Here is a 55150-nt window from a genome sequence, read left to right on the forward strand (position 1 = left end):
GATCGAAGACTACGCCCTCGTCGGCGACGGCCATACCGCCGCGCTGATCGCAAAAGACGGCTCCGTCGACTGGCTGTGCTGGCCCCGCTTCGATTCGGGCGCCTGCTTCGCGGCGCTCATCGGCACGCCCGAACACGGCCGCTGGCTGCTCGCGCCGGCCGCCGACGCCGCGATCACGCACACGACCCGCCGCTATCGCGGCGACACGCTGATTCTCGAAACCGATTACGAAAGCGCCGACGGCGCCGTCACCGTGGTCGACTTCATGCCGCCCGGCAACGGCTGGTCCGAACTGGTGCGGATCGTCGTCGGCCGCCACGGCACGATGAAGATGCGCATGGAGCTCGTGTTGCGCTTCGACTACGGTTTCTCGATCCCGTGGGTCACGCAACTGGCCCGCGAGGACGGCATGAAGGCGATCGCCGGCCCCGACACCGTCGTGCTGCGCACGCCAGTGCCGCTCACCGGCGAAAACCTCCATACGCTCGCGGAATTCACGGTGAGCGCGGACGAGCGCGTGCCGTTCTCGCTCAGCTATGCGGCATCGCACCTGCGGTTGCCGCCCGCACGCGACCCGCTGTCGATGCTCGCGCGCACCGAGAACTACTGGCTCGAATGGTCGGGCCGCTGCCAGGTGCAGGGCCGCTACGCGGCCGCCGTGCGCCGTTCGCTGATCACGCTGAAGGCGCTCGCGTACGAACCGACCGGCGGCATCGTCGCCGCGCCGACCACGTCGCTGCCCGAGAAGATCGGCGGCAACCGCAACTGGGACTATCGCTACTGCTGGCTGCGCGATGCGACGATCACGCTGCTCGCGCTGATGCGCGGCGGCTACTACGACGAGGCGCGCGCGTGGCGCTCGTGGCTCGGCCGCGTCATGGCCGGCTCGCCCGAGCAGATCCAGATCATGTACGGGATCGCCGGCGAGCGCCGGCTGCCGGAAATAGAACTCGACTGGCTGCCCGGCTATCAGGACTCGAAGCCGGTACGCGTCGGCAACGGCGCCGCGAACCAGCTCCAGCTCGACGTGTTCGGCGAGGTGATGGCCGCGCTGCACCTCGCGCGCGTGGGTGGCCTGCAGGCCGACGACACGGTCTGGTCCGTGCAGTGCACGCTGCTCGACCATCTCGAGAAGATCTGGCGGGAACCCGACGAGGGAATCTGGGAAACGCGCGGCGGCCGCCGCCATTTCACGTTCTCGAAGGTGATGGCGTGGGTCGCGTTCGACCGCGCGATCAAGTCGGCGGAAATGTTCCGGCTGCCCGGCTCGCTCGACCGCTGGCGCGCGCTGCGCGAGCAGATCCACGCCGACGTCTGCGACAACGCGTGGCACGAAGGCAAGCAGGCGTTCGCGCAGAGCTACGGCAGCGACGAGCTCGACGCGAGCGTGCTGCTGATGCCGCTGCTCGGCTTCCTGCCGCCGGAAGACCCGCGCGTCGTCGGCACGGTCGAAGCGATCGAGCGGGAATTGCTGCACGACGGGCTCGTGATGCGCTACCGCACGACCGAGTACGACGACGGCCTGCCGCCCGGCGAAGGCACGTTTCTCGCATGCAGCTTCTGGCTGGTCGACAACTACGCGCTGCTCGGCCGGATCGACGACGCGCACCGGCTGTTCAGCCGGCTGCTCGCGCTGTCCAACGACCTCGGGCTGCTCGCCGAGGAATATGACCCGGTCGAGGGCCGGCTCGTCGGCAACTTCCCGCAGGCGTTCTCGCACGTGGCGCTCGTGCATACCGCGATGAACCTGATGCACCACGAGGACGCCATGGCCCGCGCGGCAGGCCAGCCCGCGCCGGCCGTGGCCACCGGGCGCTGAGCGGGAGCGCGGGCGGGTTGTTCAGAGAACGTCAAATCGCAAAAGTTTGATGAAAAACCGGGGAAATGTTGCATTGCACCATTCGTCGTTGTCCGATATGATCGACACGATTGTCCGGCCGCAGTGCAACATGGCCGGCCGCTGACCCCCACGGCACGCCGCGACGCCCCACGCCGCCCTTGCGCACCGTCCCCCACGCGGGAGTAGTCTGCATGCTTTACCAACTGCACGAATTCCAGCGGGCCATGCTGAGCCCGCTCACGGCCTGGGCCCAGGCCGCCTCCAAGTCGTTCGCCAATCCGTCCAGCCCGTTCTCGCTGATGCCGGGTGCGACGCGGATGGCCGCCGCCTACGAACTGATGTACCGGCTCGGCAAGGATTACGAGAAGCCCGAATTCAACCTTCATCAGATCGTCAAGGATGGCCACAACATCCCGATCGTCGAGCAGACGATCGTCGAGAAGCCGTTCTGCAACCTGCTGCGTTTCAAGCGCTATTCGGACGACGCCGACGCCGTCACGCAACTGAAGGACGAGCCGGTCGTGCTGGTCTGCGCGCCGCTGTCGGGCCACCACTCGACTTTGCTGCGCGACACGGTGCGCACGCTGCTGCAGGATCACAAGGTCTACATCACCGACTGGATCGACGCGCGGATGGTGCCGGTCGAGACCGGCCCGTTCCACCTGCACGATTACATCGCGTATATCCAGGAATTCATCCGCCACATCGGCGCGCGCAACCTGCACGTGATCTCGGTGTGCCAGCCGACGGTGCCGGTGCTTGCGGCGATCTCGCTGATGGCGAGCCGCGGCGAGGAAACGCCGCTCACGATGACGATGATGGGCGGCCCGATCGACGCGCGCCGCAGCCCGACGTCGGTGAATTCGCTCGCCACGCAGCATTCGACCGCGTGGTTCGAGAACAACGTGATCCACACGGTGCCCGCGAATTATCCGGGCGAAGGCCGCCACGTGTATCCGGGCTTCCTGCAGCACACGGGCTTCGTCGCGATGAACCCGGAACGGCACGCGCAATCGCACTGGGATTTCTACCAGAGCCTGCTGCGCGGTGACGAGGACGACGCCGAAGCGCACCGCCGCTTCTACGACGAGTACAACGCGGTGCTCGACATGGCCGCCGAGTATTACCTCGAGACGATCCGCGTCGTGTTCCAGGAATTCCGGCTTGCCGAAGGGACGTGGGATGTCGAAGGCGAGCGCGTGCGTCCGCAGGACATCAAGCACACCGCGCTGATGACGATCGAGGGCGAACTCGACGACATCTCGGGCAGCGGCCAGACGCACGTCGCGCACGAGCTGTGCACGGGCATCCCGCAAGACCAGCGCCGCAGCCTGACCGCCGAGAAGTGCGGCCACTACGGGATTTTCTCGGGACGCCGCTGGCGCACGATCATCTACCCGCAACTGCGCGACTTCATCCGCGAGCATGCGCCGGAACCGAAGAACGGCGCGACGAAGGATCGTCCCGATGCGCCGGCGGCCGTGACGCTTACGGCCGTGCCGGCCGATAACGCGCAGGCCGAAACGACGCGGGCCACCGCGGCGAAGCGCACGCGCGCGGCGAAGGCTCCGGCCCCGGTCGCTGCCCCTGCGAAGGCCGCACCGGCCGCGAAACGTGCCAGCAACAGCCCGCGCGCCAAAACCGTGCGTGCGCGCAAGGCCGCCTGACGCATCGCGTTCCGACGAAAAAACGCCGCCGTTGCTTGCGCACGGCGGCGTTTTTGCATCCGGCGGCCGCTTGCCGGCGCGTCAGCGCCGCAGCAGATACGCGAGCAGCACCTCGGTGTTCATCCGGACCATCTCCGCACGCTCGTCGGTGTCGGTGAAGTCCCGGCCGAGCGTCGCGGCGAGCGTGAAGCGGTTCGACACGATGTAGTAGCCGAGCCCCGACAGCGTCACGTAGAAGCGCAGCGGATCGACGTCCGCGCGGAACAGCCCGGCCTTCTGGCCGCGCATCAGCACGTTGCCGAGCTTCGCGACGATCGGCGACATCATCTCGCGGATCCGCGTCGACTTGTGCAGGTAGCGTGCCTCGTGCAGGTTCTCGTTGTTGATGAGCCTGAGCAGTTCCGGATGGTCGCGGTAGTAGTCCCAAACGAAATGCGCGAGCCGTGTGACGGCTTCGACCGGCGCGACGCCGTCGAGATCGAGCACGCGCTCGGCCTCGGTCAGTGCGGAGAACGCGTGTTCGAGCACGGCCGTAAACAGCTGCTCCTTGCTGCCGAAGTAGTAATAGAGCATGCGCTCGTTGGTTTCGGCCCGGCGCGCGATCTGGTCGACGCGCGCGCCGAACAGCCCTCCACTCGCGAACTCTTCGGCTGCCGCCATCAGGATGCGGCGCCGCGTACCTTCAGGATCTCTTTTGATTTTTGGCTGATTCATGGTGGCGTTTTGCTATGTGAGCCGCGTGATCCGGACCGGCACCCCCACCGCCTCGGCGCCGGCCGCCCTGGAACGGGCGCGCCGCGTGCGGCCGCCCTCCTGCTGAGCCCCTGCAAAAAAGCGGTTCGATTATGCGCACAGACGGCGTCCAGCGCAATGCGGGAAATCGGCGATAATCAAGCTTTGGCAAACCTTTCCGGCCGCGCCCGACGCGGCCGAGAGCCATTCGGCGCCGCTGCGCCCGTTGTCACCGTGACCGACTCCAAAACACTCGCGGATCGCATCGAAGATCTGCTTCCCCAGACGCAATGCACAAAGTGCGGCTATAACGGCTGCCGTCCGTACGCCGAGGCGATCGCCGCCGGCGACGCGAACTACAACCAGTGCCCGCCCGGCGGCGCCGAAGGCATCGCGCGCCTCGCGGGCCTGCTCGGCAAGCCGGTGATTCCGCTGAACCCCGTCAACGGCAGCGAGCATCCGCGCGCCGTCGCATTCATCGACGAAAGCCTGTGCATCGGCTGCACGCTGTGCATGCAGGCGTGCCCGGTCGACGCAATCGTCGGCGCACCGAAGCAGATGCACACGATCGTCGAGTCGCTGTGCACGGGCTGCGACCTGTGCGTGCCGCCTTGCCCCGTCGACTGCATCGCGATGCTGCCCGTGACCGGCGATCGCACGGGCTGGGATGCGTGGTCGCAGGACCAGGCGGATGCCGCGCGCGAACGCCACGACCTCCGGCTCGCCCGCCAGCGCCGCGAACGCGAGGCCGCGGAAGCGCGCGCCGCCGCACGCCGCGCGGCCAGCGCCGCGAAGCCGGCCACGGTACAGCCCGATCCGCAGCCCGGCGCGCCAGCCGCCGCACCGGCCGCAGACGACGCCGACGCGAAGAAGCGCGCGATCATCGCCGCCGCGCTCGAGCGCGCGCGCAAGAAGAAGGAAGAACTGTCCGGGCAAGGCGCCGGGCCGCAGAACACCGAAGGCGTGAGCGCAGCCGTCCAGGCGCAGATCGACGCGGCCGAGGCCCGCCGCAAACGGCTGGCCGAACAGCAGGCGCAGCGCGACGCCGAAGCCGCGGCGCCGGGCGGCAATGGCAACGGCGACGACAACGACGCAGGCAACGACGACCAGGGCGGCCCGCCCGCGCCGCCCGACCAGAACGCTCCATGAACGCCAGCAAACGACACGCGATCTACGAAACGCTGCAGAGCCTCAACCCGCATCCGACCACCGAGCTCGAATACACGACGCCGTTCGAGCTGCTGATCGCCGTGATGCTGTCCGCGCAGGCGACCGACGTGTCGGTCAACAAGGCGATGCGGAAGATGTTTCCGGTCGCGAACACCCCGCGACAAATCGTCGCGCTTGGCGAGGAAGGCGTCACCGAGTACATCAAGACGATCGGTCTATACCGGACCAAGGCGAAGAACGTGGTCGCGACGTGCCGGATCCTGCTCGAGCGCTACGACGGCGAGGTGCCGGCCGATCGCGAAGCGCTCGAAAGCCTGCCGGGCGTCGGCCGCAAGACCGCCAACGTCGTGCTGAACACCGCGTTCGGCCAGCCGACGATCGCGGTCGACACGCATATCTTCCGCGTCGCGAATCGCACGGGGCTCGCCCCGGGCAAGGACGTGCGGGCCGTCGAGGCAGCGCTCGAGAAATTCACGCCGAAGGAATTCCTGCAGGACGCGCATCACTGGCTGATCCTGCACGGGCGCTATGTGTGCAAGGCCCGCAAGCCCGAATGCTGGCACTGCGCGATCGAGCCGCTGTGCGAATTCAGGCCGAAGACGCCGCCGCCCAACGAGTAAGCGTCAGGCACGACTGAGACGCACCGCGCGGGCCGATCGAACCGGGCCTGCGCAGCCGGCCCCGCAGGCACCATCGCGGCGCCCGCGGCTTTCCCCTCCCCGGCTACGCGTTGGATGTCGCGGTAGCATCGTCAGCGGCTGCGCCGCCCGCGCGCACGAGCGCCAGCACGGCCGCGAGGATCGCGACGCCGCCCGCCCACTGCAGCGGCGACAGCGCTTCACCGAACAGCAGCGCCGCGAGCGCGACCGTCACGACCGGCTCGAGCGTCGACAGCATCGACGTGCGCGCGGCCCCGAGCCGCTCGAGCCCGGCGAAGAACGCGAGCATCGCTGCGACCGTCGAGACGAGCGCGATCGCGAGCATCGACGCCCAGCCGCCGGCCGTCACGGGCCAGCGCGGCGGCGCGCCGAATGCCGCGGTCCGCACGACGGCAATCGCCACGAGCGTCGCGGTTGCCGACAGGCAGATGATCGCGGTGGTCGCGAGCGGATCGACGCCACGCGTCGCCTTCGTGCCGCCGACGATGTACAGCGAATAAATCACCGCGGCGGCCAGCGCGAGCGCGATCCCGAGCGGTTCGCCGTGTCCGCCGCCGACCATCAGCGCCGAACCCGCGACGCACAGCACGAGCGCGACGGCCTTCGCGCGCGTGAGGCGCTCGTCGAGCCACCACGCGGCCAGCAGCGTGACGAAGGCTGGATACAGGTACAGCAGCAGCGCGACGAGGCTCGCCTGCGCGTGCTGCAGCGCGCTGAAATAACAGAACGACTGCCCGACGTAGCCGAGCGCGCCCATCGCCACGAGCGGCGCAAGCGCACGCCCGCGCGGCCACGCGACGCGGCGGTGCCGCGCGATCGCGGCGAGCACCGCGCCGCCGATCGCGAAGCGCACGATCAGCAGCCCGAGCACGTCGACACCGGCCGCATACGCGTAGCGGCCGAAGATCGCCATCGCGCCGAACGCGGCGGCGGACAGCGCGACGTAAAGCGTGCCCTGCAGGGCGGTGGACGATGGGCGGGCGGTGGTGGCCATGGCTGAGCGGGTGGGAACGGCGCGGTAACGGGAATCGTCGGAGTGTAGCGGCGCGGCGTCCACGAGCCTAGCCCGCGCTTACCCGTTCCGCTGCCGCTGCACTTGAGCGATCTCGGCTGGCCGGCGCCGGCGCTACCTGCAGGCCAGCAGCCGCGTCACCGCCGCCGCTCAGCCCGCTCCAGGCCGCCGCCAGCGCCGTGCGCCGACCCGGCGTACAATGCGCGACGCGGCATGACGCCGCCCGAATTACGACGTTTCCCCACCATGTTCAATCCGAGCCGCGACGAAGTGCGTCGCTTTTTCACCGAGACCTGGCGCAAGCAGCGCGCCGGCGAGATCCTGACGCCGCTGGAAGCGATGGCAGCCGACTGGATCGTCGAGCATCCCGAATATCACGACGAACTCGCCGACACCGACGGCGCCGCCGCGCGCGAGTACACGCCCGAGGAAGGTCGCACGAACCCGTTCCTGCACCTGTCGATGCACCTCGCGATCAGCGAGCAGTTGTCGATCGACCAGCCGCCCGGCATCCGCGCCGCGCACGACAAGCTGGCGGCGAAGCTCGACTCGACCCACGACGCGCAGCACGCGATCATGGAATGCCTCGGCGAGACGATCTGGGAGGCGCAGCGCACGAATACGCCGCCCGATACGGACGCGTACCTGCAGCGCATCCTGCGCCGCGCGTCGCGCGACTGAGCGCCGCGGGCAAAAAAATACCCCGCCGAGGCGGGGTATTTTTGCTGCGCGGGCCTGTCGGGCCCGTCGCGCTTACTTCTTGAACACGAGATCGGTCTCTTTCAGCGATTCGATGTAGGACGCGATGTCCTTCATGTCGCTGACCGACAGGCTCTGCACTTGCGCCTGCATGATCGCGTTGTTGCGGCCGAGCAGCGGGTTCGTCAGCCCCATCTGGTACTGGCGCATCGCCCACACGAGGTAGTCGGCATGCTGGCCGGCGAGGCGCGGATATTCGGCGTTGATCGGCTTGTTCATCTGCGCGCCGTGGCAGGCCGCGCAGTTGTGCGATTCGACCAGCTCCTTGCCCTTCGTGGCGTCCGCCGCGTGCGCGGTACCGATCGCGAGGCCGGCCGCCAGTGCAACCGCCGCCGTCTTGAATGCGTTGTTCATGAATGCTCCTGTCCCGCCGGAGAGATCGGCGGCGCGCGCTTACTTGTAGGGATTGTCCTTCGAGTCGGCCTTCTGGACGGCGTAGTAGGCCGCCAGATCCGCGATGTCCTGGTCCGTCAGCGAACCGGCGACCGCGTTCATCGACGGGAAGTGACGATCCTTCTTGCGGTAGGCCTTCAGCGCGTTCTCGAGGTATTGCTGGTTCTGGCCGCCGAGGACAGGCACCCGGTAGACCTCCGGGTACGCCGCACGGTAGTCCTGGATGCCGTGGCAACCGATGCACATGGCGGCCTTGCCCGCCCCGTCCTTCGGGTTGCCGACCACACCGGCCGCCTGCGCGCTGCCCGCGAGCGCCACGAGCGCTGCGACAACGACGTGTTTGCCGACGAATTTGTTCATAGCTCTTGTAACCTAGCTTGAGGGGAAACTGGCGCCAAAGCGGCAACGGCCCGCGCCGTTGTGCTTATCGGATCGCCACGCAGGCCAAAAAAAACGGCCAGATTGTACCGCGTCGGCAGGGAACGCGTCCATAAGGCGCCCCGGTTCGCTCCGCCACAGCCCCGCAACGATACGCGGGCGCGGCCCAACCGCACAGCCCTTCTGACTTATACTGGGTTTTTTTCCCGATGAAGAAGAGCGCCGCCATGCGTTTCGAAGGGTCCTCGCACTACGTCGCCACCGACGATCTGAAGCTCGCGGTCAATGCCGCACTGACGCTGCAACGCCCGCTGCTGATCAAGGGCGAGCCCGGCACCGGCAAGACCATGCTCGCCGAGGAAGTGGCCGCCGCGCTCGACATGCCGCTCCTGCAGTGGCACATCAAGTCGACCACCAAAGCGCAGCAGGGCCTGTACGAATACGACGCCGTATCGCGGCTGCGCGATTCGCAGCTCGGCGACGAGCGCGTGAAGGACATCTCGAACTACATCGTCAAGGGCGTGCTGTGGCAGGCGTTCGATGCCGAGCACCCGAGCGTGCTGCTGATCGACGAGATCGACAAGGCCGACATCGAATTCCCGAACGACCTGCTGCGCGAGCTCGACCGGATGGAATTCCACGTGTACGAGACGCGCGAGACCGTGCGCGCGAAGCACCGCCCGCTCGTCATCATCACGTCGAACAACGAGAAGGAGCTGCCCGACGCGTTCCTGCGCCGCTGCTTCTTCCACTACATCCAGTTTCCCGATCCGTCGACGATGCAGAAGATCGTCGCGGTCCACTTCCCCGACATCCGCGAGGAGCTGCTGCGCGCGGCGCTCGCGAGTTTCTTCGACTTGCGCGGCGTGTCGGGCCTGAAAAAGAAGCCGTCGACATCCGAACTGCTCGACTGGCTGAAGCTGCTGCTCGCCGAGAACATCCCGGCCGACGCGCTGCGCGGCGCGGACGCGAAGCAGATCGTGCCGCCGCTCGCGGGCGCGCTGCTGAAGAACGAGCAGGACCTGAGCCTGCTCGAACGGCTCGTCTACATGAACCGGCACAACCGGTAATCCCCCCAAAACCCGCGAAGGCCCGGCCATGCTGCTCAATTTCTTCTACGCGCTGCGCGCAGCCAAGCTGCCCGTCTCGGTGAAGGAATACCTGACGCTGCTCGAATCGCTGAAGGCCGGGCTGATCTCGCCGTCGATCGACGCGTTCTACTTCCTTGCGCGGATGACGCTCGTCAAGGACGAGCAGTACTTCGACAAGTTCGACCAGGCATTCGGCGCGTATTTCCACGGCGTGTCCGCGCTGCCGTCCGAAGCGTTCGACATTCCGCTCGACTGGCTCGAGAAGCGCCTCGAGCGCGAGCTGTCGCCGGACGAAAAGGCGCAGATCGAAGCGATGGGCGGGCTCGACAAGCTGATGGAGCGCTTGAAGGCACTGCTCGACGAGCAGAAGGAACGCCACGAAGGCGGCAACAAGTGGATCGGCACCGGCGGCACGTCGCCGTTCGGGCACGGCGGCTACAACCCAGAAGGCGTGCGCATCGGCGGCCCGTCGAACGGCAACCGCACCGCGGTGAAGGTGTGGGAAGCGCGCGCGTACCGCGACTATGACGATTCCGTCGAGATCGGCACGCGCAACATCAAGGTCGCGCTGCGGCGGCTGCGCCGTTTCGCGCGCGAAGGCGCCGCCGAGGAGCTCGACCTGCCCGGCACGATCCACAGCACGGCCGCGAACGCGGGCTGGCTCGACCTGCGGATGGTGCCCGAGCGCCACAACAACGTGAAGGTGCTGATGCTGCTCGACGTCGGCGGCTCGATGGACGACCACATCAAGCGCACCGAGGAGCTGTTCTCGGCCGCGAAGGCCGAATTCAAGCACCTCGAATTTTTCTACTTCCACAACTGCGTGTACGACCACCTGTGGAAGAACAACCGCCGCCGCCACTCGGAACGCACCGCGACGTGGGACGTGCTGCACAAGTTCACGCCCGACTACAAGCTGATCTTCGTCGGCGACGCAACGATGAGCCCGTACGAAGTGCTGCAGCCCGGCGGCTCGGTCGAATACAACAACCCGGAAGCCGGCGCCGTGTGGCTGCGCCGCCTCGCCGACCAGTTCCCCCATCATGCGTGGCTGAACCCCGAGCCCGAGCGGCTATGGGAATACCGGCAGTCGGTCGCGGTCATCCGCGACCTGCTCGGCCATCGCATGTATCCGCTCACGCTCGCGGGCCTCGAAACCGCGATGCGCGCACTCAGCAAGTAACGACACCTACCCGCAGACACGAAGGCCGCGTCCGGGCGGCCTCCCCCGGAGATAGCATGAACCCCTCGCCCACCGCGAGCGCTGGCCGCGCCGGCGGCCGCCGCTTTTTCGCCGATACCTCCGTGTCGGCGCTCGTCGCCGGCTTCGTCGCGATGATGACCGGCTACACGAGTTCGCTCGTGCTGATGTTCCAGGCCGGCCGTGCCGCCCACCTCACCGATGCGCAGATCTCGTCGTGGATCTGGGCGCTGTCGATCGGCATGGCGCTGACGACGATCGGCCTGTCGCTGCGCTTTCGCGCGCCCGTCGTCGTCGCCTGGTCGACGCCCGGCGCCGCGCTGCTGATCGCGTCGCTGCCCGGCGTGCCCTACCCCGAGGCGATCGGCGCATTCGTCGTCGGTGCGCTGCTGCTGACGGCCGTCGGCGTGAGCGGGCTGTTCGACACGCTGATGCGCAAAATTCCGGCCGGCATCGCCGCCGCCTTGCTCGCGGGCATCCTGTTCGAGATCGGCATCGAGATCTTCCGCGCCGCGCAGTTCCAGACCGCGCTCGTGCTCGCGATGTTCTTCACGTACCTGATCGTCAAGCGGCTCGCGCCGCGCTACGCGATTCCGACGACGCTGATCGTCGGCACGGTGGTGGCCGGCGGCCTCGGCCTGCTCGACTTCAGCCGGTTCCACATCGCGCTCGCGCAGCCCGTGTTCACGATGCCCGCGTTCTCGATCGCGTCGATCGTCAGCATCGGCATTCCGCTGTTCGTCGTCGCGATGGCGTCGCAGAACGTGCCGGGCATCGCGGTGCTGCGCGCGGACGGCTACCCGACACCGTCGTCGCCGCTGATCGCGACGACCGGCCTCGCATCGCTGCTGCTCGCGCCGTTCGGCTCGCACGGCGTGAACCTCGCGGCGATCACGGCCGCGATCTGTACCGGCCCCGAAGCGCACGAGGATCACGCGAAGCGTTACACGGCCGCCGTATGGTGCGGCACGTTCTACCTGGTCGCCGGGATCTTCGGCGCGACGATCGCCGCGCTGTTCGCGGCGCTGCCGAAGGCGCTCGTGGTATCGGTCGCCGCGCTCGCGCTGTTCGGCTCGATCATGAGCGGGCTCGCGAACGCGATGCAGGACGTGAAGCAGCGCGAAGCCGCGCTCGTCACGTTCATGGTCACCGCGTCGGGCCTCACGCTGCTGTCGATCGGCTCGGCGTTCTGGGGGCTCGTCGCGGGGATCGTCACGCAAGTCATCCTGAACGCGCGGCGCCCCGCGTGACACGGCTCGCCGGCCGTCGGGCACGCCAAAACGTGCTCGACACGAATCGGGCCTAAAATGATGGCTTCGCCGCCGCGCTCGCGCGGCCCGTGAGAACCCGGCGCCCCGCGCCCTTCTTCCGAATCGCCATGACTACCGCACTCGACCAGCTGAAGCAGTACACGACCGTCGTCGCCGACACGGGCGACTTCCAGCAGCTTGCGCAATACAAGCCGCAGGACGCGACCACGAACCCGTCGCTGATCCTGAAGGCCGTCCAGAAGGATGCGTACAAGCCGATCCTCGAGAAAACCGTCCGCGATCATCGCAACGAAAGCACCGATTTCGTCATCGACCGCCTGCTGATCGCGTTCGGCACCGAGATCCTGAAGCTGATTCCGGGCCGCGTGTCGACCGAGGTCGACGCACGCCTGTCGTTCGACGCGCAGCGCTCGATCGACAAGGGCCGCGAGCTCATCAAGCTGTACGAAGCCGCCGGCGTCGGCCGCGAGCGCATCCTGATCAAGCTCGCATCGACGTGGGAAGGCATCCGCGCGGCCGAGGTCCTGCAGAAGGAAGGGATCAAGTGCAACATGACCCTGCTTTTCTCGCTCGTGCAGGCCGCCGCATGCGCGGAAGCCGGCGCGCAGCTGATCTCGCCGTTCGTCGGCCGCATCTACGACTGGTACAAGAAGCAGGCCGGCGCGGAGTGGAATGAAGCGACGGACGGCGGCGCGAACGATCCGGGCGTGCAGTCGGTGCGCCGCATCTACGCGTACTACAAGACGTTCGGCTACAAGACCGAAGTGATGGGCGCGAGCTTTCGCACGACCAGCCAGATCACCGAACTCGCCGGCTGCGATCTGCTGACGATCAGTCCCGATTTGCTGCAGAAACTGCAGGAGAGCAACGAGACGGTCACGCGCAAGCTGTCGCCGGAAGCACAGCAGGACAAGCCGTCCGAGCGCGTCGCGATCGACGAAGCGTCGTTCCGCTTCCAGTTGAACGACGAAGCGATGGCGACCGAGAAGCTTGCCGAAGGCATCCGCGTGTTCGCCGCCGATGCGGTGAAGCTCGAGAAGCTGATCGACGCGCTGCGCTGAGCCGCGACGCGCGTCAGCGGCTGTCAGCAACACTGACAACAGCCGTCAGCAAGCGCGCCGCAAACGGCCGCGAACGTGATGTTCGCGGCCGTTTTATTTTTCACTCCATCGTCAAGCACGCGCACTACAATCCACGTCACGGGTACGCCGGCCGCCTCTCGACGCGCCCTTTCCCCAGTCAATCTTGCACGATGCCGGACCCGCGCCGATGCGCGGGCACGGCCCATCACAGGAGACAGCGATGCAAGTTCAACCGTATCTGACGTTCTACGGTCGTGCCGACGAGGCCCTTCAGTTCTACGAAAAGGCCCTCGGCGCGAAGACCATGTTCAAGATGCACTTCAAGGATGCGCCGCCGAATCCCGATCGTCCGATGCCGCCGGAGATGAACGACAAGGTGATGCACGCGAGCTTCACGATCGGCGACTCGATGATCATGTGCTCCGACGGCGACTGCAGCCAGCCGGGCGGCACGCACGCCGGCTATTCGCTGTCGCTGAACCCGGCGACGGTCGAGGAAGGCCAGAAGCTGTTCAATGCGCTCGCCGACGGCGGCGAAGTGACGATGCCGTTCGGCAAGACGTTCTGGGCGCTCGGCTTCGGGATGGCGAAGGACCGTTTCGGCGTTCACTGGATGGTCAACGTCGAGGACCTGTCGCAACGCGAGGATCTCGCGAAACGCGCCCAGGGCTGACACAAAAGGAACGCCCGCCACCTTGCGGTGGCGGGCGTTTTCGTTGCTGCGCGACGCATGCGCGGCACACGGCCGCCCGCCGCCCGCGTCAGCCCTCGACGACGTCGAGATAGTCCTCCGGCCGCGTGCGATCCTCCGCATGCGCCATGCCCATCACGCGCACCAGCACGCTCACCGCCACCGACACCACCAGGTTCACGATCAGCGACCACACGGCCGCGTAGCCGGGAATCGCGAGGCCGAACAGGTGAATCGTGAAGATCGAGCTCGCGAGCTTCAGCGAGATCGCCATCCACGTGCCGCATACAATGCCGGCCGCCCAGCCGATCAGCAGGCCGCGATGGTCGAGCAGCCGCGTATAGAGGCCGAGTACGATCGCGGGCAGCGTCTGGATGATCCATATCCCGCCGAGCAGCTGCAGCTGGATCGCGTAGGTCAGCGGCAGCCCGAGGATGAACGCGACCGCGCCGACCTTCACGATCAGCGACACGAGCTTCGCGACGTGCGTCTCCTGCTCGTGCGACATGTTGCGGTTCACGAACTCGCGGTGGATGTTGCGCGTGTACAGGTTCGCGGCCGCGATCGACATGATGGCCGCCGGCACCAGCGCGCCGATGCCGATCGCCGCGAACGCGACGCCGACGAACCACGACGGGAAATACTCGAGGAACAGCGCGGGCACCGCGAAGTTCGGGCCGAACGCCTTGAAGTACGGCGCGTATTGCGGCATGTCCTTCACGCCCGATGCAAGCGCCATGTAGCCGAGCAGCGCGAGCAGGCCGAGCACGAACGAGTACGCGGGCAGCATCGCCATGTTGCGGCGGATCGAGTTGCCCGACGATGACGACAGGATCGCCGTGACCGAGTGCGGATACAGGAACAGCGCGAGCGCCGAGCCGATCGCGAGCGTCGCATACGCGCTGTAGCCGTTCAGGCTCATCGCGTCGGGCGCCTTCAGCAGCAGCTTCGCGGGCGGCACGCTCGCGAAGATGTGCCCGAAGCCGCCGAGCTTCGCGGGAATCACGATGATCGCCGCGGCGATCGTGATGTAGATCAGGATGTCCTTCACGATCGCGATCATCGCCGGGGCGCGCAGCCCCGACGTGTACGTGTACGCGGCGAGAATCGCGAACGCGATGATCAGCGGCAGGTCGCCGACGAAACCGGTCGTGTCGAAGCCGAGCGCGCCGATCACCACTTCGATGCCGACGAGCTGCAGCGCGATGTACGGCATCGTCGCGAGGATGCCCGTCACCGCGATCGCGAGCGCGAGCATCCGGCTGCCGTAGCGCGCGTTGACGAAGTCGGCGGCCGTCACGTAGCCGTGCCGCTTCGCGATGCTCCACAGCTTCGGAAACACGACGAACGCGAACGGATAGATCAGGATCGTATAAGGCAGCGCAAAGAAGCCCATCGCGCCGGCGCCGAACACGAGCGCGGGCACCGCGACGAACGTGTACGCCGTGTAGAGATCGCCACCGAGCAGGAACCACGTGACGATCGTGCCGAAGCGGCGTCCGCCGAGGCCCCATTCGTCGAGATGGGCGAGATCGCCGCGCCGCCAGTTCGCGGCCAGGAAACCGATGATCGTGACGCCGATGAACAGCAGGACGAAGACGAAGGTTGCGCCGAGATTCATCGCGCACCTCCCTGCGGGCCGCTCGCCTTCCACGCGTTCTTGGTCTTGAAATACACGAACGCGGTAATCACCGCGCTGATGAAGACCCAAAGCAGCTGGTACCAGTAGAAAAACGGAAAACCGAACCATTGCGGTTCGATCTTGTTGTACGACGGTACCCAGACCATCGCGATCAGCGGCAGTACCAGCAGCCAGAGCCAGCGCTTGGCGGCCCGGTTGGCGTCGGCATCGTGAGCCATGACGTCTCCTCTTCTTTCCCGGTTATCGATCTTGTTGAGCGGGTACGGCGCCGGGAGGAGCGGCGAAACGGGTAGGCTGCGGCTCCCCTGGCTTCGCGCCAGTATAGGAGCCGCTAGCACGCGGTCAAGCAGGGGCGAACCCGAGGTGATCCGCCCCTTGTCGTGCGGTTGCACCGGCATGTTGCCGGTGCTTGAAGCGTCAGATCGCGAACGAGGTATCGCGTGCGCCGGTCGTTTCTTTCAAAGCTTTCACCCACTTGCGCGCGGGCAGCTTCAGCGTTTCCTCGATCAGCTTCGCGCGTGCGTCGAGCTGCGCGAACGGCACGTCGAGCGCGGGGCCCGAGAACGCGATCGCGATCCGGTTGCCGTCGTGCACTTCGGGCAGCGCGATCACGCGGTGATCGAATGCCGCGTTCAGGTGCTTCATGTTGCGCACGAAGCTCGGATGATCGCCGAACAGGTTGATCGTCGCGATGCCCGCGTCGGCGAGGCAGCCGCGCACCGCGCGATAGAACGCGACGCTGTCGAGCACGGGGCCGCGCGCGGTCGCGTCGTACAGGTCGATCTGGATCGCACCCGTCATGCCGCGGTTGGCCGGGTCGTTGACGAAGTCCCATGCGTCGGCTTCGTGCACGGCGAGCCGCGCGTCGTCGGACGGCAGCGCGAACATCGTGCGCGCGGCGACGATCACGGCCGGGTTCAGCTCGACGGCCTCGACCTTCGCTTGCGGCAGGAAACGGTGCGAGAACTTGGTCAGCGCGCCGGTGCCGAGCCCGAGCTGGACGATCCGCTCGGGCGTTTCAAGGAACAGCAGCCACGCCATCATCTGCTGCGCGTATTCGAGCTCGATATGCAGCGGCTTCGAGATGCGCATCGCGCCCTGCACCCATTCGGTGCCGAAGTGCAGGAAGCGCACGCCGCCCTCTTCGGAGAACGTGACGGGCGCGAAGCGCGGCTTGCGCGGCGCTTCGAGCACGGGCACATCGTCGTGCTCGTCGATTTCCGGGCGGCGCTTCACGCGCGGCGGCTGGAGTTTTTCGGAGCCGTTGTAGGCGGACGGCTTGCTGCGTTTGGACGCACGCGCCTCGGCGGACGCGCGCTTGATCAGTCGGGTCATGATTGAATCTCGCTGGGTGATGCTGGTTTTAGCGGACGAGAGGATAGCATTGGTGTCGAGCGGGAGCCGCGAGGCGGGCGCAAGTCGCATCACTCCACCGATCGGCCGGCTTGCACGCGACAGGGACGTGCGCGACAATGCATCGCAATTGCGATGCATTGAGGGTCATGATGAAAACTGCCACTTTCCCGTCTGTGCGCGTCGAGCCGGAACTGCGCGACGCCGCCGAAAGCGTCCTGCAGGAAGGCGAAACGCTGTCGAGCTTCGTCGAGCAATCGATTCGCGAAGGCGTCGAACGTCGACGCCTCCAAAGCGAATTTATCGCGCGCGGCATTGCGTCACGCGATGAAGCCCGCCGTACCGGCGAATATGTGTCTTCGTCCGAGGTTCTGGAACGACTGGGGCGACGGCTCGATACGCTACGTGACAAGAAGCGCCAGGTTCGATGACGTATACGGTTCGCTTCACACTTGCCGCATCCGATGATCTGGACCGGCTCTATGCGTTCGTGGTCGATCGCGACGAGGCAGACGTCGAACTGGCCGAGCACGCATTGGCGGCCATCGCTTCCGGCGTGGCAACACTCGAAGCGTCGCCGTTCACTTGCCGCAAAGTTCATCCGTCGATGCCGTTTCTGCGGGAATTGATCATCCCGTTCGGTGCATCGGGCTATGTCGCACTGTTCGAGATCGACGACAGCCAAATGGTGACGATCCTTGCGGTACGCCACCAGCGGGAAAGCGACTACCACTGACGACGAGGGATCCCATGGAATCGACCGGCAAAAAGATCTGGTTTCCGGCCAAGCGCTATGGCTGGGGATGGGGTTTGCCGGTCGCATGGCAGGGCTGGGTCGTGCTGCTGCTGTTCGCGATCGGGATCGTCGTCGCCGCATGGCTTCTGCCGCCGCACCGATCGCCGCTTGCGTACGGCGCCTGCATCGTGATGCTGGTCGCGCTGCTGACCGCCGTTTGCTGGCTCAAGGGCGAGAAGCCTCGGTGGAGATGGGGCAAGGACGACTGATCACCACGCGCGATACGCATCCGGAACAACCGCCCTCCCTCCACCATCGATACGCAGCGACAGCGCTCTATCGAACGGCTGAATTGTCCCAAGTCTCCACGCGACGCAAGAATGTGAAGGAACGGCCGCGGGCCGGAATATCGCATGCGCGCTCGCCATCGACACAACGCATCCAAGCGCTGAACCGACATCGCCTGTCGGTGCTCACCACCCGACTGCCCCGCTCCTGATGCCGCATACGAACGGCTGCATCGTGTTCCCGCGCGCACCTTGAAAATATACCCAAATAGGGATAAATTCATCAATGGATCCGTACACCAAACCGCTCTACTGGCTCGGCTCGGCGCGCAAGGACCTGAAAGCAATGCCCGAAGCCGTGCAGGACACGTTCGGCTATGCACTGTATCTGACGCAGACGGGACGCAAGCACGATCAGGCCAAGCCATTGAGAGGATTCGGATCGGCCGGCGTGCTCGAGATCGTGGAATCGGAAGACAACGGCACGTACCGCGCCGTCTACACAGTGAAGCTCGGGAATAGCGTATACGTGCTGCACTGCTTCCAGAAGAAATCATCGAGCGGCATCGCGACACCGAAGCCGGACGGCGATCTGGTCCGCGAACGTCTGAAAGCGGCCGAAGTTCACGCAAAAGGAGAAAGGCGATGATCGAAATCGAACAGGGCAGCGGAAACGTCTATGCTGACCTGGGCATGCGCGATGCCGACGAAATGCGAGTGAAGGCCCAACTCGCCGCCAAGATCGCCGAGATCATCAAGGCGCGCAAATGGACGCAGCAGCACGCGGCCCGGTTGCTCGGCATGACGCAGCCGAAGCTGTCGAACATGCTGCGCGGGCAGTTTCGCGGCGTGAGCGAAACGAAGATGCTCGAATGTCTGGCGAAGCTCGGACGCGACGTGCGGATTGTCGTCGGGCCGGATCGTCAGTCGGACGTCGAAGGGCATATCGAAGTCGTATTCGCCGCCTGACGATAGCGTCCTGCGATGGCTTCGAAGCGCTAACCGTGAGTGAGGTCGGCAGCGCTTGGTCGGTCAAGGAATAATTTGACGCCAGCGTTCCAGCTTCTGCTCGAACGACAGCATCGCATTTGCCGGGCTCGACGAAGGCAGCACAAGCGTCTCGTACCCGGCCTGGCCGATCACGTCGGCAAAGCGCCCCGCCGTCTTCCCGTTGAAACACACCTTCTTCAGCAACGGCGCATGCTCGCGCAACGACGCGAAGTCGTTCGGCTTCGCATGCCGGATCGCAGAATCGAGACTGCCTTCGCGATGGCATGCATCGAGGACATCCCAGATGCCGATGCCGTGCTTCAACACGCGCTCGAGCCGCGCGTCGTACGCAAGCTCGTGCAGCGCGGGCTCGCCGAGCACCGTGCCGAGCAGCCGCCAGAACTGGTTGCGCGGATGCGCGTAGTACTGCGCGGCACCGAGCGATGCCTCGCCCGGAAAGCTGCCGAGGATCATCGTATGCGTATTCGGCCCGACCACCGGCCCGAAGCCCTGCAGCATCACGCGCCCCCGCCCGGGCCGCCCGAGCGCGGCCCGTCGCCGTGCGCGTCGAGATGCTGCCACAGCGCCGGCAGCATGCACTCGGTGACCATCAACGGCTTGCCGTGACGCTGGAACACCGAGCGCCGCGCGGCGAACGCATGCGGCGCACGCGCGCCGTCGAGCGCATGGCTTGCGAGCGCATACAGCGGATGACCGGCGATCACGCGCCGGCTGACGAGCGCCGAGCGCTCGACTTGCGGATCGCTGTACAGCAGCTCCGCGAGCGGCCGCGTGCGCAGCCGCCGCATTGCCTGCCACACACCCTTGCTGGCCGCGAGCGGCGCGATGCTGTGCGCGGCGACGTACGGCGTGCCGTCGACCGACAGGATCACCTCGCGCACCCACATCGGCGCACGCGGCGAACTGGCGAGCGCGTGCGGCTCGTCGAACCACGAACGGTCGACGGCCTCGCGCGTCACGCGCACGCTCACGCGGCCGAGCCGCGCGAGGTGCGCGGTCAGCGATCCGCCGCGCGTCAGCCAGTCGCGCTGGTCGAGCGTGCAGCCGGGCCGCGGCGCCTCGCGCCAGCCGGCCTGACCGCCGTCGAATCGCATGCGTACGTTCACGCGGCGCGCGACAGCAGCAGCGCGTTGGTCCGCTTCACGAAGCTCGCCGGATCGTCGAGCATGCCGCCTTCGGCCAGCAGCGCCTGATCGAACAGCAGATGGCACCAGTCGCCGAAATCGGCGCTGTCGGCGTTCAACTGCTTGACGAGCGCGTGCTCGGGGTTGATCTCGAGGATCGGCTGCATCGCCGGCGCGTTCTGGCCGGCCGCCTTCAGCATCCGCTGCAGGTAGCCGCTCATGTCGTTGTCGTCCGCGACGAGGCACGACGGCGAATCGGTCAGGCGGAACGTGACGCGCACTTCCTTCACCTTGTCGCCGAGCGCTTCCTTCATCTTCTCGACGACAGGCTTGACCGCCTCGCCCGCTTGTTCCTGCGCCTTCTTCTCCTCGTCGTTCAGCTCGCCGAGATCGAGATCGCCGCGCGCCACGCTCGCGAGCGGCTTGCCGTCGAATTCCTGCAGGAACGACAGCATCCATTCGTCGACGCGATCGGTCAGCAGCAGCACCTCGACACCCTTCTTGCGGAACACTTCGAGATGCGGGCTGTTCTTCGCGGCCTGCCACGCGTCGCCCGTCACATAGTAGATCTTGGTCTGCTCGGGCTTCATGCGCGACACGTAGTCGGCGAGCGACACGTCCTGTGCATCGGTGTCGCCGTGCGTCGACGCGAAGCGCAGCAGCTTCGCGATGCGCTCGCGGTTCGCGTGATCCTCGCCGAGGCCTTCCTTCAGCACCTGGCCGAACGCGCCCCAGAACGTCTTGTACTTCTCCTTGCCGGCATCCTCTTCCGCGTTCGCGAGCTCTTCGAGCATCGACAGCGCGCGCTTCGTCACGCCTTCGCGGATCGCCTTCACGTCGCGGCTTTCCTGCAGGATCTCGCGCGACACGTTCAGCGGCAGGTCGGCCGAATCGACGACGCCCTTCACGAAGCGCAGGTATTGCGGCAGCAGTTGCTCGGCGTCGTCCATGATGAACACGCGCTTCACGTACAGCTTCAGGCCGCCGCGATAGTCGCGGTTCCACAGGTCGAACGGTGCGTGCGACGGCACGAACAGCAGTTGCGTGTATTCGCTGCGACCCTCGACGCGGTTATGCGTCCACGTGAGCGGATCCTGATGGTCGTGCGCGATGTGCTGGTAGAACTGCGTGTACTGCTCGTCGGTGATGTCGCTCTTCGAGCGCGTCCACAGCGCGCTCGCCTGGTTGACGGTCTCGTCCTCGTCCTTCAGGACCATCTCGCCCTTTTCCTGATCCCATTCTTCCTTCTGCATCAGGATCGGCAGCGCGATGTGGTCGGAGTATTTCTGGATGATCGACTGCAGGCGGTGCGACGACAGCAGCTCGTCCTCGCCTTCGCGCAGGTGCAGCGTGATCGTCGTGCCGCGCTGCGCGCGCTCGATCGCGTCGATCGTGAAATCGCCCTCGCCCGCGCTTTCCCAGCGCACGGCTTCATTCGCCGGCAGGCCCGCGCGGCGCGTCTCGACGGTGATCTTGTCGGCAACGATGAAGCCCGAGTAGAAACCGACGCCGAACTGGCCGATCAGCGCCGCATCCTTCTGCTGGTCGCCGGACAGCTTCGTGAAGAATTCCTTGGTGCCCGAACGCGCGATCGTACCGAGGTTCGCGATCGCCTCGTCGCGGCTCATGCCGATGCCGTTGTCGTCGATCGTGATCGTGCGCGCGGCCTTGTCGTAGCCGATGCGGATGCGCAGGTTCGGATCGTTCTCGTACAGCGCGTTGTCCGCGAGCCCTTCGAAACGCAGCTTGTCGGCCGCGTCGGACGCGTTCGACACCAGTTCGCGCAGGAAGATTTCCTTGTTGCTGTAGAGCGAATGGATCATCAGGTGGAGGAGTTGCTTGACCTCTGCCTGAAAGCTCATCGTTTCGTGTGCCATGGATACTGTTTCCTCTTACTTGAACTGGAAAGGTGTGCCGCAGGCGCCCGGCGCGCGATGCCGGCATGCCCGTGAAGGACGACCGCCTGGCGCATGCGGTTTGCGCGCGTATCTGGGGACGGCGCATGCGATTTCAAGGGCCGGCGTGCCGCGCCGCGTCACGACGCGCGCCGCACGGCCGAGTCGATATAGCCGGCGAGCAGCCCCGGCAGCGCCGGATCGCCGCAGTTCGCGACGTTGAAGCGCATCCACGTCGACGGCGATTGCTGCGGCGAGAACAGGCTGCCCGGCGTCAGCAGAAAGCCGGCCTCGTGCGCGACCGCCGCGAGCGCGTCCGAATCGACGCCCGTGTCGGCCCACAGGAACATCCCGGCCGCCGGCATCGTGAAAAGCCCGAGCCCGGTGCGCTCGAGCATCCGCGCGGTCTTGTCGCGCACGCCATCGAGCCGCGCGCGCAGCCGCTCGACGTGGCGCCGGTAATGCCCTTCCGTCAGGATCTTGTACAGCACGCGCTCGTTGAGCTCGGGCGTCGCCATCCCGACCAGCATCTTCTGGTCGGTGATCGCCTTCGCGATCTCCGGCGCGCACGCGACATAGCCCACCCGCAGGTTCGCCGCGAGCGTCTTCGAATAGCTGCCGAGATAGATCACGCGCTTGAGCTGATCGAGGCTCGCGAGCCGCGTGGCCGGATAGCTCGGCGGGCACAGGTCGCCGTACACGTCGTCCTCGACGACGAGGAAGTCGTACGCCTCCGCGAGCTTCAGGATCCGGAACGCCTGCGCGGCCGACAGCGACGTGCCGGTCGGGTTCTGCAGTACCGAGTTGATCACGAGCATCTTCGGCCGCCACATCTGCACCAGCGTCTCGAGCGCGTCGAGATCGGGGCCCTCCGGCGTGTACGGCATCCCGACGAGCTGCGCGCCCTGCGACGCGAAGCGGCCGAACATCTGGAACCACGCGGGATCGCCGACGATCACCGCATCGCCGGGCCGCATGTAGATCCGCGAGATCAGGTCGATCGCCTGCGTGATCCCCGAGACCAGCACGATCTGTTCGGGCTTCGCACCGATCTCGACTTCGGCGAGGCGCGTCTGCAGTTGCTGGCGCAGCGGCAGGAAGCCCTGCGCGGTGCCGAAGCCGAGCATCTGCGCTCCGGACTGGCGCCCAAGCGCGCGCAGCGCGCCGGTGATCAGCTCGCCGTCGAGCCAGCGGCCCGGCAGGTAGCCGAGGCCGGGGCCTTTTTCCGGGCTGACGGTATGCAGCATGTTGCGCAGCAGCCAGACGACGTCGATCGTGTTGTGCACGGGCGCGGCCTCGGCCACGCGCGCCACGTTGTCGGCCGGCTGCGGGCCGGCGGCCGTGCGCTCGCGCACGTAGAAGCCCGAGCCGCGCCGCGAGTCGAGGTAGCCCTGCGCGACGAGGCGCTCGTACGCCTCGACGACGGTGAAGCGCGACACGCTCTTGTCGAGCGCGAGCTTGCGGATCGACGGCATCCGCATGCCGGGACGGAACACGCGTTCGTCAATACGCCGCCGTGCCCACTGGACGAGCTGGTCGACGAGCGTGAGCGTGGCCGTATCGTGCGGCGCGGGAATCTGGGCGAGTGAGACGGTGGACATGGGCGGCAGCTCCAACTGTACCGAAGGCTATCGCGCCGATTGTACCGTTACTGTGCCGGTAGCGACGATTACAGTTGACCGGAATGGCGACCGTGCGGCCGCCGTTCCGGCGCTGCCGCACCGGGCGCCGCGCCTGCCGGCCTGCGTCGCGGCCCGTGCACCGGCCGGTCCGGCCACCGCCCGGCGCGTCGCCCGCCCACCATGACACTTTCGCTTCCCGACCGACGTTCATGCCAGCCCGTTCCCTGACACTCGACCATCTCGTGATCGCCGCGCGCACACTCGACGACGGCGTGCGCCATGTCGCCGACGCGCTCGGCATCGAACCGGCCGGCGGCGGCCGGCACCCGCTGATGCGGACCCACAATGCGCTGTTCGGCGCATGGGGCGGGCTCTACCTCGAAGTGATCGCGATCGACCCCGACGCGCCCGCCCCGCACGACGGTGCGGAGCCGCCGCGCGCACGGCTGTTCGGGCTCGACGATCCGGCGATGCACGCACGGCTCGCGCAGGGCCCGTTTCTCGCGCACTGGGTCGCGCGCGTCGACCGCCCGCGCCAGCTCGCGCTGTGGCAAAGCCAGTACCCGGCCCGCATTCCGCCCGTCGTCGCGATGCGGCGCGGCGACCTGAGCTGGGGCCTCACGGTGCCCGACGACGGGAGCTTCCCCGCATGGCAGGGTTCGGGCGACGGCCTCGTGCCGTCGCTGATCCAGTGGGACAGCCCGAGCCACCCGGCCGAATCGCTGCCGAGCGACGGCGTCGCGCTGAAGTCGCTCAAGGGCGCCCACCCGCACGCGGATGCGATCCGCCAGCAGCTCGACTGGCTCGGCGCCGCCCACCTGCTCGACCTCGAATCCACCGACGGCCCGCCCGCGCTGGTCGCCGAATTCGACACGTCGCAGGGCACGCGCACGCTGCGCTGACCGCGCGGCCCCGTCGATTACAACAACCCTGCAATACGGAGACACCCAAGACATGAATTCGCGCGAAACCCGGGGCATGCTGCTCGGCTTGATCGGCGTGATGATCTTCAGCCTGACGCTGCCGATGACGCGCATCGTCGTGTCCGAACTCAATCCGCTGCTCAACGGGCTCGGCCGCGCGCTCGCCGCCGCCGTGCCGGCCGGCCTGCTGCTGTGGTGGCGCCGCGAGGCGCTGCCGACCCGCGCGCAACTGAAAAGCCTCGCGATCACGTCGGCCGGCGTGATCATCGCGTATCCGGTGTTCTCCGCCTGGGCGATGAAATCCGTGCCCGCGTCGCACGGCGCGGTCGTCAACGGGCTGCAGCCGCTGTTCGTCGCGCTGTACGCGGCCTGGCTGTCGCACGAGCGGCCGTCGAAGGCGTTCTGGGCCAGCGCGGTGGCGGGCAGCGCGCTCGTGATCGCGTTCGCGCTGCGCGACGGCGGCGGCACCGTGCAGGCCGGCGACGCGCTGATGCTCGTCGCGGTCGGCATCGGCGCGCTCGGCTATGCGGAGGGCGCGCGCCTCGCGCGCCAGATCGGCGGCTGGCAGGTGATCTGCTGGGCGCTCGTCGTGTCCGCGCCGTTCCTCGTGCTGCCGGTCGGCTGGCTCGCCTGGATGCAGCATGCAGCGCACCCGGGCCCGCTTGCGCTGCGCACGTGGCTCGCGTTCGGCTACGTGACCCTCTTTTCGCAATTCATCGGCTTTTTCGCATGGTATGCGGGGCTCGCAATGGGCGGCATCGCGCGCGTGGGCCAGGTGCAACTGCTGCAGATTTTCTTCACGATCGCATTTTCCGCGCTGCTGTTCGGCGAGACGGTCACGTCGTCGACGTGGCTGTTCGCGGCCGCCGTGATCGCCACCGTGATGCTCGGGCGCCGCTCGGCGGTCGCCACGACCGCGCAACCGGCTCGCGCCGGCTGAACAGGTGCGCCATAATGACCGTTTTGCCTGATCGGTTATGCCCACCCGGCCGCGAAGGCTCGATCGCGCTCGCGCACGCCCACCCGGCAGCGTCGAGGCAATCCGCCCGAACGACCTTTCTTGACTGACCACGATATCCGAACGAGGAGACTATGAATCCGAGCGACCTGCACCCGCCGCACTGGCAGCTTTCCGAACGCGCCCGCAAGCTGACGAGCTCTGCGATCCGCGAGATCCTGAAGGTCACGGAACGCCCCGAGGTCATCTCGTTCGCCGGCGGCCTGCCCGCCCCCGCGACGTTCCCGGCCGAGCGCATGCGCGCGGCCGCCGATCGCGTGCTGCGCGACGCGCCGGCCGCCGCGCTCCAGTACAGCGCGACCGAAGGCTACCTGCCGCTGCGCGAGTGGATCGCCGAGCGCTACAGCGTGCGCGTGTCGCAGGTGCTGATCACGACCGGCTCGCAGCAGGCGCTCGACCTGCTCGGCAAGGCGCTCATCGATCCGGGCAGCCCGATCCTCGTCGAAACCCCGACCTACCTCGGCGCGCTGCAATCGTTCTCGCTGTACGAGCCGCACTACGTGCAGGTGCCGACCGACGAGCAGGGCCTGCTGCCGGAAAGCCTCACGCCGGAGCTCACGCAAGGCGCGCGCCTCCTGTACGCGCAGCCGAACTTCCAGAACCCGACCGGCCGCCGCCTGCCCGTCGAGCGCCGCCGCGCGCTCGCCGCGTTCGCGCAGTCGAGCCCGTTCCCGGTGCTGGAAGACGATCCGTACGGCGCGCTGAACTACCGCGGCGAGCCGCTGCCGACGATGCTGTCGATGGCGCCCGACCACGTCGTGCATCTCGGCACGTTCTCGAAGGTGCTCGCGCCCGGCCTGCGGATCGGCTACATCATTGCGCCCGAGGAGCTCCACTTCAAGCTCGTGCAGGCCAAGCAGGCCACCGACCTGCACACGCCGACGCTCACGCAGCGCATCGCGCACGAAGTGATCAAGGACGGTTTCCTCGACGAGCACATCCCGACGATCCGCGAGCTGTACAGCGCGCAATGCGACGCGATGCTCGCGTCGCTCACGCGCCACATGCCGGAAGGCGTCACGTGGAACCGCCCGGAAGGCGGGATGTTCATCTGGGTGAACCTGCCCGCGCAGATCGACAGCATGAAGCTGCTCGCCGCGGCCGTCGACAACCACGTCGCCTTCGTGCCGGGCGCGCCGTTCTTCGCGGAGAACGCGCAGCAGAACACGCTGCGCCTGTCGTTCGTGACGGTGCCGCCCGAGAAGATCGAGGAAGGCGTCGCACGGCTCGGCAAGCTGCTGCGTGAACGCCTCTGATCCCCTTTTTCCTGTCACGACTCTCTACGAGGAATCGAACGCATGGCTAACGTCTACGACAAACTGAAGTCGCTCGGTATCGAGCTCCCGACCGCCGGCGCACCGGCCGCCGCCTACGTGATGAGCGCGCAAAGCGGCAACACGGTCTACCTGTCGGGCCACATCGCGAAGAAGGACGGCAAGGTCTGGGCCGGCAAGCTCGGCGCCGATCTTCAGACGGAAGACGGCAAGGCGGCCGCCCGCTCGATCGCGATCGACCTGCTCGCGACGCTGCACACGCACACCGGCGACCTGAACAAGGTCACGCGCATCGTCAAGCTGATGAGCCTCGTCAACTCGACGCTCGACTTCACCGAACAGCACCTCGTGACGAACGGCGCGTCGGAGCTGATCGCCGAAGTGTTCGGTGACGCGGGCAAGCACGCGCGTTCGGCATTCGGCGTCGCGCAGATCCCGCTCGGCGCGTGCGTCGAGATCGAGCTGATCGCCGAAGTCGCCTAACGGGCGCACCGCGATGTCCGGTCATCTCGTCCGCTTCAAGCAGGTCGACGTGTTCACGTCGGTGCCGTTCAAGGGCAATGCGCTCGCCGTGGTGTTCGACGCCGATTCGCTCGGCGACGACGAGATGCTCGAGATCGCCCGCTGGACGAACCTGTCGGAAACGACTTTCGTGTGCACGCCGACCGATCCGGAAGCCGACTACCGCGTCCGGATCTTCACGCCGGCCGGCGAACTGCCGTTCGCCGGCCACCCGACGCTCGGCACCGCGCACGCGTTCCTGGAAAGCGGCGCGCGGCCGCGCACGCCGGGCCGGCTGATCCAGCAGTGCGGGGTCGGCCGGGTCGCGCTGCGCGAGCAGGCCGACGGCTGGGCGTTCGCCGCGCCGCCGGCCCGCGTCACGCCGCTCGACCGTTCGGACTACGCGGTGCTGGCTGCCGCGTTGCGCAGCGACGCGATCGATCCGGATGCCGAACCGTGCGCGGTCGACAACGGCGCGCCGTGGCTCGTCGTGCGGCTGACGTCGGCCGACGCGTGCATCGGCCTGTCGCCCGACCCCGTCGCGCTGGAAGCGATCACGCACCGCTACGGCACGGACGGCGTCGCGGTCTACGCGCCGCACGCCGAAGGCGGCCCCGCGACGTTCGAAATCCGCTGCCTGATGACGGGCGGCAACTTCGGCGTCGGCGAGGACCCGGTCACGGGCAGCGCCAACGCGGCGCTCGCCGGGCTGCTGACGCGGCAGGAACGCCGCCCCGGCCAGTCGTATACGGCCCGCCAGGGCACGGCGATCGGCCGCGACGGCCGCATCTTCGTCAGCTACGACGAAGACGGCACGACGTGGATCGGCGGCCATGTCGTCACGGTCGTCGACGGCACCTTCCGGTCGCCTGCCTGACATTTCGCGATGTGCGATGGCGCCGGCCCGTCCGGCGCCCCTGCGATTCGCCCAACTATCGCAAAAACGTTCCAGCCAGTAATATCGGGCCTAATCCGCTGTTTCGGAGGTCTGTCCATGATTGCGCATCCCGCGGACGAACAGACGCCGGGGCGACATCAACCATAGCCGACCATCCTGACGGATGGCGCACGCGAGCAGGACGCCGCCCTCTTCGATGAGCTCCGCCCGGTCCAACCACACGCCGCCGACCCGGCCACTTCGCACGCCGCGCAAATCGCGCCGGCGCGCGCTGTTCGCGATCCCGCTGCTCGGGATGCTGGCGCTTGCACTGCTGTGGGCCGTGATCATCGCGCGTCTGTCGGTCGAAAGGGACAGTGCGTACAAGGAGGCGGCAGCGTCCGCGGCGATCCTGTCCTCCGCGCTCGAGCAGCATACCGTCAAGGCGATCCACCAGGTCGACCAGATCACCCGCTTCGTCAAGTTCGAGTTCGAGAAGTCGCCCGCGCGCTTCAACCTCGCGAGCGCCGTCGAGAAAGGCGTCGTGCCGAGCGACACGCTGATCCAGGTGTCGCTCGTCAACGCGAAGGGCATCCTGTTCGCCAACACGGCCGAGCTTCATCCGCAGCCGATCAACCTGTCCGATCGCGAGCACTTCAAGATCCACCTCTCGCACAACGACGACCGCCTCTTCATCAGCAAGCCCGTACTCGGCCGCGTGTCGAGCCACTGGACGCTGCAGATGACGCGGCGCCTGAACAACCCGGACGGCAGCTTCGCGGGCATCGTCGTCGTGTCGGAAGACCCGAGCTACTTCACGAACGACTTCTACAACAACGTGGCGATCGGCAAGGAAGGCGTGATCGCGGTCGTGTCCGACACGGGCACGGTGCTCGCACGGCGCACGGGCTCGCTCAGCAACGCGCCGGGCGCGTTTTCGGCATCGGGCGTGTACCCGATCGCCGAGCGCGTGACGGGCACGATCATCGACCCGATCGACGGCGTGACGCGCATCGTGTCGTACCGCCACCTCGACGGCTACCCGCTCGCGGTGATGGTCGGGCTCTCGCAGACGGAAGAGTTCGCGGACTACGCCCACACGCGCAACGTCTACCTGCTGATGACGAGCTTCATCACGCTCGCGATGCTCGCGTTCTTCGGCGTCGCGACGGGCCTGATCGGCAAGCTGCTCGGCCGCGAGCGCGAAATGACGCAACTCGCGGAATACGACCTGCTCACCGGTCTCGCGAACCGCTATGCGACGCTGCGCGGGCTGCGCAACGACGTGTCGATGCCGGCGAGCCTGTCGCGGCTCGGCCTGCTGTTCATCGATCTCGACAACTTCAAGACCGTCAACGACACGCTCGGCCACAACGCCGGCGACATCGTGCTGCAGATGACCGCGTCGCGCCTGTCCGAAGCGGTCGGCGACGAAGGCTCGCTCGCGCGCATCGGCGGCGACGAGTTCGTCGTCGTGATGAAGGGCGACGACGTCGAGCGGCGCGCGGTGCGGCTCGCGGAAGCGGTCATCCGGATGTTCGGCGAACCGTTCGACGTGCGCGGCAGCTCGTTCGTGCTGCATGCAAGCATCGGCATCGCGCTGCACAGCGTCGCGAACGAAAGCGAGATCGACCTGCTGAAGAAGGCCGACCTCGCGATGTACAGCGCGAAGGATGCCGGCAAGAACTGCTACCAGTTCTATGCGCCGCACCTGTCGCATCGTGCCGACCACCTGATGCGCTGGGAACAGCAATTGCGCGTCGCGCTCGCCGAGGGGCAACTGTTCCTCGCGTACCAGCCGAAGATCGACCTCACGCACCGCCATATCACCGGCTTCGAGGCACTTGCGCGCTGGGATCACCCCGAGCACGGGATCATCTCGGCGAACGAATTCATTTCGATCGCCGAATCAACGGGCCTGATCGTGCCGATCGGCGACTTCGTGATCCGCACCGCGTGCCAGCAGATCGCGCGCTGGCGCGACGAGGGCCACGACACGCTGACGCTCGCGGTCAACATCTCGCCCGTGCAGTTCTGGCGCGGCGACCTGATCGAGACGATCTCGCGCACGCTGCAGGAAACTGGCATCGACGCGAGCCGGCTCGAACTCGAGATCACTGAAACCGCGATGATGGAATATCCGGAACTCGTGTCCGAGAAGATCGTCGCGCTGAAGAAGCTCGGCATCCGGATCGCGCTCGACGATTTCGGCACCGGCTATTCGTCGCTGTCGTACCTGCACCGCTTCTCCGTCGACACGCTGAAGGTCGACCGCTCGTTCGTGCAGGCGATCCCGAACGATCGCAGCGTGTGCGTGATGGTGTCGTCGATCGTGCATCTCGCGCGCTCGCTCGGCCTGACCGTCGTCGTCGAAGGCACGGAAACCGAGGAGCAGATCACGTGGCTGTCCGCGCTCGGCGAGATCGAGGCGCAGGGCTTCCTGTTCTCGCGCCCGGTGCCGGCCGACGCGATTCCCGCGCTGATCGCGCGCTTCGGCGTGCGCGGCGACCATCCGAACGTCGTCGCGCACCGCGCGACGGGCAGCACCGGTGCCTGAGCGCACCGCGGCGGGCATGGCGCGCCGCCGCAATTATTGCGTCTTCCGAACCAATTGTTTAGTTCATTAACTAGCGTTTTCGCGCATGGCAGTGTCATGGTGCGCGGCGGACAATTGGGAGGGCCAACGCATCGGCGGGCAGCCGGTACGTCCATACGAGAGAAATCAGGCCCTGCGCCAACAGCACCATCATGACAACCATCGAAGTCGAAGCGACCACTCGTGTCGAACAGGCACAGGCGTCCCTGTGGGCGTTGTTCAAGGTCGTCGCCAGCATTTCGGCGGTCTCGTGGGGCGGGCTTTCGATGATGGCGCAACTCGAACGCCACTACGTGGAACGGCTGCAGCGCATCGAACCGCATGTATTCGGCGATCTCGTCGCGCTCGCATGGCTCGTGCCGGGCCCCGTCGGCTGCAATGTTGCGGTGCAGGTCGGCCAGACGCTGCACGGCCGCGCCGGCGCGTGGGTCGCCGGCATCGCGAGCGTGCTGCCGTTCTCCATCCTGATGACGCTGTTCGCGATCTTCTACCGCACGCCGCTCGTGCGCTCGCTTGCCGCGCCGATGCTGATCAATCACTTCGGGATGGTGCTCGCCGCGCTGATCGGCGTCACGTGGGTCAAGCAGGTGCGCTCGCTCGCTCGCACGCGGCTCGAACAGTCGATCGCCGCGCTGTCGACGATTCTGCTCGGTTTCGCGCACAATCCAGCCGCTTTCGTCGGCATTCTTTTCGCTGCGTTTGCGGCGGGCTGGCTCATGGGGCCGTCGCAACGCGACGCAGTCGATTTCACGCTGTCCAAACGCGACCGCAACCTGCTCGTGCTGCTCGGCGTGCTCGTCACGCTGTTCGCGATGCCGCTGCCCGGCGATTACCAGGCGACGCTGCTGTGGCCGCGCCTCGCAGGCGCCGGCATGACGCTGTTCGGCGGCGGCTTTTCCGCGCTGCCCGTGCTCAAGACGCTGTTCGTCACGCCGGCAACGGGTATCTCCGATCACGACTTCACGCTTGCGTTCGCACTGTCGCCCGTGGCGCCGGGGCCATTGCTGAATGTCGTGCCGTTTCTCGGCTACCTGACCGACGGCTGGGTCGGCGCGCTGCTCGCCACGGCCGCGCTGTTCATTCCGTCGGGGTGCCTCGTCGTGTTTGCGCAGAACCACCTGTTCCGGCTCAAGCGCCATTCGCGCTTCGAGTACGGGATGCGCCTGCTGCGCGCGGCGACGACGGGGTTTCTCGTCGTCGCCGTCGTGAAGATCCTGCATCGCGAGCCGGCCGACCTCGTTTACTGGCTGACGGGCGCCTTCGCGACGCTGTGCTTCGCGCGCTTCAAGGTGCCCGTCTATGCCGTCTACGGCGCGGTCGCGATTGCGTGCGGCATATGGCTGCTGGCCGCCTCACGCTGACGGGCCGCCGCTGCCCTGCCGGGCTCAACCGGCTCTAACCGTCCTCAACCTGCCTGCACCGCGACCCGGCGTGCCATCCAGCGGGCGCGCAGCGCGTCGTACGCGAGGTTGAAGCAGAACGTGTAAGGCAGGAAGAACAGCACGATGCCGAGGTCGAGCAGCAGCGCCTCGACGAGGCTTACGTTCAGCCACCACGCGGCAACCGGCACCACCATCGCGACGAGGCCGAGCTCGAACACGACCGCATGCGCGATCCGCATGCCGAGCGTGCGCGACAACCCCGCGCGGCGCTCGAAGCGGTCGAACAGCGTATTGAAGGTCATGTTCCACGCCATCGCGATCAGCGACACCATCAACGTCAGCACGCCGACGTGCGACACCGGCATGTCGAGCAACCACGCGCCGATCGGCGCGCACAGCGCGATCGCGACCAGCTCGAACGTCAGTGCATGCAGCAGCCGTTCCGTCACCGTTTTGTTCATCTGTTTCATGATTCCCTCCGATTCGTCTACTTCGTTCATGCCGGCCATTTTGATCGGCTTAACCGTATGAATCCAGTTTGATATCATCGGTTTTACCGATATAACACCGCTAGGAGCACCGCATGCGCCACGCCCCCGAAGCCCTGCTCGCGTTCGCCGAAGCCGCGCTGCTCGGTTCGTTCACGGCCGCCGCGCGCAAGCTCGGCAAGCGCCAGTCGACCGTGTCGGAGGCGATCGCGAACCTCGAGATCGATCTCGGCGTGCAGTTGTTCGACCGCTCGACGCGCGCGCCGACGCTGACCGATGCCGGACGTGCGCTGCTGCCACAGGTACAGCGCACGCTCGAGGCCGGCGCGGCAATCGACCGCACGGCCGCGCGGCTCGCGCGCGGCGAGGAAGCGCGGCTGACGCTCGTCGTGTCAGATACCTACCAGTCGAAGCGCTACGAGGAAACGCTGATGGCGCTCGAACGGCGCTTTCCGGCGCTCGAGCTCGAATGCCAGATCGCCGAGCACGAGGACGTGCTCGACCTGATCCAGCAGGGTCGCGCGCAGCTCGGGCTGATGGCCGCGCGCGCGGCCTACCCGGCCGATATCGGCGCGGCGACGGTGGCGGAGGAATCGGAGATCGGGCTGTTCGTCGGATGCACGCACGCGCTCGCCGAATACGGCGACGCCGAAGTGCCGCACGCGGCGCTGCGCGACGTGCGCGAGCTGCGCCTCAATACCTATGTGAAAACGGAAGGCCGCAGCGCCGACGACCGGATCGTCGTCGGCACGCAGCACTGGCTGGCGCCGAGCTACCTGATGCTGCTGGAGATGGCCGTGCTGGGGTTCGGCTGGGCAGAACTGCCGCGCTGGATGGTCGACCACTTCGCGCGCGATCGCCTGTGCGAACTGCGGGCGCGCGGCTGGCCGCGCCGCGTGCGGGTGGATGCCGTATGGTCGCGCAACCGGCCGCTCGGCCCCGCCGGCTCATGGCTGCTCGACGCGATGCTGGCCGCGTAGCGACGCGTGCCGACGCGCCGGCGGCCGGGTGCCGGCCGGCCGACGCAGGAAGGTCAGAAACCGCGCGACAACACGGCCGCGCCGATCGTGACGACACCGAGCACGAGATTCACGACGACGAGCAGGCGCACCGCGTTCACCGCGCGCGCGCCGTCCGGCCAGTTCTGCGCCTGCACCGCGCGGCGGATGCGCGGGAACAACGCGAACCGGATGTGCCCGAAGATCAGCATCATCACGACGCCGAGCCCGGCCATCGCGTGCAGCGACCACGTCGCGTGCGCGCCGCCGAATTCCACGAGCAGGAAGCCGCCGGACAGCAGGATCACGATCACGGAACCCGATACCCAGTTGAAGAAGCGGCCGAACACGCCTTCGATCAGCGGCAATCGAAGCTGCGGCGACAGGTCGGACAGCGCCGGTCGCAGGCAAAAGTGCGCGAAGACCATCCCGCCCACCCACACGGCGACGGCCAGCAGATGAAGAAACAGCGCGACGGCAACAGCGTGGGACATGACGGCAATCCTGTGATGGGTTGGGTGCAGCGAACGGCCGCGTCGCACGCGGCATCAAGCGACGTTCGACCGGCCTGTCGCCGCTCGGTTCAGGCCCCAGGCGCGATTTCACAATATTTTGCAAGTTCCGCGTGACAGCGCCACGCTTGCTTACCCCAATCACCGGCTCAAAAGAAAAGGCCGCACGCCCGCCGAAGCGGAGGTGCGGCCTTCGATCGCGGCCGAGCCGGACGATCGTGCGCGGCGTCAGCCGAGCAGCGGACGCAGCTCGTTGACGACCTTGAGCTTCGTATCCGGCGCGCGGCCCTTGCGTGCGCGCTTGCCGATGTGCGGCGCGAGCCCCGCATACGACAGCGTGTCGTCCTGCGCCTTGCCGCCGCGGCCCGTGCCGATCAGCACGACGCCCGCCGGATCGATCGCGAGCGCCTGCACGAGCGTTTCCTTGTCGTCGAGCGCCATCAGGATCACGCCGCGGCCGCCACCGGACAGCGTCTTCATCTCGTCCATCCCGAACACGAGCAGCCGGCCGCCGCTCGACAGGCACGCGACCTGTGTCGCGTTCGGCAGCACGGGCATCGGCGCGAGCGGCACCGCGCCCGCGTCGATCGTCATGAACGCCTTGCCGGCCTTCACGCGGCTCACCATGTCGCCGACCTTCGCGAGGAAGCCGAAGCCGTTGCTCGATGCGAGCAGCAGTTGCTGGTCGGCCGGCGCCGCGTAGTAGTGCATCAGGTGCGAGCCCGATTCGAGCTCGATCAGCGACGTGACCGGCACGCCGTCACCGCGCCCGCCCGGCAGCACCGACACGTCGACCGAGTACACGCGGCCGCTGCTGCCCCACGCGATCAATCGGTCGGGCGTGCGGCACAGGAACGCCGCGTACAGGCCGTCGCCGGCCTTGAACGAGAAGCCGGCCGGGTCGAGCCCGTGGCCCTTCAGCGCCCGCACCCAGCCCTTCTGCGACACGACGACCGTCACCGGCTCGTCAACCACCTTCGCCTCGAACGTCGCGCGCTTTTCCTGCTGGATCAGCGTGCGGCGTTCGTCGCCGTACTGCTTCGCGTCGGCCTCGATCTCCTTGATCATCAGCCGCTTCATCGCGCTTTCGTTCGCGAGCAGTTCCTCGAGCTTCGCCTTCTCGTCGCGCAGCGTTTCGAGTTCCTTCTCGATCTTGATCTTCTCGAGCCGCGCAAGCTGGCGCAGCCGGATTTCGAGGATGTCCTCGGCCTGCCGGTCGGAGAGGCCGAACGCGCTCATCAGCGCGGCCTTCGGCTCGTCCGACTCGCGGATGATGCGGATCACCTCGTCGATATTCAGGAAGACGATCATCCGCCCTTCGAGGATATGGATGCGGTCGTCGACCTTCGCGAGACGATGGCGGCAACGGCGCGTCATCGTCAGTTGGCGGAACTTCACCCATTCGTCGAGGATCGTCAGCAGGCCCTTCTGGCCCGGCCGGCCGTCTGCGCCGATCATCACGAGGTTCAGCGTCGCGTTCGATTCGAGGCTCGTGTACGCGAGCAGCGTGTTCACGAATTCCGTCTGGTCGATCGTGCGCGACTTCGGCTCGAACACCAGCCGCACCGCGGCTTCCTTGCCCGACTCGTCGCGCACCGCGTCGAGCAGGTCGAGCATCGCCTTCTTCGTGTTGAGCTGCTCGGGCGTCAGCGTCTTCTTGCCGAGCTTGAGCTTCGGGTTGGTCAGCTCCTCGATTTCCTCGAGCACCTTCTGGCCCGACGTGCTCGGCGGAAGCTCGGTGACGACGAGCTGCCACTGGCCGCGCGCGAGATCCTCGATCTTCCATTTCGCGCGTACCTTCAGGCTGCCGCGGCCGGTTTCGTACGCCGCCGCGATTTCCGTGTCGCTCGAGATGATCTGGCCGCCGCCCGGAAAATCCGGGCCGGGGATCAGGTTCATCAGCTCCGCGTGCGTGAGCTTCGGATTGCGGATCAGCGCGACCGCCGCGGCCGCGACCTCACGCAGGTTGTGCGACGGGATTTCGGTGGCGAGACCCACCGCGATGCCCGACGCGCCGTTCAGCAGCACGAACGGCATGCGGCCCGGCAGCGTCTTCGGTTCGTCGAACGAGCCGTCGTAGTTCGGCATGAAATCGACCGTGCCCTGGTCGATCTCGTCGAGCAGCAGCTTCGCGATCGGCGTGAGGCGCGCTTCGGTGTAACGCATCGCCGCCGCGCCGTCGCCGTCGCGCGAGCCGAAGTTGCCCTGCCCGTCGATCAGCGGATAGCGCAGCGAGAAATCCTGCGCGAGACGTACGAGCGCGTCGTACGCCGACTGGTCGCCGTGCGGATGGTATTTGCCGAGCACGTCGCCGACCACGCGCGCCGACTTCACCGGCTTCGCGTCCGGGCCGAGGCCCATTTCGTTCATCGCGAACAGAATCCGGCGCTGCACCGGCTTCTGGCCGTCGCACACGTCGGGCAGCGCGCGGCTCTTCACGACGCTGACCGCGTAGCTGAGATACGCCTGCTCCGCGTAGTTGCCGAGCGTCAGCGCTTCGGCATCCGGTGCGTCGGAGCCGGCGAAGAGATCGGAAGTGTTGTCGTCCATCTGAATTCCGTATTCGTAAGTGGCATGAGGCCGGGCCGGGCGTCAGGCCCGGCCGCGCGGGCGCTTGTTGAGTCCGCTTAGATATCCGCTTCGACGTCGTTGCCCTTTTCCTCGAGCCAGCCGCGCCGCGCGGCTGCCTCGCCCTTGCCCATCAGCATCGTCATCCGCGCGACGGTCGCCTCGTAGTCGAGTTCGCCGAGCTTCACCGGCATCAGGCGGCGCGTGTCGGGGTTCATCGTCGTGTCCCACAGCTGCTCGGCGCTCATTTCGCCGAGACCCTTGAAGCGGCTGATGCTCCACTGCGTCTCGCGCACGCCGTCCTTGCGCAGCTTGTCGAGGATCGCCTCGAGCTCGCCGTCGTCGAGCGCATAGAGCTTCTGCGCGGCCTTCTTGCCGCGCGCGGGCGCGTCGACGCGGAACAGTGGCGGCCGCGCGACGCACACATGGCCGCGCTCGATCAACTGCGGGAAATGCTTGAAGAACAGCGTGAGCAGCAGCACCTGGATGTGCGAGCCGTCGACGTCCGCGTCCGACAGGATGCAGATCTTGCCGTAGCGCAGGTTCGACAGGTCGACGCTTTCGTCCGGGTTGTGCGGATCGACGCCGATCGCGACCGAGATGTCGTGCACCTCGTTGTTCGCGAACAGGCGGTCACGCTCGGTTTCCCACGTGTTCAGCACCTTGCCGCGCAGCGGCAGGATCGCCTGGTATTCCTTGTCGCGGCCCATCTTCGCGGAGCCGCCCGCCGAGTCGCCCTCGACCAGGAACAGCTCGTTGCGTGCAATGTCTTCGGTCTCGCAATCGGTCAGCTTGCCGGGCAGCACCGCGACGCCCGAGCTCTTGCGCTTCTCGACCTTCTGGCCGGCGCGCGTGCGCGCCTGCGCCTGCTTGATCACGAGTTCGGCGAGCTTCTTGCCGTGCTCGACATGCTGGTTCAGCCACAATTCGAGCGCGGGACGCGAGAACGACGACACGAGCTTCACCGCGTCGCGGCTGTTCAGGCGTTCCTTGATCTGCCCCTGGAACTGCGGATCGAGCACCTTCGCGGACAGCACGAACGACACGCGCGCGAATACGTCTTCCGCGAGCAGCTTCACGCCCTTCGGCTGCAGGTTGTGCAGTTCGACGAAGCTCTTCACTGCCTGGTACAGGCCGTCGCGCAGGCCCGACTCGTGCGTGCCGCCGGCCGGCGTCGGGATCAGGTTCACGTACGACTCGCGCACGAGCGAGCCTTCCTCGCTCCATGCGACGACCCACGACGCGCCCTCGCCCTCGGCGAAGGTATCGTCACCCGAGCGCGAATCGGCGAAACGCTCGCCTTCGAACAGCGGGATCAGCAGCTCGCTGCCGTTCATTTCGTCGAGCAGGTAGCCGCGCAGGCCGTCTTCATATTTCCACGTCTGGCGCTCGCCCGTCTTTTCGTTGACGAGCACGACCTCGACGCCCGGCAGCAGCACAGCCTTCGAGCGCAGCAGGCGCTGCAGCTCGCCGAGCGGCAGGTTCGGCGAATCGAAGTACTTCGGATTCGGCCACACCTGCACGCGCGTGCCGGATTTCTTCTCGCCGCGGCCCGCGCTCTGCGTCGCGAGCGGCTTGACCACGTCGCCTTCCGCGAAGCCGAGCTCGGCAATCTTGCCGTCGCGCCAGACCGTCACGTCGAGGCGCGTCGCGAGCGCGTTCGTCACCGACACGCCGACGCCGTGCAGGCCGCCCGAGAACGTATACGCGCCGCCCGCGGCCTTGTCGAACTTGCCGCCCGCATGCAGACGCGTGAACACGATCTCGACGACCGGCACGCGTTCTTCGGGATGCATGCCGAACGGAATGCCGCGGCCGTCGTCTTCGACCGAGACCGACTGATCGGCGTGCAGCGTGACCGTGATCTGCTTGCCGTAGCCGCCGAGCGCCTCGTCGGACGCGTTGTCGATGACTTCCTGGATGATGTGCAGCGGATTCTCGGTACGGGTGTACATGCCGGGCCGCTGCTTGACCGGCTCGAGACCCTTGAGCACCTTGATCGATGCTTCGCTATAGGCCGCGCTGGGTTTCTTCGTTGACATAGGCGCTGAATTTCGTCATTCATCGGGACGTTGTCCACACCTCGTGTGGATAACATCGTGGACAAAACGTTGAGTTCCGTAAAAAAGCGAATCGAAACAACGGTGTGCTTGGACTGCTCCGAAAGCGGGCGCGCGGCTTGCGCCGTGCGGCCCGGGACGCGCGGTATTCTACTGGTTCCGCGTGGCGCGCCAATTGCGGGATCGCGCGCGGCCGCCGCCGGCCGCGCAATGCATCACGCCGGCTTGCGCTTCGCCTCGAGCGTTTCCCACCGTTCGAGCGCGGCGAGCAGCTCGTCGTCGATCGCCGCGAACCGCTCGGTCAGGCGCGTGCCTTCCTGCGGATCCTTCGCGAAAATCGAACCGTCCTCGAGCTTTGCATTGATCGTCTTCTGCTCCTCTTCGAGCGCGGCGATCTTCTCCGGCAGCGAGTCGAGCTCGCGCTGCTCGTTGAACGACAGCTTCGCCGTGCGCTGCGTATTGCGGCCGGCCGCGCTCTTCGCCGGCTCGTCCTTGGCCGGCACGGCTTCCTTCACCGCACGCTTCGCGGCTTCCTGCTGCGCGAGCTGCTGCGAACGCGCGCTCTGGATCTGCCAGTCGGTGAAACCGCCGACGTATTCGCGCCACTTGCCGTCGCCTTCGGATGCGATCACCGAGGTCGCGACGTTGTCGAGGAACGCGCGATCGTGGCTCACGAGCAGCACCGTGCCGTCGTAATCGGCCAGCAGCTCCTCGAGCAGTTCGAGCGTCGGGATGTCGAGGTCGTTGGTCGGTTCGTCGAGCACCAGCACGTTGGCCGGGCGCGCGAACAGGCGCGCGAGCAGCAGCCGGTTGCGCTCGCCGCCCGACAGCGACTTCACCGGCGAACGCGCGCGTTCCGGCGCGAACAGGAAATCGCCGAGATAGCTCATCACGTGCTTGCGCACGCCGCCGATCTCGACCCATTCGCTGCCGGGGCTGATGGTATCCGCGAGGCTCTTTTCCTGGTCGAGCTGCGCACGCATCTGGTCGAAATACGCGACCTGCAGGTTCGTGCCGGTGCGCACCGTGCCTTCGTCGGGCTTCAGGTCGCCGAGGATCAGCTTGAGCAGCGTGGTCTTGCCCGCGCCGTTCGGGCCGACGAAGCCGATCTTGTCGCCGCGCATGACCGTCGTCGAGAAGCAGTCGATGACGGTTCGGCCGCCATAGCGCTTCGTCACGTCGGTCAGCTCCGCGACGATCTTGCCGGACTTCTCGCCTTGCGCGACGTCGAGCTTCACGTTGCCCTGCGCGTTGCGGCGATCCGCACGCTCGTGACGCATCTGCTCGAGCCGCGCGATACGGCCGACGCTGCGCGTGCGGCGCGCCTCGACCCCCTTGCGGATCCACACTTCTTCCTGCGCGAGCAGCTTGTCGAACTTGTCGTTTTCCACGCGCTCGACTTCGAGCTGCTGCGCCTTGCGCGTCTGGTACGCGGAGAAATTGCCCGGGTACGACAGCAGCCGGCCGCGATCGAGATCGACGATGCGCGTCGCGACGCGGTCGAGGAACGCGCGGTCGTGGGTAATGAACAGCAGGCCCGCGCGCTGCGACACGAGCAGTTCCTCCAGCCAGCGGATGCCGTCGAAATCGAGGTGGTTGGTCGGTTCGTCGAGCAGCAGCACATCGGGCTGCAGCACCAGCGCGCGCGCCAGCGCGACGCGCTTCTGCATCCCGCCCGACAGCGCGTCGACGCGCGCGTCGACATCCGGCAGGCCGATCTGCGCGAGCGTCATCGACACGCGCGTGCGCCAGTTCCACGCATCGTGCGTGTCGAGCGACGACTGCAGCGCGTTCATCCGCGCGAGCAGCGTGTCGTGCTCGGCGCCTTCCGGCGTCTCCGCGAGACGATGCGCGATCGACTCGTATTCTTCGAGCAGTTCGCGCGTATGCGTGAGCCCCGACGCGACCGCGTCGAACACGGTCGCGCCGCGCTCGAACTCGGGTTCCTGCGGCACATAGATGGTCACGAGCTCCTGCTGGCGCGTGACCAGCCCGTCGTCGGGCTTCGCGAGCCCGGCGACGATCTTCAGCAGCGACGACTTGCCCGCACCGTTGCGGCCGATCAGGCCGACGCGCTCGCCGGCTTCCAGCGAGAAATCCGCGTGATCGAGCAACGCGACGTGACCGAACGCGAGTTGCGCGTCGGTAATGGAATAGAGCGACATGGGGAGACGGCGAAGAGAGGAATCGGAAGCGCCCATTGTACCGGTCGCGGGCGTCGCCACCGGCATGGCCGGACGGATAATGCCGCAAGACCGGCCGCGCCGGCCGGTTGCCGGCCGATTGCCGGCCGCCGCGCGCGGACGGCGGGCAACCGGTGGCGGGCGGGCGCGCCGTCGAAACAACGGCCTGAGCCGCCCGCGCGGGTGTGTCCGTTTACTTGACGTTGACGGTGATGGTCCGGCTCAGTTCGGGGCCGTACGACCGATGCATGCCGTCGCCGAACTGCAGCGTCAGCGTATGCTGGCCCGGCGGCAGCCTGATGTCGGTTTCGGTCTGCGGCTTGCCGAAGTGCAGCGAACGTTCGCTTGCGGGAATCACCTCGCCCTTCGGGATCGGCCGGCCGTCGATCAGCAAATGGTGATGACCGGTGTTCGGCGTCATGTCGCCGGCCGGCCGAAGCTCCATGTCGCCTTGCAGACCGAACTTCACGTGCACCGGGTTCGACACCGTCGCACCGTCCGACGGCGCTTCGAAATACACGTGCGCCTCGGCCCGCGCGATCGTCGATACGGCCATCGCCGCCACGCACACCGCGCCTGCGATCCACTTTCTGTTCAGCATCGCATTCTCCTTATGATTGGACAGCCCGGGAAGCATACACCGCACGCACAGCGTGCGTGTTTCGGCTGCATTGTTCGCGATGCGTACGTTTAAAGCGACGTTACGGAGGCATTCGACGAAATTCCGGTACCATTGCGCCTTTCGTCCGCCGGCCAGGCCGCGGACGGCATCACCGAGTTTCCATTATCCCGAACGTCACATGAGCGAAGTAACCGAATACCAGAGCTGGGTCTGCCTGATTTGCGGGTGGGTCTACAACGAAGCGGAAGGGCTGCCCGACGAGGGCATCGCGGCCGGTACCCATTTCGCCGACATTCCCGCCGACTGGCGGTGCCCGCTGTGCGACGTGGGCAAGGAAGATTTCGTCGTCGTCGATTTCTGATTTTCGTTTTCGATCGCGGCCGATCGCGCGATACGCGCGGCAGTGTGCATTCCGCCCCGCCGACGCGCCGCGCGTTTGCTATACTCTGCGCGCTGTCCACACCGCCGTCCGGTTCGCGTTTTTTCGCGCGATTCCCGGACATGGCTCTCCCCGTAGTTCAATGGATAGAACAAGCGCCTCCTAAGCGCTAGATACAGGTTCGATTCCTGTCGGGGGGACCAGAAACTCTCCAAAGTTTCACCAGCTTCGCCACAAGAACCCCGTCACGCTTGGCTGTGCGGGGTTTTTTGTTGCAAACTTCCACCAGCGACCACCAGTGGAAACAACCCCCGATTTGGGGTTGTTTTGGGGGCTTCGCAAAACACCCCCTTCAGACAACCCCCGAGGCACCAGCACATGGCGCTCACCGACCTCAAGGTCCGCACAGGCCTGCGGAGAAACAGCAGAAGCTTTATGACAGCGGCGGACTGCTACTGTTGATCACACCGGCCGGCGGGAAACGATGGATTTTCAAATATCGCATCGACGGCAAAGAAAAGAGCCTGGCGTTTGGCACGTATCCGGACGTATCGCTCGCCGAGGCGCGCGGTCGGCGCGATAGCGCGCGCGAAAAGCTTACACACGGAAACCAGTGGCGCGCCACTGGCGAACTGTGACCCGCAACCCCAGCAATGACAAGGAATCACGATCCCAAATGGTCATCGCGAATATTCGGGCTGGCCGATCGAGCGAAGCCGGGAAAACGGCCGCCGTCGATGCGAGATTCGGCCCTTCGGATGACCGGGGTGCGGCCTGAAACGCTCAAGGTACTTCCTGGAGGGTTCATGAAGTGCGGAAGCGAAGACTCGCGGATTTCGACCAGCGCTGAGTTTTGAAATTTGGGTAACAGGTAACAGATCGTGCGATGAATCAGAGCGAGTTCGCGGCACTCCACGGCGTCAGTCGGAAGACGGTTACGAAGTGGAAGGAGCGCGGCTGGCTTGTGTTTGAGGGCGATGACGTCAACGTCGATGCCTCGAACAAACTGATTAAACGATACCGGCGCGACGGCGTTCCGGATGTTACCCAAAGTGTTACCCAAGCGTCGAAGGGTAACAAGCGCAAGTCTGTTACCCACGCGGCGAAAGAGGTAACACTCGAAGCTGGAGAAAGCGCGGGCGACGCTGCAAATCGAATTTTGTCGAGCGGCGTTGAGCTGCTGAATTTCGACGAAGCGCGCTGTCTTAAAGAGAACTATCTGGGGCTGATGGCTCAGCTCGAGTACGAACGCAAGTCCGGATCGCTCGTCGAACTGGATACCGCATCAGCAGTATTTTTCGAGGAGTCGCGTGCACAGCGAGATGCATGGCTCAACTGGCCGATGAGGGTCGGGCCGATTCTGGCAGCCGAACTCGGGGTCGAGGCCGATCGAGTAACAGAGGCCCTTACCGCGCATGTCCACAAGCAGATTGCCCAACTCGGCGAGCCGGAGGTGCAGTTCAGCAACGTCGATTAAACGAGTCTCCCCGTGCCCGTCCCGATCGGCAACCCACGCAAGCGTAGGACGGGCACATTGGCCACCACATCCTCTCAGTCCCACCGGAACCACCATGACATCAACGACTGAACCACATACTCCGATCTTTCCAGCAGAGAAGCCGGCCACCGACAGCTCTACTCTAACCAACCGGCGAACCCGCACCAGTCCCGAACATGCTGGGTATGTGGATACGTGAACACTGCGCCTTTTGACTGGGACTTCTGCTGCAAGAAATGTTACTCGCGGCTCCCGTAGCACGTCCCGGCAACCAACATCGAAGCTCGCTGCAACTGCAGGCGATCCTTTTGCTTCGGAGTGACTGCACGCCAAACTAAATACAAGTCTATGCTAGTGCGATACTGGCATATCGCGCCCTCAACGATTCAGCCAGAATGCTCCTACTTTGGACAGAAATTTAGCCATCGCTCGCGAAATGGGTCCACCAGAGGTATCGATCTGTATTGAAACTCGACTATCCCCATCAATCAATTATTTAAGATATTCGTAGTTATCTTGGCACTCAAATTTTGCCATCCTGGACGGAGATGGTGGATTTTCGTCAAGATCAAAATCTTTGATGGTTATTGAGTGCGTTTTCCCGCACACGCACCTATGCTGCATAGGTGCCCCCGTCTGTTCCATCAGCTGTATCTGACGGAGAACCCGTGCCTGGTTATTCATTTCTACCCCTGTTTTGAATATCTTCCTGAAACCCCATGGGCGTCTATCAAGTTACAACATCCACGATTGGAGCTCTCCGCCTCACAAGAGCGTAGCGCGATTATCTCAGTTCCGCGTCGACTGACTACCGTTGCGCCCATCGCCTCGCCTGCTGGCTAAACCCTTCGAAACGTCCGAGACAGAGCGAGCCTACAACGCCGAGTAAGCATCGTAAAGGGATTGCCCCATTCGTTTGACATGGGATGCCGCTCTTTGAACCTCAAATATTCCGAAATCTGATGTAGGTGCTGGAGGCCAAGCAGGACGCCGAGGACCGACGGCGGCGATGCCGAGCAGCTCAGAACGAGCTGACATCGGATCGCCGTGCCGTTGAATTACTATTCGAGATCCGCCTACGAACCAATCCGATTTCGTTACTTCCAGTGAGCCTTCACAACGAGGCGCCACTTGATCGGGCCCGCGTTCGCAGGATGCGGGTGATGCGCCTGAGGAGGTAGCGTATTTCCGACGGTGGAAACTGCACTGCCGCCGCATACCTCACATCGGTAGATCCCGGAATAAGGCGTCGAATCTCCTGGAGAGTGTAACAAATCGAACTCTGCCCCGAGCTCCTGAGAGAGATAGTTGCCATCTTTGTAATAAGCCATTTTGGTCTCCTTCCCCATGAGTGGGGATACCAATCGTCGCATAGCTACTTGTCTCATAAATTGCGGTAAACCCTCGCGCGCGTATTTCCTACTAGGTCATTTCCGATGGCCATAACCTGAGTCTTCTTGTTTGCTCTCGACACTCGAGAAATATCGGATCGATGGTATCCAGGCACATCAAGCAACTGCCACATCGATCATCCTGGAAAGCCTCATGCATCGTCGAGGGACCCCTCAAAGCGTGCCACTTCGATAGCATCATGTCTTCAGCAAGATAGAAATGCAGCATCTCGCGCACATGCTCGACGTCAAACGCTAGGATGGGGAATCGTTTATTCGAATGGACTAACGCGCAGAGGACTGCTCTTAGATCGGCAAGCTGAGGATGCTTTTCGGCGTCTTCGACGACTGTTGTAGGCCGTTCTTGATCAACTGAAGTTGTTGTGCCGTAAAGTCCGGTAAATATCCGACGTACAAGCTGTTGTTGATATTAGCTTGAAGGTCTCTGACGAAAATCTCTCGAGCCCGGGCATAGTAGACGTAACTGTCGTGTTGGATGAATGAATGCGATCCTGCGTGGAACACGCACGTCGTGTCGTATGGGATTCCGGTCGGCGGCGTCGAGAAATTCACGACACATACGCAGTCTTGGCTCCCCATGTTCGGGAAGGGCATCGGATCGTTCAGAATCACAAAAAGGTGGCTGTGATTTCCGGGGCCGCTCGGAGCCAAGAATGCTGCGCCGGCATGGATTGCCCAGCCGTTCGGCGTACTCACGCGTGTGTGAGTACGGCGTTTATTTGAGCGATTTCGCCAAGGCGAGACATGATTTCTGTAATCTCGGGATCCGAATAATTCAGCTCTCGGAGCAAGCGCTTATGTGATACCTCGGTTGGATTGCCCTGCTTGTCAGTCCATTCATGACAGGACATATGGAGATAGTCGGTCAACGCGAAATGGTTGCGCTCACCGAATTTTTCCCATATCGAATCGAGGATTGCGATTTCCGCGTTGCTGAGCTTCGTCGAGTGATCAAAATACTCTTCGGGGGTCTCGGACATTATCGGCCTGCGAACCTCGACCTCATGATTCGCAAGGTAGGAAATGCGATCTTCCCAGCCAGCAACGTCCCCAGCTAAACGCTGATATGTCGCGAATAAAACTGGGGATGTCTCGAAAACTTGCAGTTGGTCGCCGGTCAGCGGCTCCGCATGTTGAGCGAATGATTCCCGCTCTGCGAGATAGAGGAGACGATTCAACTTCACCACATTCATCGGGGCACGAGCGCGGACGAGCAGATACATCGCGGCATCTACGGCCTTCCTCTCATCGTACAAGTGCGAGAACATGGAACCTCCTAGCCGTCAATAGGCTTTGGTGTGAGCGTACCGAGGTCGCAACGCTCTGTCCATAGGGTTAACGGTCGCAGTCGCGCAAAATTGACATGCTGCGGTTAACAGTTTCGACCCTAAATAATGCCCCCAGAATGGACAACTGATGAACACCGTTTTCCTGCTGATGGCCCAGTACAACGCGACTGCGATCGTCCCGATAGAACTCGTCTGCAGGGACTATTTCAGCCCCATGACGGTGCAGACGCTCGTACGCAAGATCTCCGCGGGCGAGATTCCACTCCCCCTGATCCGGATGGAAAAGTCGCAAAAATGCGCGAAGGGCGTCCACATTCAGGATCTAGCGAACTACATCGACGAGCGACGTGCTGCCGCGCTGAAGGAGTGTCAGCAGTTGCGATGCTAGCTCGCCGATACCCGATAGAATATCGGATCGATGACAGCGAGCACATTTGCGACCGTCGAGTCGAGCAACTACTCGCGGCGCGCGCTTCGCTCCACACGCGCGCGAAGTCGTCGAATTTGGTCATCCAACGACCTTGTGTTCATTAGCGAAGTCCTCGTCCCGCGAGACTCTTACTTCATCGGCGGTTTACCTGCGGCGGCAAGTTTCGCGTCGAGCGCTGCACGCCGCTGGCGCGCCTTTTCTGGCTGGACGTAGAAGAAATCGAACAGTTCTTCCAGCACATCAAGATTCCATTCCGCTTCGTGCGGCTCGACAGGCAAGATCTGGTTGGTGCTCGAATCCTTCATAGGGTGGGCAGCAAAGTTCCCGATATTACGAATCGCGTCAACATTATCAGCCAACGCAGCAGGAAGGATTTTCGCGTCCAGCACTGCTTGGATAGCCGGCGCCAAATCCTTCTGCGCGAAGCCATTCTCACGGAGGACAAATTGCAGACAGCGTCGACTTAACGCAGCGGATGCTTTGGGACTGTCGCCCCGGACCGCGCACGCTTCGTGGTAATCCTCTGCAATATGTGCTGGCACCTCGGCCGGTGCCCGCAACCGCCCGGAAGACTTCGGATACGAAAGCAAAGGGCCAACCTCTGGCTTCGATGTGGCCGCCTGGCCATGCAGGTAGATGATTGCGTCGTCACAAGCGGGGCAAGTCATATATATGACCGACCATTGGCGAGATCCGACCGTGTTCCACCAATGCTGCCCCCCGTTTACCTTTTCTTCCTTAAACCCAGGATGAACTTCAACTGCGCAATTCGGACACTTCATGTTTAGTGATCCCGTAGCTTTAATTGTTCGTTTACCGTGCCCTAAACGGGGCAGCAAGACAAGAGCGGCCGAAGCAGCTGCCTTTTTAGTGGGTTCTTTGGCGGGTTGAGTAGAACAACAACGCGAAATCATTGTCAATAAACGGTGATTAGCGGCGCCACCGCTTCCGCCTCGATCTGCTCGTTCTGGGGTCGTTTTGGAGGTCTTTCCGGATCACCTTCCCTCCCATCCCTTATCTGTCATGTAGACGTGAATTCTGTCGGGGACCAGCCAAGGTCCAAACCATCCCCAAGATTCACAAGAAACTCCCCGCTTACGCCCGTCTGGCGACGCTCCAGCGCATGAAGATGCCAGACCCGCACATCGTGCCGCTGTCGCGACAGTCACTCGACGTGCTCGCCCCGCTCCGCGCACTCAACGGCCAGCATCGCTTCGAGTTCCACAGCGTACTGTCGCTGACCGCCTCTTCCCGCCTGCTCATCGGCACACTCAACCAACAACATCCGCCCGCGTTCGAACCGACATCCGATCGTCAAGAACCGGTTCTTTCGACGAACATCACTCGAGACCCGGCTTGATGCGAACGCCATAGACTGCCACTCAGCGCGAAGCACCGAACAATTGAATCACAAGGCCGCGCAGCCAGCGATTGCCCGCCTCGTGGTGATATCGCGCGTGCCAGTGCTGCCGTACCGCAAACCCCTCGACCGGGATCGGGCATGCATGAACGGCCAGATCATTGGTCTGAGCCAGCGTCTCGCCGATATGACGGGGCAGCGTCGTGATCAGGTCGGTGGTCTGAACGATCGCCCCCAAACCCAGAAATCCCGGTAATTCCAGCACCACGTCGCGCTCGATGCGCTCCCGCATCAGCGCCTGCTCGAGAAGCTGCGCGCCCGTTCCGGCCGTAATGGCGACATGGCTCTCGGCACGATACTGCTTCCCCCCGAGACGACCGCGAATTCTGGGGTGATGCCGATTGACCAGGCACACCCAGTCCTGGTCGTACAGCTTCTGCTGATAAATACCGCCGCCGAGCCACGGCACATAGCCTATCGCGAGATCGGCTTCGCCGGATTCGAGCGCGCGTTCCGTGTTGCCGTCGATCCGCGCGGCTTCCAGCCGGACGCCGGGCGCCTGCGCACGGACATGAGCCAGCAGCCGCGGAAGCAGCGTGACGTGGCTCGCGTCGGTCATGCAGATACGAAACCGCCGCCGGGCCGTCGCCGGATCGAACGCAATCTCCCACGCAGCGAAGCGCCGCAGAGACTCGAGGATTTCCCGGCACGGCCCGATGAGCGCGTCGGCCTGAGGCGTCGGCGCCATGCCACCCGGCGTTCGAATGAACAGTGGATCGTGAAGGTATTCCCGCAAGTGCCCGAGCCAGATACTGACCGTCGGCTGGCTCTGGCCGAGCTGCTCGGCCACGCGCGTGACGCTGCGCACGTCGTACAGAAGATCGAAAAGCTGGAGCAGCTTCAGGTCGGGCAGATCGGCGGGAATCATGGCGTTATTGTCTGTCGCAATAGCATCATTGTAGACATTGCATTGCCGGCATGAGCGGCGACTCCTATCGTACGGTGACACGTCAAGGAGAAGTCATTGAAAATTGCGATTCTGGGTGCCGGCGCACTGGGCTGCGCGATCGGAGCCACCCTCACCGAAGGCGGTCACGAGACCTGGCTGATCGACCGCTCGCCCGCGCACGTCGATGCGATGCGTCGCGACGGCCTGCGGGTCGACGACGCCGGCGGCTCCCGGCACGTGCGCGTCCATGCGACGACGCAAGCGGCCGAAGTCGGCGCAGCCGATCTGGTGATCGTGCTGGTCAAGTCGTTCCACACCGAGACGGCCATTCGCGGCGCGCAAGCGCTGGTGGGGCCGGATACGCTGGTGCTTTCGCTGCAGAACGGCCTCGGGCATGAGGACATCCTGGCCGACGTCGTCGGCCGCGAACGCGTGCTCGCGGGCAAAACCTACGTCGGAGGCGTGCTGCGCGGGGCGGGTCACATCGAGTCCGGCGTGGTCGGCAAGTACACCTATATCGGCGAGCTCGACGGCCGCATCACGCCGCGCATCCAGGCGATCGCCAACGCGCTCGATACTGCCGGCCTTGCCACGACGATCAGCGACAACATCGTAGGCACGATGTGGGACAAGCTGCTGGTGAACGTCGCGACGGGCGCGCTGACCGGCGTCACCGGTCTGACCTATGGGCAGCTCTATGACGAACCGCTGCTGAAGGCAACGGCGCTCGCCGCCGTATCCGAGGCGATCGCGGCCGCGCAGGCGGCCGGCGTGAAGCTGTCGATGACCGATCCCGAACAAGCCTGGACGCTCGCCGCCGAGGGTCTGCCCACCGCCTTCAAGACCTCGATGCTGCAAAGCCTGGAGAAAGGCTCGATCACCGAGATCGACTTCATCAACGGTTCGGTCGTGCGCTGGGGACAGCGGTACGGCGTGCCGACCCCGGTCAATGCGACGCTCGTCGCCTGCATCAAGGGGATCGAGCGCGCAATGACCGATCGTCAACGCGAGGAGGCTGCCGCGTGAATACCCCAAGAGCCTATCTGGAACACGTTGCCATCTGGGTGAAGGACATCCATTGGCACATCCGCTTCTTCAGGGAAGTCCTCGGCATGACTCTGCGCGAAGTGGACGGCACGCTCGACGCTCCCCGGCAGTACTGGACGCTCGGCGGCATGCAGTTCATCCACGCGCCGGAACATGACGGCCCGGAAGGCCGGCTCGCCCATCTGGGCGTGATGTGCGAAGACCTCGAGGCCGCGCTGGCCGCGGCACAACGATTCGGCGTGGCGGAAATGCCGCAGGGGCGCAACTGGCTTCGCCTGCCGGACGGTCTTGCCGTCGAACTGATTCAAGCCAAACCCGCCTCCTGCGTCGCGCATGCGCTGGCGATCAACCCACGCGCGGAGGCGTGACCATGACGATCGTCGAAAAATACTGGGACGACGCTCGCGAGGGCGACGAATGCACGAGTCCGACCTACACGGTGACCAAGGCGCGCATTCTCGCCTACGCCGACCTCACCGGCGACCATACGCCCGTCCACGTGGACGAGGACTACGCGAACGCCAGCCACTTCGGCTGCCTCGTCGCGCACGGGCTGTTCGGCCTGTCCATCGCCGATGGCTTGAAGACGCAGAGCGACTATCGCTTTCTGCCGGGCATGTCGCTCGGCTGGTCATGGGATTTCCTGTTGCCCATCAAGGTCGACGACGTGCTGCACGTACTGTTCCGCGTCGGCTCGATGCGAGCGAGCAAGAGCCGCCCGGGCTGGGGCATCGTCGTGCTGCCGTCGGAACTGATCAATCAGGACGGCCAGGTCGTCCAACGCGGCGAACATCGCCTGATGGTGCCGCGCCGTCCGGGAGCGTTCTGATGCAAGCCCGTCCCCTCGAAGGCATTCGCGTCGTCGACTACAGCCATTTCCTCGCCGGCCCCTATGTCGGGCGGTGCCTCGCGGCACTCGGCGCCGAAGTGATCAAGGTCGAGCGCCCCGGCACCGGCGACGCCGGACGCCAGCACGCGACCGTGCTCGACGATCAGCAAAGCGGTTATTTCCTGCAGCTCAACATGGGCAAGCGCGGCGTGAGCGTCAACATGAAGGACGCGCGCGGCAAGGCATTCATGCAGCGACTGTGCGACTCGGCGGACGTGTTCATCGAGAACTACCGACCAGGCGCGCTGGACAAACTCGGGCTGGGTCATGCCGAATTGTCGGCGCGTAATCCGGGCCTCGTCTACTGCTCGATTTCGGCGTACGGACACACCGGTCCCGACGCGCATCGCGCAGGCTTCGGGCTGATCGCCGAGGCCAAGAGCGGCATCATGCAGATGGTCGGCACGCCGGGCGAGCGGCCGCCGCTGCTGCGCATCTCGCTGGGCGACATGTACACCGGCATTCATGCGGTCGCGGCCATCAATGCCGCGTTGCTGGGGCGCGTGAAGAGCGGTCGCGGGCAGCACATCGACATGGCGCTGTACGACACGCTGGTATCGATGCACGAATACGCGGTGCAGTGCTACACGCTGCAAGGTGTGCTGCCGGAGCAGACCGGGCACGACATGCCGACCTCGACGCTCTATGGCGTGTTCCGCGCGGCGGACGGCGATCTCGTGATCGCCGCGCAAGTCGACGACGCGTGGAAACGCTTCGCCGCGCTGATCGAAGCGCATGGCGGCCCGGCAGGCTTCGGTGCCGACACGCGATTTCACGACAGCGTCGGACGCAACGCGCACCGCTCGGAGATCCTGTCGGTGGTCGAGCCGTGGGTGGCTGCCCGTTCCGTCGCGTCGGTACTCGAACTGCTGGATCACATCGACGTTCCATGCGCGAAGGTGCAACGCATCGACGAGGTGCTGGCCGATCCGCAGATCCAGGCAAGAGGCATGATCGTCGAGCATCAGCATCCGCGCTATGGAACGCTGCGCCTGCCTAACCTTCCGTTCCGGTTCTCCGATTGCGATACGACGATTCGCGACGTCGCACCCGATCTCGGGCAGCACAACGCCGAAGTCGCGCATTCACTCGGATTCGATCCCGCCGAAATCGACGCGATGCAGGCCGATGGCGTGCTCTATTCAAAAGCGAGCTAACGATGACTGACCAGTACGCAGTGATCGGCAATCCGATCGGACACACGAAATCTCCGCTGATTCACGGCCTCTTCGCGCAAGAAACGCGGCAGGACATGAGCTATGCGGCCATCGAGGGGCCGGTCGAGCCGGAGGGCGCCTTTGCCGGCGTGGTGCGGGCATTCGCCGCGAGCGGCGGCAAGGGCATCAACATCACCGCCCCGTTCAAGCTCGAAGCTTTCGCGATGTCGGACGAACGAAGCGAGCGCGCGGAACTGGCGGGAGCGGCCAACGCGCTCAAGTTCGACGGCGGCCGCATTCTGGCCGACAACTTCGACGGAATCGGGCTGGTCCGCGATATCGAAGTCAACCTCGGCCTCCCGATGGCCGGCAAGCGCGTGCTGCTGCTCGGTGCGGGCGGCGCAGCCCGCGGTGCGCTGCTGCCTTTCCTCGAAGCCGTACCGGCCGAGATGGTCATCGCGAATCGCGACGTCGACAAAGCACGTGCACTGGCCGCGCAGGTCGCCGGACACGGTTCGCTCGTAGCCAGCAGCTACGCCGACCTGGCTCGGATGGGACGTTTCGACCTGGTGGTCAATGCGACGTCGGCGAGCCTGACCGGTGACCTGCCGCCGGTCCCGCCGAGCGTGTTCAGCCCGGACGGCACTGCCTATGAACTCGCTTACGGCAAGCGTCTGACGCCTTTTCTCCGACTCGCAAAAAATGCGGGGGTGCACGGGATCGCGGATGGCGTCGGCATGTTGGTCGAACAGGCAGCCGAAGCGTTCGCCTGGTGGCGTGGCGTACGTCCCCAGACCAGCTCGGTGATTGATCGGCTTGCGGTACCCTTCGACTGAACCCGCGATGGAGATCCGGATGCTGCACGGCATCCCATCACTGCAAGTTCGGCAAGCGCTATGACGGTAGCGGCCTCTTGTTGCCGATTACGCCTGCAGCAGGCCTGCGCTGGATTCTCAAGTATCGCGTCGACAACAGGAAGAAGAGCCTGGCGTCGACGCAGATCGGGCAACGGCAGCACCCGGCTGCAGACATCCACAATCAAATCGTCAAGCTCGGTTCGGCGTGGACGAAGGATCGGTTGACTCTCCATCGCGATGCACGTACACTTCGCGTCGCGGGGTGGAGCAGTCTGGCAGCTCGTCGGGCTCATAACCCGAAGGTCATAGGTTCAAATCCTATCCCCGCAACCAAACACCGAAGCCCGCTCTGCGAAAGCAAGCGGGCTTTTTGCTGTTCGTCTGTTCAGGAATGTTGCTTGCGTGTGTTGCCACACGCGATTGGCAGTGCAATCAAGCCATCGCCATGACATGCGACACGCGATCGCACCCTGCCGGCTCACCGCGGACATGCACCGAACATTGCGTAGAATTCCGAACCTTCTTCAGCATACGGACTTCTCCGATGATTCGAACGATCGCGGCACTGGCCGCGCTTTCAGCGATGACCGGCACAGCAAATGCCGCCAATACCGGCACGGCCCCCGCTAAACAGCACTACGTCAGCCCGGGCATCGCCAACGTCACAGCCGCAGCAGCACCGCGCCAGGAAGCCGCATCCCCCGACGCCCGCTGCCGGGAACTGGCCGCAGGCATCGACGCAGTCACACATGCACCCGACCGCGGCCGGAAGGTCGTGCGCGGGATCGGCCCGGACGGCAAGCCGCGCTACGAACTGCGCGCTTACGACAAGCGGGCCGACCTCGAAACCGAGCATCAACGGCTCGGCTGCCGATAACGAACGCAACGCCGCCCGGCAAATCGCGCCGGGCATCGGCGCTTACGCGTTCGCGCCGCCATCGATCGTCAACCCGGTCCCGTTGATCGACCGCCCTTCCGGCCCGACGACGAATGCAACGAGCGCCGCCACGTCATCGGCCTTGCCGTACTGCGGAATCGCCATCCGCGAACGCTGCGCACTTGCATGTTCGCCGTCGGCCGGATTCATGTCGGTATCCGTCGAACCCGGATGCACGATATTGACCGTGATGCCGCGCGAACCGAGATCGCGCGCGAGCCCCTGCGTCCACCCGATCAACGCGGCCTTGCTCGCCGCATAGAGGCCCATCCCCGCATCCGGCACGCGCGTCGCGAGACAACTGCCGGTCGACACGATGCGCCCGCCCTCCCCGAGATGCCGCGCCGCCGCCTGCGACGCGACGATCACCGCGCGCACGTTCACGTTCAGCGTCGCGTCGATATCGTCGAGCGTGAGGTCGTCCAGCGCGCCGGCCCGGAAAATCCCCGCGTTGTTGACCAGGATGTCGAGGCCGCCGAACGCCTCCGCGGCACGATCGACCGCGTTGCGCACGGCAACCGGATCGGCACTGTCTGCCTGGATCGCAATGGCGCGGCGGCCCAGCGCCTCGATGCCCGCGACGACGGCCTGCGCCCGTTCGGCCGATTTTTCATAGGTGATCGCAACGTCCGCGCCATCGGCCGCCAGCCGTTTCGCAATCGCCGCACCGATGCCGCGGCTGCCGCCCGTGATGAGTGCACGCTTGCCCTGAAGTCGGTTCATGTCGGTTCCTTTCCTCATTTATGTAACGACCGACACAGAATGTGGCAAGTTGCGCGGCACAGTCAATTGATTTATTTTATCGATCGATACAGATATCGACGAAGGAACGGACGCAATGGCTGAACGGGGCCGACCGAGAAGCTTCGACAAGGAAGCGGCGCTGGATCGCGCAATGGAGGTGTTCTGGCGCCTCGGCTACGAGGGCGCGTCGATGGCGGACCTGACGGCCGCGATGGGCATCGCGTCGCCGAGCCTGTATGCGGCGTTCGGCAGCAAGGAAGCGTTGTTCCGGCAGGCGCTCGAGCACTACAGCGCAACGGAGGGACGGGAAATCTGGGATGGTGTCGAACAGGCCGGCAGCGCGCACGATGCCGTGCGGAACTACCTGATGGATACCGCACGCGTGTTCACGCGAAGGTCGAAGCCGGCCGGCTGCCTGATCGTGCTGTCCGCGCTGCATCCGGCCGAGCGTTCCGATACGGTCCGGCAAACGCTGATCGCGATGCGCGAGCGCACGGTCGAGGATCTGCGTGAGCGCCTCAGGCAAGGCGTCGCGACCGGCGAGATCTCCACGCAAGCGAACCTCGACGCGATCGCGCGGTACT

At 65.4% G+C, this 55150-nt stretch carries 55 protein-coding genes, 2 tRNA genes and 1 pseudogene (2 of these 58 running past the window's edge); 37 read left to right on the top strand and 21 right to left on the bottom strand.

All coding sequences use genetic code 11. The features are described from left to right. Together BFF94_RS17880 and BFF94_RS17885 are read left to right on the top strand one after the other, a co-directional pair. Positions 1-1819 carry the 3' portion of a glycoside hydrolase family 15 protein gene (locus BFF94_RS17880; RefSeq protein WP_219139607.1) on the top strand. The gene continues 11 nt to the left of window position 1, outside the view, so the window shows 1819 of its 1830 coding nt (coding positions 12-1830); its start codon lies beyond the left edge, outside the window; it ends in the stop codon at positions 1817-1819. Positions 1820-2031: 212 nt separating this feature from the next. Next, positions 2032-3507 carry a polyhydroxyalkanoate depolymerase gene (locus BFF94_RS17885; RefSeq protein ID WP_128843544.1) on the top strand — a complete coding sequence of 492 codons (1476 nt, stop codon included), beginning with the start codon at positions 2032-2034 and terminating at the stop codon, positions 3505-3507. 81 nt (positions 3508-3588) lie between these two features. Here BFF94_RS17885 and BFF94_RS17890 read toward each other — a convergent pair whose 3' ends face one another. After that, complete coding sequence (locus BFF94_RS17890) at positions 3589-4221, bottom strand: TetR/AcrR family transcriptional regulator (protein ID WP_128843545.1); 633 nt, start codon at positions 4219-4221, stop codon at positions 3589-3591. A 156-nt stretch (positions 4222-4377) separates the two neighbouring features. On the opposite strand from BFF94_RS17890, the gene rsxB reads away from it, so the two are divergent. Both rsxB and nth read left to right on the top strand, forming a co-directional pair. Further along, the gene (gene rsxB / locus BFF94_RS17895; RefSeq protein ID WP_219139608.1) at positions 4378-5388 is read left to right on the top strand and encodes an electron transport complex subunit RsxB; all 1011 of its coding nucleotides are present in this window, start codon (positions 4378-4380) and stop codon (positions 5386-5388) included. Continuing rightward, the gene (nth, locus tag BFF94_RS17900; RefSeq protein WP_072440806.1) at positions 5385-6029 is read left to right on the top strand and encodes an endonuclease III; all 645 of its coding nucleotides are present in this window, start codon (positions 5385-5387) and stop codon (positions 6027-6029) included. The genes rsxB and nth overlap by 4 nt, the downstream gene beginning before the upstream one ends. 103 nt (positions 6030-6132) lie before the next feature. On the opposite strand, the gene BFF94_RS17905 is transcribed toward nth, so the two are convergent. After that, complete coding sequence (locus BFF94_RS17905; RefSeq protein ID WP_219139609.1) at positions 6133-7062, bottom strand: DMT family transporter; 930 nt, start codon at positions 7060-7062, stop codon at positions 6133-6135. A 231-nt stretch (positions 7063-7293) separates the two neighbouring features. Between BFF94_RS17905 and BFF94_RS17910 the strand changes: the two genes are divergently transcribed. Beyond that, on the top strand, positions 7294-7761 hold the full coding sequence (locus BFF94_RS17910; RefSeq protein ID WP_372454226.1) for a DUF1841 family protein: 468 nt from the start codon (positions 7294-7296) through the stop codon (positions 7759-7761). A gap of 72 nt (positions 7762-7833) precedes the next feature. On the opposite strand, the gene BFF94_RS17915 is transcribed toward BFF94_RS17910, so the two are convergent. Together BFF94_RS17915 and BFF94_RS17920 are read right to left on the bottom strand one after the other, a co-directional pair. Next, positions 7834-8193, bottom strand: coding sequence for a c-type cytochrome (locus BFF94_RS17915; protein ID WP_048249238.1), 360 nt, complete (start codon positions 8191-8193; stop codon positions 7834-7836). A gap of 39 nt (positions 8194-8232) precedes the next feature. Then, the gene (locus BFF94_RS17920; protein WP_128842767.1) at positions 8233-8592 is read right to left on the bottom strand and encodes a c-type cytochrome; all 360 of its coding nucleotides are present in this window, start codon (positions 8590-8592) and stop codon (positions 8233-8235) included. 245 nt (positions 8593-8837) lie between these two features. Here BFF94_RS17920 and BFF94_RS17925 point away from each other — a divergent pair, with 245 nt between their 5' ends. The 5 genes from BFF94_RS17925 to BFF94_RS17945 all read left to right on the top strand — a co-directional run bounded on the left by BFF94_RS17925 (position 8838) and on the right by BFF94_RS17945 (position 13928). After that, positions 8838-9680 carry an AAA family ATPase gene (locus BFF94_RS17925; RefSeq protein ID WP_128842768.1) on the top strand — a complete coding sequence of 281 codons (843 nt, stop codon included), beginning with the start codon at positions 8838-8840 and terminating at the stop codon, positions 9678-9680. 28 nt (positions 9681-9708) lie between these two features. Then, on the top strand, positions 9709-10884 hold the full coding sequence (locus BFF94_RS17930; RefSeq protein WP_128842769.1) for a vWA domain-containing protein: 1176 nt from the start codon (positions 9709-9711) through the stop codon (positions 10882-10884). A 56-nt stretch (positions 10885-10940) separates the two neighbouring features. Beyond that, positions 10941-12152 (top strand): benzoate/H(+) symporter BenE family transporter, encoded by a 1212-nt coding sequence (locus BFF94_RS17935; RefSeq protein ID WP_128842770.1) that lies wholly within the window; start codon positions 10941-10943, stop codon positions 12150-12152. Between the two features lie 128 nt (positions 12153-12280). Continuing rightward, positions 12281-13234: a transaldolase gene (gene tal, locus BFF94_RS17940; protein ID WP_128842771.1), complete on the top strand. Its 954-nt coding sequence runs from the start codon at positions 12281-12283 to the stop codon at positions 13232-13234. 241 nt (positions 13235-13475) lie between these two features. Further along, the gene (locus tag BFF94_RS17945; RefSeq protein WP_128842772.1) at positions 13476-13928 is read left to right on the top strand and encodes a VOC family protein; all 453 of its coding nucleotides are present in this window, start codon (positions 13476-13478) and stop codon (positions 13926-13928) included. Positions 13929-14016: 88 nt separating this feature from the next. Here the strand turns inward: BFF94_RS17945 and mctP are convergent, their stop codons facing one another. From mctP to BFF94_RS17960, 3 genes are all read right to left on the bottom strand, one after another. After that, positions 14017-15567, bottom strand: a complete 1551-nt coding sequence (gene mctP, locus BFF94_RS17950) for a monocarboxylate uptake permease MctP (protein WP_128842773.1) — start codon at positions 15565-15567, stop codon at positions 14017-14019. Continuing rightward, complete coding sequence (locus tag BFF94_RS17955; protein ID WP_128842774.1) at positions 15564-15806, bottom strand: DUF3311 domain-containing protein; 243 nt, start codon at positions 15804-15806, stop codon at positions 15564-15566. The genes mctP and BFF94_RS17955 overlap by 4 nt, the downstream gene beginning before the upstream one ends. Before the next feature lie 199 nt (positions 15807-16005). After that, the gene (locus BFF94_RS17960) at positions 16006-16923 is read right to left on the bottom strand and encodes a class I SAM-dependent methyltransferase (protein WP_128842775.1); all 918 of its coding nucleotides are present in this window, start codon (positions 16921-16923) and stop codon (positions 16006-16008) included. A 170-nt stretch (positions 16924-17093) separates the two neighbouring features. Here BFF94_RS17960 and BFF94_RS17965 point away from each other — a divergent pair, with 170 nt between their 5' ends. The 5 genes from BFF94_RS17965 to BFF94_RS17985 all read left to right on the top strand — a co-directional run bounded on the left by BFF94_RS17965 (position 17094) and on the right by BFF94_RS17985 (position 18933). Continuing rightward, positions 17094-17372, top strand: coding sequence for a YlcI/YnfO family protein (locus BFF94_RS17965; RefSeq protein WP_128842776.1), 279 nt, complete (start codon positions 17094-17096; stop codon positions 17370-17372). Next, positions 17369-17677 (top strand): type II toxin-antitoxin system RelE/ParE family toxin, encoded by a 309-nt coding sequence (locus BFF94_RS17970; protein ID WP_128842777.1) that lies wholly within the window; start codon positions 17369-17371, stop codon positions 17675-17677. The genes BFF94_RS17965 and BFF94_RS17970 overlap by 4 nt, the downstream gene beginning before the upstream one ends. A 14-nt stretch (positions 17678-17691) precedes the next feature. Next, positions 17692-17946: a hypothetical protein gene (locus tag BFF94_RS17975; protein ID WP_128842778.1), complete on the top strand. Its 255-nt coding sequence runs from the start codon at positions 17692-17694 to the stop codon at positions 17944-17946. A gap of 304 nt (positions 17947-18250) precedes the next feature. Then, positions 18251-18613, top strand: a complete 363-nt coding sequence (locus tag BFF94_RS17980) for a type II toxin-antitoxin system RelE/ParE family toxin (protein ID WP_201260378.1) — start codon at positions 18251-18253, stop codon at positions 18611-18613. After that, positions 18610-18933, top strand: a complete 324-nt coding sequence (locus BFF94_RS17985; RefSeq protein ID WP_128842780.1) for a helix-turn-helix domain-containing protein — start codon at positions 18610-18612, stop codon at positions 18931-18933. The genes BFF94_RS17980 and BFF94_RS17985 overlap by 4 nt, the downstream gene beginning before the upstream one ends. 63 nt (positions 18934-18996) lie before the next feature. Here BFF94_RS17985 and BFF94_RS17990 read toward each other — a convergent pair whose 3' ends face one another. The 4 genes from BFF94_RS17990 to BFF94_RS18005 all read right to left on the bottom strand — a co-directional run bounded on the left by BFF94_RS17990 (position 18997) and on the right by BFF94_RS18005 (position 23595). Beyond that, positions 18997-19473 carry a DNA-deoxyinosine glycosylase gene (locus tag BFF94_RS17990; RefSeq protein ID WP_128842781.1) on the bottom strand — a complete coding sequence of 159 codons (477 nt, stop codon included), beginning with the start codon at positions 19471-19473 and terminating at the stop codon, positions 18997-18999. Further along, positions 19473-20069 (bottom strand): chorismate--pyruvate lyase family protein, encoded by a 597-nt coding sequence (locus BFF94_RS17995; RefSeq protein ID WP_219139610.1) that lies wholly within the window; start codon positions 20067-20069, stop codon positions 19473-19475. The genes BFF94_RS17990 and BFF94_RS17995 overlap by 1 nt, the downstream gene beginning before the upstream one ends. Before the next feature lie 8 nt (positions 20070-20077). Next, a complete protein-coding gene (htpG, locus tag BFF94_RS18000; protein ID WP_128847795.1) occupies positions 20078-21976 on the bottom strand; it encodes a molecular chaperone HtpG in 1899 nt (632 codons plus the stop codon). A 158-nt stretch (positions 21977-22134) separates the two neighbouring features. Continuing rightward, a complete protein-coding gene (locus BFF94_RS18005; protein WP_128847797.1) occupies positions 22135-23595 on the bottom strand; it encodes an aminotransferase-like domain-containing protein in 1461 nt (486 codons plus the stop codon). Positions 23596-23825: 230 nt separating this feature from the next. On the opposite strand from BFF94_RS18005, the gene BFF94_RS18010 reads away from it, so the two are divergent. The 7 genes from BFF94_RS18010 (at position 23826) to BFF94_RS18040 (ending at position 32166) form a co-directional block, all read left to right on the top strand. Continuing rightward, positions 23826-24518: a VOC family protein gene (locus tag BFF94_RS18010; RefSeq protein ID WP_219139611.1), complete on the top strand. Its 693-nt coding sequence runs from the start codon at positions 23826-23828 to the stop codon at positions 24516-24518. 52 nt (positions 24519-24570) lie between these two features. Continuing rightward, a complete protein-coding gene (locus BFF94_RS18015; RefSeq protein WP_219139612.1) occupies positions 24571-25479 on the top strand; it encodes a DMT family transporter in 909 nt (302 codons plus the stop codon). A gap of 152 nt (positions 25480-25631) precedes the next feature. Then, on the top strand, positions 25632-26813 hold the full coding sequence (locus tag BFF94_RS18020) for an aminotransferase-like domain-containing protein (protein ID WP_219139613.1): 1182 nt from the start codon (positions 25632-25634) through the stop codon (positions 26811-26813). Positions 26814-26855: 42 nt separating this feature from the next. Beyond that, on the top strand, positions 26856-27314 hold the full coding sequence (locus BFF94_RS18025) for a RidA family protein (RefSeq protein WP_128847239.1): 459 nt from the start codon (positions 26856-26858) through the stop codon (positions 27312-27314). A 13-nt stretch (positions 27315-27327) separates the two neighbouring features. After that, positions 27328-28209, top strand: a complete 882-nt coding sequence (locus tag BFF94_RS18030) for a PhzF family phenazine biosynthesis protein (RefSeq protein ID WP_219139614.1) — start codon at positions 27328-27330, stop codon at positions 28207-28209. A 217-nt stretch (positions 28210-28426) separates the two neighbouring features. Continuing rightward, entirely contained in the window at positions 28427-30766 is a 2340-nt protein-coding gene (locus BFF94_RS18035) for a bifunctional diguanylate cyclase/phosphodiesterase (RefSeq protein ID WP_219139615.1), read from the top strand. Positions 30767-30957: 191 nt separating this feature from the next. After that, positions 30958-32166 (top strand): chromate transporter, encoded by a 1209-nt coding sequence (locus tag BFF94_RS18040; protein ID WP_128847247.1) that lies wholly within the window; start codon positions 30958-30960, stop codon positions 32164-32166. Positions 32167-32210: 44 nt separating this feature from the next. On the opposite strand, the gene BFF94_RS18045 is transcribed toward BFF94_RS18040, so the two are convergent. Beyond that, the gene (locus BFF94_RS18045; protein WP_128847250.1) at positions 32211-32657 is read right to left on the bottom strand and encodes a multidrug/biocide efflux PACE transporter; all 447 of its coding nucleotides are present in this window, start codon (positions 32655-32657) and stop codon (positions 32211-32213) included. A gap of 113 nt (positions 32658-32770) precedes the next feature. Here BFF94_RS18045 and BFF94_RS18050 point away from each other — a divergent pair, with 113 nt between their 5' ends. Continuing rightward, complete coding sequence (locus BFF94_RS18050; RefSeq protein WP_219139616.1) at positions 32771-33655, top strand: LysR family transcriptional regulator; 885 nt, start codon at positions 32771-32773, stop codon at positions 33653-33655. A 53-nt stretch (positions 33656-33708) separates the two neighbouring features. Here the strand turns inward: BFF94_RS18050 and BFF94_RS18055 are convergent, their stop codons facing one another. The 5 genes from BFF94_RS18055 to BFF94_RS18075 all read right to left on the bottom strand — a co-directional run bounded on the left by BFF94_RS18055 (position 33709) and on the right by BFF94_RS18075 (position 41597). Further along, a complete protein-coding gene (locus BFF94_RS18055) occupies positions 33709-34167 on the bottom strand; it encodes a CopD family protein (protein WP_128847253.1) in 459 nt (152 codons plus the stop codon). Between the two features lie 246 nt (positions 34168-34413). Next, positions 34414-36735 carry a DNA topoisomerase IV subunit A gene (parC, locus tag BFF94_RS18060; RefSeq protein WP_128847255.1) on the bottom strand — a complete coding sequence of 774 codons (2322 nt, stop codon included), beginning with the start codon at positions 36733-36735 and terminating at the stop codon, positions 34414-34416. A gap of 77 nt (positions 36736-36812) precedes the next feature. Beyond that, a complete protein-coding gene (locus BFF94_RS18065) occupies positions 36813-38795 on the bottom strand; it encodes a DNA topoisomerase IV subunit B (protein WP_128847258.1) in 1983 nt (660 codons plus the stop codon). Between the two features lie 233 nt (positions 38796-39028). Then, positions 39029-40978: an ATP-binding cassette domain-containing protein gene (locus BFF94_RS18070; protein ID WP_128847261.1), complete on the bottom strand. Its 1950-nt coding sequence runs from the start codon at positions 40976-40978 to the stop codon at positions 39029-39031. 211 nt (positions 40979-41189) lie between these two features. Continuing rightward, positions 41190-41597 carry a DUF4399 domain-containing protein gene (locus BFF94_RS18075; RefSeq protein ID WP_128847263.1) on the bottom strand — a complete coding sequence of 136 codons (408 nt, stop codon included), beginning with the start codon at positions 41595-41597 and terminating at the stop codon, positions 41190-41192. A 199-nt stretch (positions 41598-41796) separates the two neighbouring features. On the opposite strand from BFF94_RS18075, the gene BFF94_RS18080 reads away from it, so the two are divergent. The 4 genes and pseudogenes from BFF94_RS18080 (at position 41797) to BFF94_RS18095 (ending at position 43474) form a co-directional block, all read left to right on the top strand. Continuing rightward, positions 41797-41979, top strand: a complete 183-nt coding sequence (locus BFF94_RS18080; protein WP_128847266.1) for a rubredoxin — start codon at positions 41797-41799, stop codon at positions 41977-41979. Positions 41980-42125: 146 nt separating this feature from the next. Continuing rightward, a tRNA-Arg gene (locus BFF94_RS18085) sits at positions 42126-42200 on the top strand. A 175-nt stretch (positions 42201-42375) separates the two neighbouring features. Beyond that, positions 42376-42605, top strand: a pseudogene (locus BFF94_RS38345) (Arm DNA-binding domain-containing protein); the annotation flags it as partial. A gap of 278 nt (positions 42606-42883) precedes the next feature. Further along, on the top strand, positions 42884-43474 hold the full coding sequence (locus BFF94_RS18095; protein WP_128847268.1) for a helix-turn-helix domain-containing protein: 591 nt from the start codon (positions 42884-42886) through the stop codon (positions 43472-43474). Between the two features lie 2125 nt (positions 43475-45599). Here the strand turns inward: BFF94_RS18095 and BFF94_RS18100 are convergent. After that, positions 45600-46175 carry a Panacea domain-containing protein gene (locus BFF94_RS18100; protein ID WP_128847277.1) on the bottom strand — a complete coding sequence of 192 codons (576 nt, stop codon included), beginning with the start codon at positions 46173-46175 and terminating at the stop codon, positions 45600-45602. 148 nt (positions 46176-46323) lie between these two features. Between BFF94_RS18100 and BFF94_RS18105 the strand changes: the two genes are divergently transcribed. Next, positions 46324-46584, top strand: a complete 261-nt coding sequence (locus BFF94_RS18105; protein ID WP_128847279.1) for a pyocin activator PrtN family protein — start codon at positions 46324-46326, stop codon at positions 46582-46584. 170 nt (positions 46585-46754) lie between these two features. Here the strand turns inward: BFF94_RS18105 and BFF94_RS18110 are convergent, their stop codons facing one another. Further along, positions 46755-47408, bottom strand: coding sequence for a DUF4145 domain-containing protein (locus tag BFF94_RS18110; protein WP_246637360.1), 654 nt, complete (start codon positions 47406-47408; stop codon positions 46755-46757). Positions 47409-47749: 341 nt separating this feature from the next. Here BFF94_RS18110 and BFF94_RS18115 point away from each other — a divergent pair, with 341 nt between their 5' ends. Next, the gene (locus tag BFF94_RS18115) at positions 47750-47986 is read left to right on the top strand and encodes a hypothetical protein (RefSeq protein WP_128847282.1); all 237 of its coding nucleotides are present in this window, start codon (positions 47750-47752) and stop codon (positions 47984-47986) included. Between the two features lie 22 nt (positions 47987-48008). Here the strand turns inward: BFF94_RS18115 and BFF94_RS18120 are convergent, their stop codons facing one another. Then, positions 48009-48914: a LysR family transcriptional regulator gene (locus tag BFF94_RS18120; RefSeq protein WP_128847284.1), complete on the bottom strand. Its 906-nt coding sequence runs from the start codon at positions 48912-48914 to the stop codon at positions 48009-48011. Between the two features lie 96 nt (positions 48915-49010). Here BFF94_RS18120 and BFF94_RS18125 point away from each other — a divergent pair, with 96 nt between their 5' ends. From BFF94_RS18125 to BFF94_RS18155, 7 genes are all read left to right on the top strand, one after another. Beyond that, positions 49011-49961 (top strand): ketopantoate reductase family protein, encoded by a 951-nt coding sequence (locus BFF94_RS18125; protein WP_128847287.1) that lies wholly within the window; start codon positions 49011-49013, stop codon positions 49959-49961. After that, a complete protein-coding gene (locus BFF94_RS18130) occupies positions 49958-50350 on the top strand; it encodes a VOC family protein (RefSeq protein ID WP_128847290.1) in 393 nt (130 codons plus the stop codon). The genes BFF94_RS18125 and BFF94_RS18130 overlap by 4 nt, the downstream gene beginning before the upstream one ends. Before the next feature lie 2 nt (positions 50351-50352). Further along, complete coding sequence (locus BFF94_RS18135; protein ID WP_128847293.1) at positions 50353-50811, top strand: MaoC family dehydratase; 459 nt, start codon at positions 50353-50355, stop codon at positions 50809-50811. After that, the gene (locus tag BFF94_RS18140; protein WP_128847295.1) at positions 50811-52028 is read left to right on the top strand and encodes a CaiB/BaiF CoA transferase family protein; all 1218 of its coding nucleotides are present in this window, start codon (positions 50811-50813) and stop codon (positions 52026-52028) included. The genes BFF94_RS18135 and BFF94_RS18140 overlap by 1 nt, the downstream gene beginning before the upstream one ends. A 2-nt stretch (positions 52029-52030) precedes the next feature. Next, positions 52031-52864, top strand: coding sequence for a shikimate dehydrogenase (aroE, locus tag BFF94_RS18145; protein ID WP_128847298.1), 834 nt, complete (start codon positions 52031-52033; stop codon positions 52862-52864). A gap of 277 nt (positions 52865-53141) precedes the next feature. Then, positions 53142-53218: transfer RNA gene (locus BFF94_RS18150), tRNA-Met, on the top strand. Between the two features lie 211 nt (positions 53219-53429). After that, positions 53430-53762, top strand: coding sequence for a hypothetical protein (locus BFF94_RS18155; protein WP_128847301.1), 333 nt, complete (start codon positions 53430-53432; stop codon positions 53760-53762). Positions 53763-53804: 42 nt separating this feature from the next. Here BFF94_RS18155 and BFF94_RS18160 read toward each other — a convergent pair whose 3' ends face one another. Beyond that, complete coding sequence (locus tag BFF94_RS18160) at positions 53805-54545, bottom strand: SDR family NAD(P)-dependent oxidoreductase (RefSeq protein ID WP_128847304.1); 741 nt, start codon at positions 54543-54545, stop codon at positions 53805-53807. Positions 54546-54660: 115 nt separating this feature from the next. Between BFF94_RS18160 and BFF94_RS18165 the strand changes: the two genes are divergently transcribed. Beyond that, a protein-coding gene (locus BFF94_RS18165; RefSeq protein ID WP_219139617.1) for a TetR/AcrR family transcriptional regulator crosses the window boundary here: on the top strand, positions 54661-55150 show its 5' portion. 134 nt of this gene lie beyond the right edge of the window; the window shows 490 of its 624 coding nt (coding positions 1-490); the start codon lies at positions 54661-54663; the stop codon falls past the right edge of the window.

The organism is Burkholderia catarinensis, from assembly GCF_001883705.2.
In the GTDB taxonomy this organism is placed as follows: domain Bacteria; phylum Pseudomonadota; class Gammaproteobacteria; order Burkholderiales; family Burkholderiaceae; genus Burkholderia; species Burkholderia catarinensis.

Coding starts and splice junctions, on each gene's coding strand:
- BFF94_RS17885 (WP_128843544.1), top strand. CDS start 2,032: ATGCTTTACCAACTGCACGAATTCCAGCGGGCCATGCTGAGCCCGCTC.
- BFF94_RS17890 (WP_128843545.1), bottom strand. CDS start 4,221: ATGAATCAGCCAAAAATCAAAAGAGATCCTGAAGGTACGCGGCGCCGC.
- rsxB (WP_219139608.1), top strand. CDS start 4,378: ATGCGGGAAATCGGCGATAATCAAGCTTTGGCAAACCTTTCCGGCCGC.
- nth (WP_072440806.1), top strand. CDS start 5,385: ATGAACGCCAGCAAACGACACGCGATCTACGAAACGCTGCAGAGCCTC.
- BFF94_RS17905 (WP_219139609.1), bottom strand. CDS start 7,062: ATGGCCACCACCGCCCGCCCATCGTCCACCGCCCTGCAGGGCACGCTT.
- BFF94_RS17910 (WP_372454226.1), top strand. CDS start 7,294: ATGACGCCGCCCGAATTACGACGTTTCCCCACCATGTTCAATCCGAGC.
- BFF94_RS17915 (WP_048249238.1), bottom strand. CDS start 8,193: ATGAACAACGCATTCAAGACGGCGGCGGTTGCACTGGCGGCCGGCCTC.
- BFF94_RS17920 (WP_128842767.1), bottom strand. CDS start 8,592: ATGAACAAATTCGTCGGCAAACACGTCGTTGTCGCAGCGCTCGTGGCG.
- BFF94_RS17925 (WP_128842768.1), top strand. CDS start 8,838: ATGCGTTTCGAAGGGTCCTCGCACTACGTCGCCACCGACGATCTGAAG.
- BFF94_RS17930 (WP_128842769.1), top strand. CDS start 9,709: ATGCTGCTCAATTTCTTCTACGCGCTGCGCGCAGCCAAGCTGCCCGTC.
- BFF94_RS17935 (WP_128842770.1), top strand. CDS start 10,941: ATGAACCCCTCGCCCACCGCGAGCGCTGGCCGCGCCGGCGGCCGCCGC.
- tal (WP_128842771.1), top strand. CDS start 12,281: ATGACTACCGCACTCGACCAGCTGAAGCAGTACACGACCGTCGTCGCC.
- BFF94_RS17945 (WP_128842772.1), top strand. CDS start 13,476: ATGCAAGTTCAACCGTATCTGACGTTCTACGGTCGTGCCGACGAGGCC.
- mctP (WP_128842773.1), bottom strand. CDS start 15,567: ATGAATCTCGGCGCAACCTTCGTCTTCGTCCTGCTGTTCATCGGCGTC.
- BFF94_RS17955 (WP_128842774.1), bottom strand. CDS start 15,806: ATGGCTCACGATGCCGACGCCAACCGGGCCGCCAAGCGCTGGCTCTGG.
- BFF94_RS17960 (WP_128842775.1), bottom strand. CDS start 16,923: ATGACCCGACTGATCAAGCGCGCGTCCGCCGAGGCGCGTGCGTCCAAA.
- BFF94_RS17965 (WP_128842776.1), top strand. CDS start 17,094: ATGAAAACTGCCACTTTCCCGTCTGTGCGCGTCGAGCCGGAACTGCGC.
- BFF94_RS17970 (WP_128842777.1), top strand. CDS start 17,369: ATGACGTATACGGTTCGCTTCACACTTGCCGCATCCGATGATCTGGAC.
- BFF94_RS17975 (WP_128842778.1), top strand. CDS start 17,692: ATGGAATCGACCGGCAAAAAGATCTGGTTTCCGGCCAAGCGCTATGGC.
- BFF94_RS17980 (WP_201260378.1), top strand. CDS start 18,251: ATGGATCCGTACACCAAACCGCTCTACTGGCTCGGCTCGGCGCGCAAG.
- BFF94_RS17985 (WP_128842780.1), top strand. CDS start 18,610: ATGATCGAAATCGAACAGGGCAGCGGAAACGTCTATGCTGACCTGGGC.
- BFF94_RS17990 (WP_128842781.1), bottom strand. CDS start 19,473: ATGCTGCAGGGCTTCGGGCCGGTGGTCGGGCCGAATACGCATACGATG.
- BFF94_RS17995 (WP_219139610.1), bottom strand. CDS start 20,069: ATGCGATTCGACGGCGGTCAGGCCGGCTGGCGCGAGGCGCCGCGGCCC.
- htpG (WP_128847795.1), bottom strand. CDS start 21,976: ATGGCACACGAAACGATGAGCTTTCAGGCAGAGGTCAAGCAACTCCTC.
- BFF94_RS18005 (WP_128847797.1), bottom strand. CDS start 23,595: ATGTCCACCGTCTCACTCGCCCAGATTCCCGCGCCGCACGATACGGCC.
- BFF94_RS18010 (WP_219139611.1), top strand. CDS start 23,826: ATGCCAGCCCGTTCCCTGACACTCGACCATCTCGTGATCGCCGCGCGC.
- BFF94_RS18015 (WP_219139612.1), top strand. CDS start 24,571: ATGAATTCGCGCGAAACCCGGGGCATGCTGCTCGGCTTGATCGGCGTG.
- BFF94_RS18020 (WP_219139613.1), top strand. CDS start 25,632: ATGAATCCGAGCGACCTGCACCCGCCGCACTGGCAGCTTTCCGAACGC.
- BFF94_RS18025 (WP_128847239.1), top strand. CDS start 26,856: ATGGCTAACGTCTACGACAAACTGAAGTCGCTCGGTATCGAGCTCCCG.
- BFF94_RS18030 (WP_219139614.1), top strand. CDS start 27,328: ATGTCCGGTCATCTCGTCCGCTTCAAGCAGGTCGACGTGTTCACGTCG.
- BFF94_RS18035 (WP_219139615.1), top strand. CDS start 28,427: ATGAGCTCCGCCCGGTCCAACCACACGCCGCCGACCCGGCCACTTCGC.
- BFF94_RS18040 (WP_128847247.1), top strand. CDS start 30,958: ATGACAACCATCGAAGTCGAAGCGACCACTCGTGTCGAACAGGCACAG.
- BFF94_RS18045 (WP_128847250.1), bottom strand. CDS start 32,657: ATGAAACAGATGAACAAAACGGTGACGGAACGGCTGCTGCATGCACTG.
- BFF94_RS18050 (WP_219139616.1), top strand. CDS start 32,771: ATGCGCCACGCCCCCGAAGCCCTGCTCGCGTTCGCCGAAGCCGCGCTG.
- BFF94_RS18055 (WP_128847253.1), bottom strand. CDS start 34,167: ATGTCCCACGCTGTTGCCGTCGCGCTGTTTCTTCATCTGCTGGCCGTC.
- parC (WP_128847255.1), bottom strand. CDS start 36,735: ATGGACGACAACACTTCCGATCTCTTCGCCGGCTCCGACGCACCGGAT.
- BFF94_RS18065 (WP_128847258.1), bottom strand. CDS start 38,795: ATGTCAACGAAGAAACCCAGCGCGGCCTATAGCGAAGCATCGATCAAG.
- BFF94_RS18070 (WP_128847261.1), bottom strand. CDS start 40,978: ATGTCGCTCTATTCCATTACCGACGCGCAACTCGCGTTCGGTCACGTC.
- BFF94_RS18075 (WP_128847263.1), bottom strand. CDS start 41,597: ATGCTGAACAGAAAGTGGATCGCAGGCGCGGTGTGCGTGGCGGCGATG.
- BFF94_RS18080 (WP_128847266.1), top strand. CDS start 41,797: ATGAGCGAAGTAACCGAATACCAGAGCTGGGTCTGCCTGATTTGCGGG.
- BFF94_RS18095 (WP_128847268.1), top strand. CDS start 42,884: ATGAATCAGAGCGAGTTCGCGGCACTCCACGGCGTCAGTCGGAAGACG.
- BFF94_RS18100 (WP_128847277.1), bottom strand. CDS start 46,175: ATGTTCTCGCACTTGTACGATGAGAGGAAGGCCGTAGATGCCGCGATG.
- BFF94_RS18105 (WP_128847279.1), top strand. CDS start 46,324: ATGAACACCGTTTTCCTGCTGATGGCCCAGTACAACGCGACTGCGATC.
- BFF94_RS18110 (WP_246637360.1), bottom strand. CDS start 47,408: ATGAAGTGTCCGAATTGCGCAGTTGAAGTTCATCCTGGGTTTAAGGAA.
- BFF94_RS18115 (WP_128847282.1), top strand. CDS start 47,750: ATGAAGATGCCAGACCCGCACATCGTGCCGCTGTCGCGACAGTCACTC.
- BFF94_RS18120 (WP_128847284.1), bottom strand. CDS start 48,914: ATGATTCCCGCCGATCTGCCCGACCTGAAGCTGCTCCAGCTTTTCGAT.
- BFF94_RS18135 (WP_128847293.1), top strand. CDS start 50,353: ATGACGATCGTCGAAAAATACTGGGACGACGCTCGCGAGGGCGACGAA.
- BFF94_RS18140 (WP_128847295.1), top strand. CDS start 50,811: ATGCAAGCCCGTCCCCTCGAAGGCATTCGCGTCGTCGACTACAGCCAT.
- aroE (WP_128847298.1), top strand. CDS start 52,031: ATGACTGACCAGTACGCAGTGATCGGCAATCCGATCGGACACACGAAA.
- BFF94_RS18155 (WP_128847301.1), top strand. CDS start 53,430: ATGATTCGAACGATCGCGGCACTGGCCGCGCTTTCAGCGATGACCGGC.
- BFF94_RS18160 (WP_128847304.1), bottom strand. CDS start 54,545: ATGAACCGACTTCAGGGCAAGCGTGCACTCATCACGGGCGGCAGCCGC.